This is a genomic window from Simiduia aestuariiviva (genome assembly GCF_014192475.1).
In the GTDB taxonomy this organism is placed as follows: Bacteria; Pseudomonadota; Gammaproteobacteria; order Pseudomonadales; family Cellvibrionaceae; genus Simiduia; species Simiduia aestuariiviva.
Genome location: NZ_JACHXZ010000002.1, coordinates 416524 through 474194, shown reverse-complemented (window position 1 = coordinate 474194; position 57671 = coordinate 416524). Strand labels below are relative to the sequence as shown.

The window sequence follows — 57671 nt, the reverse complement described above, 5'->3', positions numbered from 1 at the left end:
GCCATTGCCAAACCAAAGCGCGTTGTGACCGAGCCCCTGGCGCCGCAACCAAAACCTCAGATTCCCTTAAAGGGTAGAATTAAATTGGTGGTCATTGGCGCCTCAACGGGTGGACCGCTGGCCATGACAGACGTTTTAAAGCGTCTGCCTAAAGATTTCCCGGTACCCATCATATTAGTGCTGCATATGCCGGAGAATTTCACCCGAGCTTTTGCAGACCGATTGGACAAGCAATGTGAAATTCGCGTTAAAGAAGCTGCTAGTGGCGACAGTTTGCAGGCGGGTACTGCGTTGCTAGCACCCGGCGGTAAACAGCTATTACTCGAAAGTACCTATGGCCGCTCGGTGCAGATTATCGACGGTGATGATCGCGTCAATTACAAACCCTGCATTGATGTCACCTTTGCGAGCGCAGCAAAGGTGAGTGGGGATGCGGTTCTAGCGATTGTGATGACCGGTATGGGCAGTGACGGGAAAGAGGGTACCCGTTTATTGAAGCGCAGTGGCGCGCGGGTGTGGACACAGGATGAAGCCAGCTGCGTGATCTACGGAATGCCCCAGGCTGTGGTCCGGGAAGGCCTGTCTGATCGAATCGTAAAGCTTCAAGATATGAGCCAGTTCATGATTGAGGAATTGTAGTCATGGATATGCTGTCGATCTTGGGCGTTATCATCGGCTTTGCTGCGTTGTTAGGCGGTAATTTTTTAGAGGGCGGTACATGGAGCAGCCTGCTCAATGGCCCGGCTGCGTTGATAGTAATTGGTGGTACCTTAGGCGCCGCTATTTTGCAAACGCCAAAGGCCCGTTTAGCGCGCTCGTTAAAGTTACTGCCGTGGGTAGTATCTCCGCCGCCAACGCCCTTTGGTGATGGCGTTCAGCGAGTCATTAAGTGGGCGATGGCCGCCCGAAAAGAGGGGCTGTTAGGGCTTGAATCTTTATCTGAAACTGAGCGAGATCAGTTTTCCCGCAAGGGTTTGCAATTGCTAGTAGATGGCGCTGAGCCGGAAGATATTCGTCGCGTGTTAGAAAATGACCTTATTTTAATGGAAGGCAGAGATGTTGACGCAGTGCGTTTTTACGAGAGCATGGGCGGTTACGCACCAACCATCGGAATTTTGGGCGCTGTCATGGGGTTGATCTCTGTGATGCAAAATCTAGCGGACCCATCCCAGCTAGGGCCAGGCATTGCCGTAGCCTTTGTGGCCACAATTTACGGCGTGGCATTTGCGAATCTGCTGCTCATTCCGGTGGCGAACAAGCTTTCAATGTGTGTGCAGGAACAAAGCCGTTACCGCGAGTTGCTATTGGAAGGCATTGTGGCGATTGCTGAGGGGGAAAATCCCCGCGCTATTGAGATGAAACTCAATGGCTATGTGTTGTCTTAGAGGGCGATGCAATGGCCCGACGGCGCACAACCCACCTAGCTGTTAATCATGAACGCTGGTTAGTCTCCTACGCGGATTTTATCACTTTGCTGTTTGCGTTCTTTGTGGTTATGTATTCCGTGTCGCAGGTATCCGAAACAAAATATCGCGTGCTCTCCGACACCCTGGTCAGCACCTTTAAATTTCAGTCGCAAACCTTAAATCCCATTCAGGTGGGGCAGCCCAGTGTAAGCAGTGACCCCTCTGTTATTGAAAGTGAGCCTCAAAAAACCGGTGAGGAGCCCGGAGATGGTCCTTTTGAGCGGGAAACAGATTTGCCGCACATGGCTGAAAATTTACGTCAAACGTTGTCTGACTTGATCGATAAGCAGCTTGTGGATATTAAAAGTAACGAATATTGGCTGGAAATAACTTTGAGCAGCAATGTGTTGTTTCCCTCGGGCAGTGCAAACCCTAATCGCGATGCGCAGACAATATTCGCTGAGATTGCCAGGCATCTTTCAAGTACCGGTAATCCCATTCAAGTTGAAGGCTACACTGATGATGAACCCATTCGGACAGACCGCTTTCCGAGTAACTGGGAGCTGTCGGCCGCGCGCGCCAGTGCGGTCGTTAAATTGCTGCAAGCAGCACAAATAGCCCCAACTCGGCTATCGGCGGTGGGCTATGGAGAATTTCAGCCAATTGCCGATAACTCTACTGAGGCTGGCCGGGCACAAAATCGGCGCGTCGTATTAATGGTTGCAAAGACAAGTTTGGCCAGACCTACCAAGAGCATTGAGGGTGCAATCACAACCTTGACCGATTCGGGTAACTTCAGCCCGGTTTCGGAGCCGGACGGGCGCCCGGCGCAGAGTGGTGAATCCAGTGAACCTATAACAGTTGGGTCGCCGGAGGCGGCCACTGGGGCCATTACGCCGAGCGGCCTCAGAGCGATTAAACTAGAAAGTGGCGGGTTGCTGTTTACCGGTGACCCAGAAGGCCGCGGAACCGACACGGATTAATGGGGCAATTGCCCCGCAGACATCAGTCAAGAAATTGACAATTACCTGGATACTGAGTGGAAATTTGGAGTGTTGCCAATCAAAAGGGTGGAGTAGGCAAAACAACCACCGCTGTAACGCTGGCTGGCCTTTTGGCAGAGCAGGGCAAGCGGGTATTGCTGGTAGATTTAGACCCCCATGGATCGCTTTCGAGTTATTTTGGGCAGGATCCAGACCATCAGGCAAAAGGTGCATACACCTTGTTTCAGCAGAAAGATGAATTGTCTGCTGACGAGCTTCGCACGTTGTTGTGCAATACCCCCATTGAGAGTGCCTATCTATTGCCGGCGTCTACTGCGCTTGCCACATTGGAGCGACAAGCTATTGGTCGTGATGGCATGGGTTTAGTGGTCGGTAAGGCGCTAAAATTGATGTCATCGATAGTTGATATCGCAATAATTGACAGCCCTCCATTGCTTGGGATATTGCTTGTAAATGCCCTTGCTGCCTGCGACAGACTCGTGATTCCAGTACAAACGGAATTCTTGGCTCTCAAGGGATTAGAGAGAATGACTCATACCCTTACGATGATGGCAAGGTCGCGCAACCGAGCGCTGAACTTTGCCATTGTGCCAACTATGTTTGATCGACGCACTCAGGCCTCAGTGGCTAGCTTGCGTCACCTGCGTAACCACTACGGTGATAACGTTTTCCCGGGCCGCATTCCGGTGGATACTAAATTTAGAGATGCAAGCAAGGCGGGCCAGTATCCTCACGTGTTTTCACCGGACAGCCATGGCATTGATGCCTACCGCCAATGCTTGAAATGGCTCCAGGGTCAGGGGCAGGCGAGTTTGGAGCAGGTGTCGTGACTATCAATACACCCGAAGATTCCGTGTGTGATTATCTTGCTGCGCTCTTATATGAGGACGTGTCTGCCCCTGAAATGCCCCAAGCAGATGATTCTGGGGTGGACCTGAAGGATCAGGCAAGAGTTCTAGAAAATGGCGGCCGAGCTCACAACATCGAGCCCGCGAAGGTGCCCCAAGAGCCTGCAGATAGGGTACCAGTGAGTCAGGACTTGAAGGTAAATTCAGACTCTCCGACACGCGCGCCTGTGCCAACCTCTGTGCCCCGTACTACAAAGCCGTCAGGCAAAGCGCCGCAAAATGCGCCTGAGCAAGACGTCGCGCTGGTAGACCGAGAAAAGCTCAACCGTTTGTTAAGTAGTGCGCAACCGCAACTTTTGACGGCCCCTGTACCCACCCCGTTAAAAGAACCCACACCAGCGCTGATCCCAGAACCCATCGTCGAACCACAGGCTGCGGAGCAAGAACCAAATGTTGAGGTTGTTGAGCAGCACGAAGCCGCGATCGATCTGGACTGGCACGACAATGGCCGGCCGCACTGGGCCCAGGACCGATTCGATGTATTGCTATTTAAGGTCTATGGCCTAACGCTGGCAGTACCCTTGATTGCGCTCGGGCAGATTCAGCCGATCACTGAGGAATTGACCCCTCTGTTCGGCCAAGCCGATTGGTTTATGGGGTTACAACCGACCCCAATGGGACAGATTAAAACCGTTAATACCGCACTTTTCGTCATGCCTGAACGCTACGATGCCGAGTTCCTGAAAACCGCTAAATACGTCGTTTCAATAGATGGGTTGGAGTGGGGCTTGGCCGTGGATTCCGTACAGCAACCCAAATCCCTAGACCCGACGGATGTCAAATGGCGTACATCGAGGACGCAGCGTCCCTGGTTGGCGGGTACCATCAAGGCCCACATGTGTGCGTTGATCGACGTTCGAAATATGGGCGCGCTACTGATGGCGGCCGATAGAAATAAGAAAGGCTGAAATCACGCTCAGTCTGACTGGCATAGAAGCTGCTTTAATCTATATTAAATAGGCCGCCGCTAATATTTTGACGCTGCTTAGCCTGAGGAATTAAGAATGGCCACAAGCTCTACAAAAACAAAGTCAAGTGATGACCCGATTCTCCAGTGGGTGACGTTCAAGCTTGCGGGTGAAACCTATGGCATCAATGTAATGCAGGTTCAGGAAGTGCTGCGCTACTCAGAGATTGCGCCAGTGCCAGGTGCGCCATCCTACGTGTTGGGCATTATCAATCTCCGCGGCAACGTTGTTACTGTGATAGATACACGCCATAGATTTGGCTTAGAGTCTGGCGAAATAAACGACAATACGCGCATCGTCATCATTGAAGCCGATAACCATGTGGTTGGGATATTGGTCGACAGCGTCGCAGAAGTTGTCTATTTGAGACAGTCAGAAATTGAGACTGCTCCCAATGTCGGCAATGATGAAAGTGCAAAGTTCATCCAAGGCGTGTGCCACAAAAACAATGAACTATTAATCCTTATCGAGTTGAACAAGTTGTTGTCCGATGAGGAATGGCTGGATTTAGAAGATGTTTAATGCCGTAACGGCAGAGGTTTAGTTATGCAATCTATCATTTCGCAATTCACCTCACTGGAAGCCATCCTTGCTGGCGTCGTAATTATTAGCTGGGTGGCCGTGTCCGTTGCGCTGCTCAGTCTAATGCGGGTAAAGCGCCAAGAGGTGGCGGTGCGGGATGCGATGGAAGAGCTGAAGCAAACCGTGACCATTGGCAATAATGGTCTCATTGGGATGGGCCGAAAATTGCTAAGTATTGAAAAAAATATGCAGAGACAAAAACGAAATCAACTAAAAGAGCCGCAGAAGCCGGCTGCTGCGCCTGTTCCTCGAGCTTCAATAGTGAACATGGATTCACATTATCAGCAAGCCGGCGAAATGCTCGCTCAAGGATTGACGGCGGGGCAAGTGGCCAACGCCACCGGCATGTCGCAAGCAGAAGTACAGCTATTGGCGATGCTGCGTACTACAGCCACTGAGCCAGTGAGCTGAGTAGCATGCGTTGTGGTTTCTTAGTTGTATGGTTTCTTGCGCTGCAATCATGCAGTTTCGTGGAGATTGATAATACTTCTGAATTGCGCCATGGCAGTTCAAGTTTCGATGCGGAGGTGTTTGATTTAATTTCAGTAGGGCATACTGATCGCCAGTGGGTGTTGCGCTATATCGGGCATCCGGACCAAATTATTTCTCTCGATGACGGCGGCGAACAATTTATTTATCGGGTGGAGCGAAGGGCCAGCAAAGGTATTCGCGTGTTTCTCTTATTTGACCAGCGCGCTGTTGAATCGACACCAGAGTGGCACGTGGTTGCGTTTTCCCAGGGAGTGGTCGCTGATTATTGGCGGCGCACGCCCACGTTACCAGCTCAAAACAAACCCGATTCTACTGCCGTGGCATTACAATCCGTCCAGGGTGATACTTCACAGTCTGCTTCGACCAGCGCGACCTTAGACAATGCGAGTGCTACAGCAGGGCCGTTACCCGATGGTGCTACTAATGCCTTAGATGATGAAGGCGCTACGGTCGGCGACGACAGTAGCGAACAGCCTTAGTCAATTTTTCTACTGCTTGCATCAACTTGTGAGCCGTTTAGGTGTTTAGAATCTCTCCCCATTAAATACAAATACGCTGGCATTAATTCTCCCGGCGTTTTTACTGTGCTTGGGTTTTCTGCGGGGAAGGCTTTGGCGCGCATTTTAGTGCGGGTAGCGCCTGGGTTGATGCTGTTGGCCCTAACGGTGCTGGTACCATCCTCTTCATCAGCTAACGTCTGCATTAAATTTTCGCCGGCTGCTTTAGTCACAGCATAAGCGCCCCAATAGGCTCGGCCCTTATAGCCAACACTAGAGCCGGTGAATACGAGACTCGCGTCGTCGGATTTTCGAAGCAGCGGCAGCAGATGTTTACACATTAAAAAAGGTGCTGTGACATTGACCTGCATTAAGCGTTGCCATGTATCAATGGCGTAGTTTTGCAGCGGCGTGCGATCGCCCAGTTCGGCTGCATTAAACAGAATGCCATCCAGCTTGCCAAATGCGGCTTCGATGCGATTGCACATATCTATGTAGTCAGGTTCTGTGGCACCGAAAAAATCAATAGGGTATATGGCTGCCTCCGCAAGATTTTCATCTGCGATTTGGTCAAAAACATTTTCCAGTTTGGCCACTGTTTTCCCCATTAAAATCACAGTTGCACCGTGTCGAGCAAAGGTCAATGCCGCCTCTTTTCCGATGCCATCGCCAGCGCCAGTCACCGCGATGACCCGTTGCTCTAGAAGGTTTGCGGGTGCCTGATAATCCAGTGGGTTCATTCAAATCTCCATATGTCTATACGGTACTGTCGATAAAATCTTTAATGCTGGTAGCCAGCTGTTGAGGCGTGTGTACGATTTTGTCTGCGCCCCAATCCCCAAGATGTGTGTCGGGTGCGAGGTAACCGTAGCCTACGGCAATTGTGAACATCTGTGCATTTCGACCGGCCTCGATGTCGCGTTCATGATCGCCGCAATAGCCTAGTAGGGTGGACTCGCATGCTAGTGCTTTTGCTGCATGTAAAAGCGCTTCTGGTGCGGGTTTAGGTTGGCTGACATCGTCGCCACAAATCAAGCAGCCTGGCTTTAGATTAAGGCGCTCTATTAAAAGGGCAGCAAATCGTCGGTGTTTGTTTGTCACGATTCCCCACGGAGTGTCAGTGCTTTCACAGTGCGTTAAAAGTTGACCAAGGCCTTCATAAAGTTCACTGTGTCGCCCGATTTGCTGCTCGTAAACATCTAAAAATTGCGCTTGGAGTTGATGGAAGTCATCTTGCTCTCGATTGATGTTGAAGCTCACTTCCGTCAAGACTGCTGCGCCGCCATTTACCAGTGGCGCGATATCTGAAGCGGTCATGAGGGGGAGCTGTTTTGACGCGCGAAAATAATTGACTGTCGCTATAAAATCCTGAGCGGTGTCGACTAGTGTACCGTCTAGATCAAACAGAAAGCCTCGTTTAGTCATGGGGTTTGCGCGCGTGTACGAGGTAGTTAACGGAGACGTCGTGATCGTTTAGTCGATAGGTTTTGGTAATTGGGTTGTATACCATGCCCGTCATAGCAACGAGCTCCAGGCCCGCCGAGCGCATCCATTGGGCCAGTTCGGATGGCTTGATAAATTTACTGTATTCGTGCGTGCCTTTAGGCAGCAGCTTTAATAGGTATTCGGCTCCGAGGATGGCAAAAGCATAGCTTTTAGGATTTCGGTTTAGCGTCGAAAAATAAATGTCTCCGCCGGGCTTTGCCAAATTGGCACAGGCTTGAACCACGGAGCTAGGGTCTGGTACATGCTCTAACATTTCCAAGCAAGTAACTAAATCAAAGTGGTTTGGGTGATCTACTGCCATTGCCTCCGCTGTGATTTGTTGATATTGGATATCGAGCCCCGACTCAAGTGCATGGAGCTTGGCAACGGTCAGCGGGGCTTCGCCCATATCAATGCCGGTGACATTGGCGCCGCGTTGAGCGAGCGCTTCTGTCAAAAGGCCACCACCACAGCCAACATCGATATGCGCTTTGCCGGCCACAGGTGAGCGGCTATCAATAAAATTGGCACGCAGCGGATTGATGTCATGCAGGGGTTTAAATTCGGTATTGGGATCCCACCAGCGGGCTGCAAGTGCCTCAAATTTAGCAATTTCTGCGCTATCCACGTTGCCGGTTGTATGTCCTTCAGGTGCCATGAATGTCACTCATTTATCTGTGAAGCTTGATTTATGGTTGCCTGCCACTGTTTTGCGCGGGCGTGGATTGCGGCTGCATCAAGTGTAAGCAGTTGGCGCTCTCTGACGACCATTTTGCCGTCAACCCACACGTGGCTCACTTTGTGGGCACAGTCGGTATAGAGCAAGTGGGCGACGGGGTCATAAATGGGGCTAAATTGTAAATCATCTAGGGCGATCGCTGCGATATCTGCTCGTTTACCGATTGTTAGTGAGCCGGCAATGTCGTCGATTCCCAGTGCTTTGGCGCCGTTAAGTGTCGCCATTTTGAGCAGTGTATGGGCGCCCAAAACCGCAGGATCGCCGGCGCTGACCTTACCCAAGAGCGCTGCGGTCCGCATTTCCCCAAGCATGTTGAGGTCATTATTGCTCGCGCAACCATCGGTACCAATGCAGGTGTTAATGTCGGCGGCAAGTAGGGTTGCGGTGGGGCAGATGCCACTGGCAAGCTTCATGTTGCTCTCTGGGCAGTGAACTACATGGGCACCCGTGCGCTTCAGAATATTCATATCGGTTTCGTCAATTTGGGTCATATGCACGCACTGGGTCGTGTGTGTAAGAACTCCAAGAGATTCTAGACGCTCAGTGGGGCGCACCTTTAATGACGCTAGGCTGCTGGCCACTTCTTCGTCCGTTTCATGCAAATGGACTTGAATGGGCCGTTGATACTTGTCGGCTAAATCCACTAGGCGAGTGAATGTCTCATCGCCAACGGTGTAGGGTGCATGGGGGCCTAATGCCAAGCCTATGCGGTTGTGGTTGCTCAATTGTTGCAGCATGGATTCACCTTTGGCGAGGTACTCCTCAGGGGTGCTGGCCCAGGGGGTTGGAAAATCCATAATGGGTATGCATATCTGAGCTCGCATGCCGCTTTGTTCAACAGCTTCAATGGCGGCTTCGGGGAAAAAATACATGTCTGAGAAGCAGGTGGTGCCGCCGAGCAGCATTTCGGCAATAGCCAGTTCCGTACCGTCGCGCACGAAGGGCGCGGAGACGTGTTTACCTTCCGCGGGCCAGATATGCTCCTCTAGCCAGGGTTTTAGAGGCAGATCATCTGCGAATCCTCGCAATAAGCTCATCGCCGCATGACCGTGCGCGTTGATCAGTCCTGGAATGATCACATGTTCGGGCAAGTCCAGAGTCTCTTTGGCATTGAATTTGGCTGAGGCCTCATTGGTAGGGCAAATGTCTTCGATGCGGTCGCCCTTAATGGCAATGCTGTAGCCCTCTAGGATGGCGTCGCGGTCGATGTCTACTGGTGCAATCCAGCGTGCGCTGATTAAGGTGTCTACGTCGATTTTTGCCATAGTCTTTCTCGCCCCAAAAGGTGATGCGTTGCGCGGTGCTTAAAAAGCCGTCGAGCTGGTTAAAAAGTGTTCTTTTTGGTGGAGTTTTGTGTTCATTAACCCACCTGCGGACGGCAGTATAACCTTCAATGTAACTCCGTACAGCGGCAGTGCCTATGTCCTTGAAAATATGGTAGTATCCGGCGCTTATATGCGAGCTGGGTCGCCCTCAAAGGGGGGGCTAGCGTGCCTTGATCGGGTCTGATTGTGGGGGCAACCCCCCAGGTTAAAACTACAAAAAGGAAAGCTGTATTCCATGGGTGAATTAGCCAAAGAAATTTTGCCTGTCAACATCGAAGATGAGTTGAAGCAATCGTATCTAGATTACGCCATGAGCGTAATTGTGGGTCGTGCACTGCCCGATGTTAGGGACGGACTTAAGCCTGTACACCGCCGTGTGTTGTTCGCAATGAGCGAACTAAACAACGACTGGAACAAAGCCTATAAAAAATCTGCCCGTGTGGTTGGTGACGTGATCGGTAAATACCATCCCCATGGCGATTCGGCTGTCTACGACACTATCGTTAGGATGGCTCAGCCATTTAGTCTGCGCTACATGCTGGTAGACGGCCAGGGTAACTTTGGTTCCATTGACGGCGATTCAGCGGCAGCGATGCGATATACCGAAATTCGCATGGCTAAAATTGCCCATGATTTGTTGGCGGATCTCGATAAGGAGACCGTTGATTTCGTGCCCAATTACGATGGCACCGAATTAATTCCCGCGGTATTGCCCACGCGCATTCCGAACCTGCTCGTGAATGGCTCGTCAGGTATCGCCGTTGGTATGGCAACCAACATTCCACCGCACAACCTAACAGAGGTTGTTAAAGGGTGCTTGGCGTTAATCGATAATGAAGACATTACGATTGACGAGCTCATGGAATACATTCCGGGGCCAGACTTTCCCACTGCTGCGATTATCAATGGCCGTGCAGGTATCATCGAGGCTTATCGCACGGGCCGTGGTCGTATCTACATTCGCGCTCGCGCAGAAGTTCAGACCGATGAGAAGACAAATCGTGAACGCATTGTGATTCACGAAATTCCATATCAGGTTAACAAGGCGCGCTTAATCGAAAAGATTGCGGAGCTCGTTAAAGAAAAGAAGATTGAGGGTATCAGTGAGCTGCGCGACGAGTCTGACAAAGACGGCTTGCGCGTGGTCATCGAGCTGAAGCGTGGTGAAGTAGGCGAGGTAATCCTCAATAACTTGTATGCGCAAACGCAGCTGGAAAATGTATTTGGCATTAACATTGTTGCACTGGTAGATGGTCAGCCAAAAATCCTCAACCTGAAGGAGTTGCTGGTCCACTTTGTGCGCCATCGCCGTGAAGTGGTAACTCGCCGCACGGTATACCTTTTGCGCAAGGCGCGTGAGCGTGGCCACCTTTTGGAAGGTTTGGCCGTTGCTATTGCCAACATTGACCCCGTCATTGAGCTAATTAAGTCGTCGCCAACGCCTGCGGATGCTAAAGAGGCGTTGCTTGCGCGCGGATGGGAGTCGGCCAATATTGGTCAGTTTCTAGAGCGCGCAGGTAGTGATGCCTGCAGGCCAGATGGGTTGCCCGAGCAATTTGGTCTGCGCGACGACAAGTACTACCTGTCGCCCGAGCAAGCGCAAGCAATTTTGGAGTTGCGCCTGCATCGCTTGACCGGCATGGAGCACGATAAGCTATTGGCGGAGTACCAAGAAAAGCTCGAATTAATTGCAGGTTATTTGGAAATTCTGGGCTCGTCAGAACGCCTCATGGCGGTTATCCGTGAAGAGCTGGAGCAGGTAATTGCGGGCTTCGGTGATGAGCGACGTTCGGAAATTGTTACATCGCGCCGCGACTTAACTATTGAAGATTTGATTACTGAAGAAGACCGCGTGGTGACAATTTCCCATGGCGGTTATGCCAAAAGTCAGCCGCTTACAGACTATCAGGCGCAAAAGCGGGGTGGTCAAGGTAAGTCAGCTACCGCAGTTAAAGACGAGGACTTTGTTGAGCACTTATTGATCGCGAATACGCATACCACGCTGTTGATGTTTACCAATGCGGGTAAGGTGTATTGGATCAAGGTGTATCAAATACCGCTTGCGGGCCGACAGTCTCGCGGGCGCCCCGTCGTTAATTTGCTGCCGCTAGATGAGGGCGAGCGCATCACGTCTATCCTGCCAGTGCAAGAATATGATGATGACCACTTTATATTCATGGCAACCGCCAATGGTACCGTTAAGAAAACTGCGCTCACCCAGTTTTCCCGCCCACGCAGTGTCGGTTTGCGTGCGATCGAGCTAGACGAGGGCGATCAACTGGTGAAGACAGCCATTACAAATGGCGAATGCGATATTTTGCTTTTAGCCAGTAGTGGTAAAGCTGCTCGATTTAAAGAATCGGATGTCAGGGCAATGGGCCGTACCTCTCGTGGTGTGCGCGGAATTCGCCTGCACGAAGGGCAGTCCGTCGTTGGAATGATCGTTCCAGAGACCGAAGGTTTTGTGCTCACCGTGAGCGAGAAAGGCTACGGCAAGCGCACCGAAGTGGATGAGTTTCCCACGAAAGGCCGCGGCACACAGGGTGTCATCGCGATGTCCACCAGTGAACGCAATGGTCAATTAGTCGGTGCAGTTCAAGTGTTCGATGGCGAAGAAATTATGCTGATTTCTGATCAAGGGACATTGGTGAGAACGCGTGTCAACGAAGTGTCCGTACTCAGTCGAAATACACAGGGTGTTCGTCTAATCAAGGTGAAGGATGGCGAGCAGCTGGTCGGTGTTGAGCGCATTGAAGAATCCGATGAAGAGCAAGAAGTGTCTGAAGCGTCTGAAGAGTCATAGTGTCAGGCCTTTGGTGACTATTGAGTGGTAATTTATGGCTACCGAGAAGGAAGATATGCAGCGGCAATTGCTGGCGCTTCGCGATCGCATTGACGCAATTGACGAGCAAATCGGTAAGTTGATCAGCGAGCGAGCACGTTGTGCTCAATCCGTTGCTGAAGTTAAGAAGGCCAGTGGCGAGACGTTAGTTACATATTATCGGCCAGAGCGTGAAGCGCAGGTTTTGCGACGGGCGATGGAGCGCAATGAAGGGCCACTGGGTGACGAAGAAGTGGCTCGGTTATTTCGCGAAATAATGTCTGCCTGTTTGGCGCTTGAGGAGCCGATCAAGGTTGCATTTCTCGGTCCAGAAGGCACATTTACACAGCAGGCAGCCCTGAAACACTTTGGTAGTAGTGCAGTGACGCGACCAATGTCTGTTATTGATGAAGTGTTTCGTGAGGTGGAGGCAGGCGCTGTGAATTATGGCGTGGTGCCCGTAGAAAACTCCACTGAGGGTGTTGTTACCCACACCTTAGATAACTTCATTGGGTCAAATCTTAAAATTTGTGGTGAAGTGGAGTTGCGAATCCATCACCATTTAATGGTATCTGATGTCACCCATACCGACTCTATTACTCGAATCTATTCCCATTCCCAATCCTTGGCGCAATGTCGAAAGTGGTTAGACGCCCACTATCCGAAAGCTGAACGGATCGCCGTAAACTCCAACGCAGAAGCGGCAAAGCGAATTAAAGGCGAATGGAATGCAGCTGCAATTGCCGGTGAAATGGCTGCTGAATTGTATGGGTTGCAGGTATTATCTGAAAAAATAGAAGATGAGCCGGACAATTCCACGCGATTCTTGATCATCGGCACTGAGCAAGTCCCACCGAGTGGCGAAGATAAAACTTCTATTGTCGTGGCAGTTAAAAATTCGCCGGGTGCTTTACATGGCCTGCTCGAGCCCTTTCAGCGGCACAAAGTAGACTTAACGCGCGTTGAAACAAGACCCTCTCGAACAGGAGCGTGGACCTATGTGTTCTTTATTGATTTTAAAGGCCATGTTGATCAGCTGGCAGTGCAGAGTGCGCTGGCCGATGTTGCGGCGCAGGTGTCAGACCTTAAGGTGTTGGGTTCCTATCCAAAGGGCGTGTTGTAAGTGTCCGATAAATATACCAGCGGCCTTTGTCGGAAGGCTAGGTCGGGTAAGCTAAAACGTTTCAGGGGTATAGACGCTCCATACGAGGCTGCGAACTCGCCAGATTTGGTTTTAGATACTACGGCGCTCTGCATTCCTCAGAGTGTTGATGCCCTAGTAAAGGTTATGACCGAAAAGGGCCTTATCTCGGAACGCGTGGGGCTGTCGTGTGACTCCTGATGGGTTGGCTGTCAAAAAGCTGGTTGTTGTTGGGGTGGGGTTAATCGGGTCCAGTCTGGCGGCAGCTCTAAAGGCGGCAAATGCTTGCACAGAAGTCATTGGGGTGGATCGGCGCACAGCCACAATTAAAACCGCGCTGGGGCTTGGTGTTATTGATCGTGGCGTGCAAGCCCTTGCAGAGCTTGGGGACGAGTTGGGCTCTGGCGATGTTGTGTTTGTGGCGGTGCCAACGCTTAGCGTTGAAGTGGTGCTTCAGCAATGTTGTGAACATCTCAGTTCGGAAGTCACTATTACAGATGGTGCTTCTGTAAAAGGTAGTGTGGCAGAGGCGGCGCGACGTATTTATGGCGAGCTTCCGCCTCAGTTAGTGCTGGGGCATCCCATTGCAGGTTCAGAGAAAAGTGGGGTGGCGGCTGTAAACCCAGACCTCTACCGCGACCATAGAATAATACTAACCCCGGAATCACTTACCGACCCGTTACACATTGAGCGCGTTGAGCGTATGTGGAGCGCGGTAGGGGGGCTAGTGATGAAAATGCCCATAGCATTGCATGACGATATTTTAGCGTCGACCAGTCATTTGCCGCATGCGATTGCATTTTCGTTAGTGGATACCTTGGCGCATGATTCTGAAAATGAAGACATTTTCAAATATGCCGCGGGTGGATTTCGTGATTTCACACGGATTGCCTCAAGTGATCCGGTCATGTGGCACGATATAATGCGCGCGAATCGCGCCAGTGTTTTGGAGGCGATCGATTTATTTTCTGCAAACTTGAATCGTTTGCGTAGAGCTATCGCATCAGATGATAGCGAATATATGCTCGGTGTGTTCACGCGAGCAAAAGAAGCGAGAGATCATTTTACTCGATTAATAAATAAACAGGCGTTTGTTCCCAAAATGCAAAATAGAGAAGTCACATTCGAACTACAACCTGGTGGACAGGTTAAAGGCAAAATTCGCGTGCCAGGCGATAAATCCATGTCCCATCGCTCGATCATGCTGGGCTCCCTAGCCACGGGGGTGACCGAGGTAGACGGTTTCTTGGAGGGTGAAGACGCTTTGGCAACACTGCAAGCGTTTCGCGATATGGGGGTTGTAATTGAGGGCCCAAATAACGGCAAAGTAAAGATACATGGCGTGGGGCTTTATGGCCTACAAAAGCCAGCAGGACCGCTATATGTGGGTAACTCTGGCACCTCTATGCGTTTGTTAGCCGGTATTCTTGCGGGGCAATCCTTTGATTCTGTATTGATTGGTGATGAGTCACTGTCGCAGCGGCCCATGAACCGTGTTGTTAAGCCTTTGCAGTTGATGGGAGCGTCGATAACCGCAGGTGGCGATAAGGGCTTGCCCCCCGTTGTAATCCAGGGGGGCGCTAAGTTGACTGGGTTGCATTATGAACTGCCAATGGCTTCTGCGCAGGTAAAGTCCTGCCTTTTACTCGCCGGTTTGTATGCCAATGGTTCAACCACAATCGTAGAGCCTGCGCCAACTCGGGATCACACTGAGCGCATGTTGCGCGGCTTTGGCTATCAGGTGAAGAGTGAGGGCAATACGGCGTCCTTAGTTTCGGGTGGCCAGCTTTTGTCGGCCAAAATTGATGTCCCAGCCGATATATCTTCCGCTGCATTTTTTTTGGTGGCAGCGTCTATTACGCCGGGCAGTGATTTGACGTTAACTCATGTAGGTATGAACCCAACACGTATTGGAGTAATCAATATTCTGCGTGAAATGGGTGCTCACATTGAAATAACGGATGAAGCTGTTGTGGGGGGCGAGCCCGTTGCGAACCTACACGTTAAATATGCACCGTTGCACGGCATTGAAATACCTGAAGATCAAGTGCCTTTGGCAATTGACGAATTTCCGGTGCTTTTTATTGCGGCCAGTTGTGCAAAGGGTCGAACTGTATTGCGCGGCGCAGAGGAGTTACGTGTTAAGGAAAGCGATAGAATTCAGGTGATGGTGGACGGTTTAGTGGCATTAGGCATAAGCGCGACACCAACACCTGATGGTGCAATTATTGAGGGCGGGACACTGGGAGGGGGCGTTGTGGAAAGTCACGGCGACCATCGCATTGCAATGGCGTTTTCAGTTGCCTCGCTCAGAGCGACAGCGCCGATAAAGATATTGAATTGTGCAAATGTGGCAACATCGTTTCCAAATTTTGGGGAACTTGCAACGCAGGTCGGCATGCAGTTGGCGCACAGTTAAGTTAATTAATTTGGAGGCAATTTATTACATGGACTCGCTTACCTGTTTCAAAGCGTATGATATCCGCGGCAAACTCGGTGCGGAACTTAATGAGGATATTGCGTACCGAATTGGTCGCGCTTACGCGGAGTTTCTCAAGCCGGCGCAAGTCGTGGTGGGTGGCGATGTGCGATTGACCAGTGAGGCATTAAAAAATGCGTTTGCCAAAGGGTTGACCGACTCAGGTGTAAATGTGCTCGATATTGGTATGTGTGGCACAGAAGAAATCTACTTTGCGACCAGTCACCTTCGCGTGGATGGCGGCGTGGTTGTCACTGCGAGCCATAATCCAATTGATTACAACGGCATGAAGATGGTGAGGGCTAATTCAAGGCCGATTAGCAACGATACGGGTTTGCTTGAGATAAAAGGTTTGGCGGAGCGCAATCAATTTCCGCCCATTGCTGAACAAAAAGGCAGTGTTACTCAGGTAGATGTGTTGCAAGCTTATATCGAGCACTTGTTGACTTACGTAAACGTGGACAATCTCAAGCCCCTTAAGTTAGTGGTAAATGCCGGGAATGGCGCCGCAGGGCATGTTATTGATGCGATTGAAAAACACCTGCCCTTTGATATCGTCAAAATACAGCATGAGCCAAATGGAAATTTTCCCAACGGAATACCTAATCCACTGGAGGAGCACAATAGGCAGGCAACGATTGATGCTGTCCGCGAACATGGTGCCGACATGGGAATTGCCTGGGACGGGGATTTCGACCGCTGCTTCTTATTCGACGAGACGGGCGCATTTGTCGAGGGTTACTACATTGTAGGCCTGTTGGCTGAAGCGTTCTTGCTAAAGTATCCAGGTGAGAAAGTAATTCACGATCCTAGACTTACTTGGAATACGCTAGATATTGCCAAGTTAAATGGCGGGCAGGCTATTCAATCCAAAACAGGTCATGCCTTTATCAAAGAAAAGATGCGCGAAGAAGATGCGGTGTACGGCGGCGAGATGAGTGCGCATCATTATTTTAGGGATTTCTTTTATTGTGATAGCGGTATGATTCCATGGTTGTTAGTGGCTGAATTGCTCTCTGTTAAGGGTAAGTCTTTGTCGTCGTTGCTATCCGAACGGATAGCGCGCTTCCCGTCGCCGGGCGAAATTAACAGTAAGGTTAAGGATGCTACATTGGCCATTGAGCGCGTGCTTGAGCACTATGGCTCCTCTGCAACGGCGATCGATAAAACGGATGGTATAAGCGTTAGCTTTGATGATTGGCGATTTAATCTTCGCATGTCAAATACAGAACCCGTCGTACGACTCAATGTAGAAGCACGCGGTGATAGAGCACTAATGGAGCAAAAAACCAAGGATATTTTAGCGATAGTTAGGTCTTAACTAAGATATTGTACCTATTCTTTTTGGGAGGCACGGATGGCAGAGTCAAAAATGAAACCGATTACTAAGGCAATATTTCCAGTGGCGGGTATGGGCACCCGATTCCTGCCCGCGACTAAAGCGATTCCGAAGGAGATGCTTCCCATTGTGGATCGCCCCTTAATTCAATATGCGGTGGAAGAAGCCTACGCCGCCGGAATTAGGGAAATGATATTTGTCACGGGGCGTCACAAGCGTGCAATTGAGGATCACTTCGACACTGCGTTTGAATTGGAGCATGAGCTCGAGCAGGCCAATAAGCAGCAAATGCTAGAGCTCGTGCGCTCGGTAAAGCCCGCCGACATGCAGTGTGTGTACGTGCGTCAACCGCAGGCCCTGGGATTGGGGCATGCGATTTGTTGTGCAGAAGCGCTTGTTGGGAATGAGTTCTTTGCAGTTTTGTTGGCTGATGATTTGATGGTTGGCGAGCGGCCAATATTGCAGCAAATGGTTGACGTCCATCAGGAAACCGGCGGTTCAGTGTTGGCTACGCAAGATGTGCCAAAAGCACACACTTTTCGCTATGGCATATTGGATGTGCATGGTAATAAAGATCAAACTGCCAAAATTTTCGGCATGATCGAAAAGCCAGATCCCGAGGAAGCTCCTTCAACCTTGGCGGTGGCAGGTCGATATATCCTTTCACCCAATGTGTTTAAAAAAATTCGCACTCAGCCGCGTGGCGCCGGGGGCGAAATACAATTGACGGATGGCATAGCAGCGCTGTTGAATGAAGAAAATGTGTATTCTCATCGCTATAGCGGTCGTCGCTACGATTGCGGTAGTAAAGAAGGTTACCTACAAGCGACAATTGATATGGCGCTCAATAGGAGCGATCTGCGCGAGGCAGCGATTGCGCACCTCAACAAATTAAATTTTTAAGGTTTTCGAAAAATCACCCTAATGTACCCTTAGGTGCCAGTATTCCAAGTACGCTGGAACCAAGATCGGCAAAAATAATTGACACCTTAAGTCGCAGCGCTAATTGGTACGATTGAAGTAAGCAATATCCCACACAATTTGACGTTATTTGCGACAAGATTTAAACGCATTTCTGTCATAATCTGTACTTGCTGGATCGGTACAGGGCTGGCAATTCAAAGAAAAGTTATGGATGACAATTAATTAACATGGAGGTTTTCCCATGCGTAATCTACGCACTTCTACTGCTTTTTGTTTGGCAATACTTGTCGGCATGTCGTCAGTTGCAATGACTCCCATCGCATTAGCTGAGTCGGCAAAACAGGTTGCTAGCGCAAAATCGCAGGTTCAATCCAAGTCTGTAAATATCAATACAGCCTCTGCCGAGCAGCTTGCTGCTGGGCTTAAAGGGGTTGGGCTGAAAAAAGCTAAAGCGATCATTGAATACCGAAATAAAGTTGGCAAGTTCGTCAAGGTTGAGCAGCTGGCGGAAGTTAAAGGTATCGGCTCCGCAACGGTTGAGAAAAATCGTGCTTTGATTTCACTCAAGTAGTCCTTTTAACGACTCTACCGGTCAGGTGCTTTGTGTGCGTGCAGGGAGCCAGTGCCAGTACATGATGTGTCGGCAGCACCTAGGCACCTGTCCCGTAGAGTCGTTTCAGAGTTTACAGCACCCTTAACTAGCCCACCTTTCGCTGTAAACTCTTTTTCCTTTTCCCAATTAGCACATTCGGACTGATATAATTCTCGCTTTTTGAGGATGTATCGGTGACCGAAGCGCTTATTATCACTATTGATGGCCCGAGTGGCTCTGGCAAGGGCACCATAAGTCAGCGAGTGGCCCAAAAGCTTGGGCTACAACTGTTGGATAGTGGCGCCTTATATCGACTGGTGGCCTTGTGTAGTATTCGTCAGGCAGTGGATCCTGATGATGTCGTTAAACTGGCTGAGTTAGCGCGAACACTGCCCGTAAGTTTTAAGCTTGGGAGTGAAGGGGTCGCTGCATTTCTGAATGGTGAGGATGTTAGTCAGGCCATCAGATTGGAGGAGGTCGGTCTCGTAGCGTCAAAAGTAGCGGCGCTCCCAGAGGTGCGGGCCGCACTGTTAGAGCGTCAGCGGGATTTTGCCGCCCCCCCGGGTTTGGTGGCCGATGGTCGCGACATGGGTACTGTCGTGTTTCCCAATGCAACCATTAAGATATTCCTCACGGCGAGCGCAGAGGAGCGGGCAAACAGGCGTTTTAACCAGTTGAAAGCCAGAGGTGAATCTGTTAGTCTCGCGCGCTTGCTGGAGGACATCCAAGAGCGTGACTCTCGGGATATGAATCGACAGGTCTCACCCCTCAAGCCTGCAGAGGATGCTGTGATTATAGACAGCTCGCAAATGGGTATTGATGACGTGCAGGATGCGATATTAGCGATAGTCGACAATCGCTAGTTCCAAGTACGAAATTTGGTGTTTTTCAGTGGTTGTACTTAGCGGCTTTGCCAGAAAGAAAGCGCATAAGTACTTTTTATAAACCGGCCCGCAGAACTGGCTTTGCGGTACAGCGGTAGACCCCATCTTCGCCCCAAGGGCATCCTCGGTCTCCGTGTCGTATATATAGGTAGCCTCATGAGCGAAAGCTTTGCAGAACTCTTTGAAGAAAGTTTGAAATCCGTTGATATGGTCCCCGGAACAATCGTTACCGGCGTTGTTATCGATATCGACAAAGACTGGGTGACTGTTCACGCTGGTCTGAAATCTGAAGGCGTAATTCCCGCCGAGCAGTTCAAGAATGATAACGGTGAGCTGACTCTGTCCATTGGTGACGAAGTTCAGGTTGCCCTAGAAACCGTTGAAGATGGTTTCGGTGAAACCCGCCTATCCCGCGAGAAGGCCAAGCGTGCTGAAGCGTGGAAGGTTCTGGAAGCTGCACACGCTGCTGATGAAGTGGTTACCGGTGTTATCAATGGCAAGGTTAAGGGTGGTTTCACCGTTGACGTTGCCAGCATCCGCGCTTTCTTGCCAGGTTCGTTGGTTGATGTTCGCCCAGTGCGCGAAACCGCTCACCTAGAAGGTAAAGAGTTAGAATTTAAGGTTATTAAGCTGGATCAGAAGCGCAACAACGTTGTTGTTTCCCGTCGTGCAGTGCTGGAGCAAGCGAATTCCGCTGAGCGTGAAGAGCTGTTGGCGAGCCTGCAAGAAGGCATGGCGGTTAAGGGTATCGTTAAGAACCTGACCGACTACGGCGCATTCGTTGATTTGGGTGGCGTTGACGGCCTGTTGCACATCACCGATATGGCTTGGAAGCGCATTAAGCACCCAAGTGAAATCGTTGCGGTAGGCGATGAGATTGACGTTAAAGTATTGAAGTTCGATCGTGAGCGCAACCGTGTGTCTCTTGGCCTGAAGCAGTTGGGCGAAGATCCATGGGCCGCTATCACCAACCGCTACCCAGAAGGTGCTAAGGTTAAGGCCGTGGTTACCAATCTGACCGACTACGGCTGTTTTGCCGAGCTGGAAGAGGGTGTAGAAGGTCTGGTACACGTTTCAGAAATGGATTGGACCAACAAGAACATCCACCCATCTAAAGTTGTCAATGTGGGCGACGAAGTGGAAGTGATGGTTCTGGATATCGACGAAGAGCGTCGTCGTATCTCCCTGGGTATCAAGCAGTGTCAAGAAAACCCATGGGATGCGTTTGGTCGTCTGTTCGCCAAGAACGACAAGATCTCCGGTAAAATCAAGTCAATCACTGACTTCGGTATCTTCATCGGTCTCGACGGTGGCATTGACGGTTTGGTCCACTTGTCAGACATCTCTTGGAACGAAGCTGGCGAAGAAGCCGTGCGTAAGTACAAGAAGGGCGATGAGCTGGAAACCGTTATTCTTGCCATCGACCCAGAACGCGAGCGCATTTCCTTGGGTATCAAGCAGTTGGATCAAGACCCCTTCAGTGAATATGTTGCCACCAACGACAAGGGCACCATCGTTACCGGTACCGTGAAAGAAGTTGACGCAAAGGGCGCCACCATCCTTCTCGCCGATGATGTGGAAGCAACCTTGAAGGCGTCTGAAATCAGCCGCGACAAAGTTGAAGATGCTCGCAATGTACTGAAAGAAGGTGAATCTGTTGAAGCCAAGATCATCAACGTGGATCGTAAGAACCGCGTGATCAACCTTTCTGTCAAGTCTAAGGATGTTGACGATGAGAAAGCGGCTATCAAAGAGCACAGCAATAAGCAGTCAGATGCACCAGCTTCTGGTCCTGCCACTATCGGCGACCTGATCAAGGCGCAGATGCAGAGTCAAGACAAGTAAGCCTGTCTTTGCTCTAGAAAAAGGGTCGCATCGCGGCCCTTTTTTTGTGCCTAGAATTTGTGTGCCTATATCGGTAAAGAGGGGCGAAATAGGTCAAATTTTTCATGCTCAACCCTAATGCAGGGCCTGTTTTTTTAATAAAAACAGTAAGTTATCTGCCATTTTGGTTGCGAAGTCTGGAATCCTAGTGTAAAAATAACGCTATGTGCTTGAATTTCGGTGGTTTATTTCGCGCACATTGGTAAATAAGCACCAAAAACAGCCCTTCAGGAGCCAATTGATGACCAAATCGGAGCTAATTGAGCGTATCGCTCAACGGCAGGATCAGTTATCAGCCAAGGATGTAGAACTCACCGTCAAGTTGCTATTGGATTTTATGTCAGATGTGTTGGCGGCCGGTGATCGCATAGAGATCCGTGGATTTGGCAGCTTTTCACTGCACTACCGTGAACCCCGCGTTGGCAGAAACCCTAAAACCGGCGAGGCGGTAAAGTTGCCGGGCAAATACGTGCCTCATTTTAAGCCTGGAAAAGAAATGAGAGATCGCGTTAATCAAAGTCTGCATGAATACCCATAGTCATGAGTGCAATTAATCGACTTATCTCACTCTTTATCCTCCTCTTGGCGCTGATCTTGGGCGCTTGGTTTGGTTGGGATAACCAATCCCCGGTAGCCCTGCATTTTTATGGTTTCGATTTGCCACCCATTGCATCTGGGGTCGCAATTTTGGTATCGCTCGCGGTGGGCATAGTTGCTGGCTTGGCTGCGTCACAACTTGGGCTGTATCGCCTTCGTATTAAAAATCGCCAACTACAAAAACAACTAAAACGCGCAACATCCTATCCTGTCAGTGGTGACTAGCCTTGTCCAACGCAGGGATATTCTTATTGCTGCTGCTTGCCATATTGTGTGGCTATGTCATGGGAATCTATCAGCGCCGAACGGATAGTGATGATGCCGATGGTGCGCCAGATAGCAGTCAAGACCTCCTCAAAAATCTGGGTTACCTCCTTCGAGAGGAGACCGATGCAGGCTTAGATCAATTTATCCACCGTTTGGATGTGTCTCCGGCAACCCTTGATACGCACCTGGCAGTCGGCGGGTTGCTCCGGCGAAAAGGCGAGATCAGTCGCGCAATTCGGGTGCATCAGAACCTCATTTCCCGCCCAAGCTTGTCTAAGGCGCAACAGCGTCAGGCGCAAATAGAGCTGGCGCAAGATTTTGCGCAAGCTGGGCTGCTCGATCGGGCGGAGCGCCTGCTCCTTGAGTTGTTTGAAATTGATGATGCTGAACGGGAAAAAGTTGCTCAGCTGCTAGTGGATATCTATCAAGATGAACGAGAGTGGGAGCGAGCGCTGGACATCGTGAATCAGTTGGGCAAGGGGTGGTTCAATAAGCTCTCAGACCATTGGCAAACCTTGCGGGCTCACTTTCATTGCGAGCTTGCGGCGGTGGCCGTGCAGGGCGGAGATTTGCTTACGGTGCGCAGAATCCTTAAGCAAGCGCGGGCCTACCAAAAAAACCTCGCCCGAAGTTATTTGTTAGAGGCTGAAGTGGAATTACAGGCCGGCGATTCTGCGCGAGCTTTGGCGGCGCTTGAGGCTCTGTTGGCACTAGATCCCGACTCACTATATGCCGGCTTACCTGTTCTACAAGATCTGGCCAAGAAAGAGCAATATTTACCAGCTGTTAAACGATTACTGCAGCAGGGCTGGCGCCAAGCTGGCATCGCCTCCTTTGTGGTAATGGAGCTCGAGCTGGAGGTTGGCCGAGATCCAGAGGTGAGAAAAGAAATTCTAGAGGTAGCAATTCAGAAATCACCCAATCTGAGGTTGCTGGCCGCCTACTTAGCGCTTTTAATCGAGACTAATAAAGAGGTAGGCTCAGTGCTGGAGCCATTAGCGGCAATTGGTGAAAAATTAAACAAGCTGCCGCATTTTAAATGTAGTCAATGTGGCTTTGCCGGAAAGCAGGTGCATTGGTTGTGCCCGAGCTGTAAAACATGGAGCTCACTGCGACCAATAAAGGGGCTAGAAGGGGTTTAAACCCGCTGTAACCGAGTATAATGCGGCTTTTTAATTAAGGGACTATTCGCCGCATGCTGCCGCCCACCAACCACAACGACTCCCCTAGTAACGATTCCCCCATAATTGTCGCCCTCGATTACCCTACAGCGCTGCAGGCCTTAGCGATGGCGGATCAGTTAGATCCCGCTCTGTGTCGGGTAAAGGTGGGCAAGGAGTTGTTCACTGCAGAGGGGCCTGCGCTCGTTAAATCGCTAATTAAGCGCGGATTTGACGTCTTTTTAGATCTCAAGTTTCACGATATCCCGAATACCGTTGCTAAAGCCGTTGCCGTCGCCGCAGAGATGGGCGTATGGATGGTCAACGTCCACGCCAGCGGTGGCTCACGCATGATGCAAGCCGCGCGCGACGCACTGACACCCTTCGGAGACAAAGCTCCTCTGCTAATCGCGGTAACCGTTTTGACATCCAGTGCTGAGAGTGAGCTTGCAGAAATTGGGCTTGAGGGCGGTGTGGAGCAGCAGGTCCTGAAGCTAGCAAAACTCGCTAAAGGCGCTGGGCTAGACGGTGTGGTTTGTTCGGCTCGTGAGGCGTCAATATTGCGTCAAGAGATAGGCGAAGATTTTACATTGGTGACCCCCGGTATCCGCCCGGAAGGTAGCGCAAAAAACGATCAAGTGCGCACCCTGACCCCCGTGGAGGCGCTAACGAATGGCGTAAATTACATGGTTATTGGTCGCCCCGTTACCCAGTCTGCAGATCCCTCATTGGCGCTTCGGTCAATTATCGAGACACTTTGATTGGCTAGCAGTGTGCGAGGTAATCGGAATACTTATATTCCTATTTTGCAGGCGAGTATTAGAGACTAACCGTATGATTTTACGTATAATTCCGACACATTTTTGACATGCGCTGGTACATTCGTGCAAAATGCGCGCACCAGCAAGGACAGCGGTAAGAGCTCCAATATGACTTCTAAATACAAGCTTACACATTTACAGCAGCTTGAAGCTGAAAGTATCCATATCATTCGCGAAGTAGCAGCCGAATTCGATAACCCTGTAATGCTCTACTCTGTTGGGAAAGACTCAGCAGTTATGATGCATTTGACCATGAAGGCTTTTTATCCGGGCAAGCCTCCATTCCCGTTGATGCACGTGGATACTACCTGGAAATTCAAAGAGATGATTGAGTTCCGTGATGAGCGGGTTAAGGAGCTTGGTTGGGACTTGATCGTCCATATTAATGAGGATGGCGTAAAGCAGGGCGTAGGCCCATTTACGCACGGTAGCGCGAAGCATACTGACATCATGAAAACGCAGGCATTAAAGCAAGCGTTAACCAAGCACGGCTTTGATGCCGCTTTTGGTGGTGCTCGTCGCGATGAGGAAAAGTCGCGGGCGAAAGAGCGCGTTTACTCCTTTCGCGATAAATATCATCGCTGGGATCCGAAAAATCAACGCCCTGAACTGTGGAGTATCTATAACGGTCGAGTAGACAAGGGCGAAAGCATTCGGGTTTTTCCCTTATCCAACTGGACCGAGCTTGATATTTGGCAATACATCCATCTTGAAGGTATTCCAATAGTACCATTGTATTTTGCGGCAAAGCGCCCGGTTGTAGAAAAGGATGGCGTTTTGATTATGGTTGATGACCACCGAATGCCCATTGAATCGGGCGAGACCGTGGAGGAAAAGATGGTTCGTTTCCGCACGTTAGGTTGTTATCCATTGACCGGTGCAGTTGAATCAACAGCGTCAACCCTTCCAGAAATTATTCAAGAGATGTTGCTGACAAAAACAAGCGAACGTCAGGGTAGAGTCATTGATAATGACAGCTCCGGTAGTATGGAAAAGAAAAAACAAGAAGGATATTTTTGATTTGCCCTGAGTTTATTTGAGGGTGAGACATAGTTGAATAAACATTACTGAATAGTCACAAAGATAGGCCCCACGAAAAAACGTGGGGCCTTCAGATTTATGGAGTGCCAAATGAGTCACCAATCATCACTGATTGCATCAGATATCGATCAATATTTAGAGCAACACCAAAACAAAGAGATGTTGCGTTTTTTGACTTGCGGCAGCGTTGATGATGGGAAATCTACATTAATTGGCCGTTTGCTGCATGACTCTAAGATGATATTTGAAGATCAACTGGCGGCAATAGAAAAAGATTCGACTAAGCACGGCACCACCGGTGAGAAAATTGATTTAGCGTTATTGGTGGATGGCCTGCAGGCAGAGAGAGAGCAGGGCATTACAATTGATGTTGCTTATCGCTATTTCTCTACAGAAAAGCGAAAATTCATTATCGCTGATACTCCTGGTCATGAGCAGTATACGCGCAATATGGTAACGGGTGCCTCCACCTGTGATTTGGCCATTATTTTGATTGATGCGCGTTATGGTGTGCAAACACAAACGCGTAGGCACAGTTACATAGCTTCTCTTCTTGGCATAAAGCACATAGTCGTGGCAGTGAACAAAATGGATCTTCTCGACTTTTCACAAGAAAAGTTCGATGCCATTAAATCGGATTACGAGCAGCTTGCCGAAAAGCTTGGAATGAGTGACGTTTATTATGTGCCGATGTCCGCGCTTGACGGCGATAACGTCGTAGACCGTTCGGCCAAGGCCAACTGGTATCAGGGTAAAACCTTGATGGAAATTTTGGAAACAGTTGAAATTGCAAAAGACAGAAATTTGTCCGACTTCCGATTTCCAGTACAGTATGTTAATCGACCTAATTTAGATTTTCGTGGCTACTGCGGCACTGTCGCATCTGGAGTGATTGCCATAGGTGATGAAGTCAAGGTATTGCCCAGCGGGAAAACCAGCACAGTTAGTGCGATTGAAACGGCTGATGGGAGGTTGAATGAAGCTTTCGTTGATCAGTCTGTCACCCTAACATTAGCTGACGAAATTGATGTTAGCCGTGGCGATATGCTCGTTAAAGCCCACGACCCAATCAAGGGTGCTGCAGAATTAGATGCTCACCTAGTCTGGATGAGTGAAGAGCCTTTATCGCAGGACAAAGAATATTTATTTAAGTTTTCAAGTAAAGTTGTTAGCGGCCACGTGGATAAAGTCCAACATCGCATTGATGTTAATACGCAGCTTCCAGAATCCGTAGATAGTTTACAGCTTAACGATATTGCGCGGGTTACCGCACAGTTTAGCCAGCACGTGGTAGTAGATACCTACCAAACAAACCGTGCTACAGGTGCGTTTATTGTTATCGATCGTGTATCTAATATCACGGTTGGCGCTGGTATGGTTATTAGTGTGTCTCAGTCATTGATGGCCTCAAAAGAAGAGTCCTCTCACTCAGAGTTTGAGTTAGAGCTTAATGCATTGATAAGAAAGCACTTTCCTCATTGGAATGCGCTAGACCTTAGCAAATAGACGGTGCCAGCTTATGCGGAATAGAAAAGGAATTGTATTGGCTGGTGGTAGCGGTACCCGGCTCTACCCAATAACACGGGGTGTGTCTAAGCAGTTGATGCCCATTTATGATAAGCCAATGATTTACTATCCCATCACTACGCTTATGTTGGCGGGAATCCGAGATATTTTGTTAATCACCACGGCAGAGGATTTGCCTCAGTTTCAGCGTCTGCTTGGCGACGGCTCAGACTGGGGGATTAATCTAAGTTACGTGGTGCAGCCATCACCTGATGGCCTTGCGCAAGCGTTTATTCTGGGTGAGACGTTTCTAGATGGGGCTCCTTCCTGTTTGGTTTTAGGCGACAATATTTTCTACGGGCATGGTTTTTTTAAGCTGCTAAGTGCAGCAAATAGTCGAGAAGAGGGCGCTACTGTATTTGGATATCATGTTGATGATCCTACTGCATATGGTGTTGCAGAGTTTGACCAGCACGGCAAGGTGATTAGCATTGAAGAAAAGCCAAAGAATCCAAAGTCAAATTATGCTGTAACGGGACTATATTTTTACGACGATTCTGTTTGCGATTTAGCTAAATCATTAACGCCATCCCCGCGCGGTGAGCTTGAAATCACAGATTTGAATAATCTGTATTTGGAGCAAGGGCGGCTAAATGTAGAAGTCATGGGGCGAGGATTTACATGGTTGGATACCGGTACTCATGGAAATTTGCTTAGTGCAGCGCAGTATGTTGAGACGATTGAGCAGCGGCAGGGTCTGCGAATAAGTTGCCCAGAAGAGGTGGCGTATCGCATGGGCTTTATTTCTGATGAGCAGCTTGAGAGGCTGGCCAACAGTCTAATAAAGAGTGGGTATGGTCAATATTTGTTAAAAGTTTTAGCTGACAGTGTCAGGGTCTCTGGTGATCTCGCAAAAAGGCTTGCCGTATGATCGTGCTTGAGACTTCTATCTCATGCGTAAAAGTATTATCGCCAAAAGTATTTGGTGATGATCGTGGCTATTTTATGGAAACTTTCCGTGACGATTGGTTTAGGGAAAATGTTGCAGACGTTAATTTTGTTCAGGATAACCAGTCGAGTTCGGGAAAATATACCCTAAGGGGATTGCATTACCAGTTAGTGCAGACTCAAGGAAAGCTTGTGCGAGTTATTTCGGGTGAGGTGTTTGACGTTGCGGTAGATGTTCGTGAGGGTTCTCCTACTTTCGGTCATTGGGTGGGCGAATATCTGTCCGCTGAAAATCGCAAACAGCTTTGGGTGCCGCCAGGATTCGCTCACGGGTTTATGGTCACTTCTGATGAAGCAGAGTTTGTCTACAAGTGTACCGATTACTACCATCCGGATAGCGAAGTGTCTATCGCTTGGAATGACCCGTTATTGGCTATAGATTGGCCTATTCCCGACAGCACCAATCCAGTAGTTTCTGAAAAAGATGAGCTTGGTTGCAGTCTTGCGGCAGCGCCCTCATTTCCCTATGAAAAGGCATAGGTTGTGGATTCAATTCAGTCATGCCAAAAAGCAAAGCCGACCGTATTGGTGGTTGGTAGTAATGGGCAGTTAGCAAAAGCGCTATTTCGCAATTGTCCGCAACGCTTTGCCATAGAGTGTTGGGGGCGAGCAGACGTCGACGTATTCAATATTGCAATGCTAAAAAAGCGCATTGCCAAGCTTAATCCAAAAGTCTTGATTAACGCTGCGGCTTATACGGCAGTTGATTTAGCTGAAGCAGACGCACAGGCAGCATTTGATTTAAACGCAATTGCTGTCGAAAATCTCGCATCAATTGCACGCGATCAATCCATTGCATTTATACATGTTTCCACAGACTTCGTTTTTGATGGAAAAAGCTCTCTGCCTTACCGGCCGGAATCAGCAACTAACCCTCTCAGCGTCTATGGTGAAAGCAAATTAGAGGGCGAGCTGGCGGTATCTAAGCTTGAGCCGCAGCAAGCTGTCGTAGTGAGGACTGCTTGGGTCTATTCCATGGAAGGAAAAAACTTCCTGACTACAATGCTGCGTATTATGCAGGAGCGCGATTCATTGAGTGTGGTGTGTGATCAAATTGGCACGCCGACATCAGCTGATTCTTTGGCGAGAGTGCTCTTTCATATTGCGGCTCGCCTTATTAGTGAAAAAGAATCTCCCAGGGGAGTGGAGTTACATCACTGGACTGATGCTGGGGTGGCGAGCTGGTACGATTTCGCGAAAGCGATCGAAGCAATTGCGGTGCAGTTGGGCTTGTTAAAAAGCTCAATAGATATCAAGCCGATTGCAACGGAAGATTATCCGACACCCGCGAAGCGGCCTGCTTATAGTGTGCTTGATAAATCTAAAACTGTTGAGCGCTTTGGATTGGTTCAAAGTCATTGGCAAGAAGAACTAAAAAAATGTCTTATGGAAATGGTCAGATTGAAAATGGAAAACAGTCGATGAGTAATAGGTCGCTATTGGTAACTGGTGGAGCCGGTTTTATCGGTGCGAATTTCATACATTACTGGAGTAAGAAGTATCCGAATGATTTTATAGTGATACTTGATGCGCTCACTTATGCCGGTAATAAACGAAGTTTAGATGCTGTTTTAGATTCTGGCCGCATTCATTTTGTTCAGGGCGACATTTGTAATGAAGGGCTTGTTGCCGATCTGTTATCGCGACATAACATATGCACGATTGTGCATTTTGCTGCTGAGTCACATGTGGATCGCTCAATAACGGGTCCAGATGCTTTTATCGAGACCAATATTCTGGGAACGTATAGCCTACTAAAGGCAGCTAAGGCATTTTGGCTGGATCAGCCATTAAGTCAGGGGGCGCCCGAACGCCAGCACCGTTTCCATCATGTTAGTACGGATGAGGTGTATGGCACACTTGGCCCAACTGATCCCGCATTTACAGAACAAACCGCATATGCCCCGAACTCTCCGTACTCAGCCAGTAAAGCCGCTTCGGATCACTTGGTAAGAGCTTATCATCATACTTATGGGCTAAATGTAACAACCTCCAATTGTTCAAATAATTATGGTCCCTATCACTTTCCGGAAAAACTGATTCCGTTAATCATTACTAACGTTTTGCAAGAGAAACCTTTACCTGTCTATGGTGACGGAAAGCAGGTGCGAGATTGGCTTTATGTAGAAGATCACGCACGTGGTATTGATCTTGTATTAAGCAAAGGTAGGGTTGGAGAGAATTACAATATTGGTGGCCACAATGAGTGGCAGAATATAGACATTGTTCAGTTAGTATGCGGTTTGATGGATCAGAAATTTACTGATGATACAACTTTAATTGAGAGGTTCCCCCAAGCAGTATCTGCCGCTAATGGCACCAGCGCCTCATTAATAACTTATGTTGAGGATCGGGCAGGACACGACCGTCGTTACGCGATAGATGCTACTAAAACTAAATTGGAGTTGGGGTATTCGCCGCAGGAAAGTTTTGAAAGCGGGATTCGTAAGACCGTAGCCTGGTATTTAGAGAACGACAATTGGTGGCGACCGCTGCTTTGATTTTATTTTGTATCGCAATATAAAGGCGGAATGTAGAAAATGTTGTTTGTTGTCGGTATGCACCGTTCAGGCACTTCGTTTGCAGCTAATTGGCTGCGTGACATAGGTTTGAATTTCGGTGAAGATTCAATGCTTTTAGAGCCGCAAGCCGATAATGCTGATGGATTTGTTGAGCACAAAAATGTAGTTGATCTTAATGACAGATTGCTAGGTTTTCACAATCAAAGTTGGTTTCGTCCTAATGGTAACGTAGAGCTCAGTGCGGCTGAACAAGAAAAAATCATTGAATTAAGAGCCTCGTTAGAAAAAGCTGGCGTTGAAGCGATTAAAGATCCGCGCCTTTCACTTCTGATTCCTTATTGGGTCCGGAAGGGTGACCAGCTTGTTGTTTGCCTCAGAGATCCAGGTGAGGTGGCCGCTTCACTATTGAGGCGCGACCATTTTCCAATAGAAGTTTCCGTATCTCTTTGGTTGATATATAACCATTTTATAGCGAAACAGTTAAAAAACCGAGAGCATGAAATATTCTGGTTCTCGGAATTAGAGCGAAAAGCTGACTCTATAGCGGATGGTGTTTCTAATTTAGTACAGCGCAGTCTGACGTCGGTGATGACTGCACTAAATAATAGATTCAAGCCAGCAATGGCCACATCAAGAAGTGGCGGCAACCAAAAAATAAGTGATCCGATTTATATCTTAGCGCGAGAAGTGTATCGAAAGTGTGTTGAGGCCAATAGTATCACTCCTTTTTTAGATGTAAAGCTAGGTGGTGCTATAGAACTGGTTGATACCTTTTATAGCTTGATAGCAGAATCCCGAGCATTGAGAGAGTTAAAGCCTAAGCATCTTTCGCTGAAAAATCATGCAGACGGTTTACAAGCGGCTTTGGATGTTCGTAATAAAGAGTTCGAGTTGCTGGCAAGTGCACATAATGAGGAGCTCAAAAATAGTGAGCTGGCACAAGCGAAATTCAAAAGCATGGAGGCTGAATTTAGGGCCGAAAATCAACGTTTAAATGCAGGTGTTCAAGAATTACGGGCTGGAAACGATACGCTACGAGATGAAAATAAATTGTTGCGAGATGAGAATCACCTGCTGCAAGCTGAGTACAGCTCCTTAGTAGAATTATTAGCTAAGCCTATCGGTCGCCTACTATATAATTTCTTTAGGCTCTACAAATTATTCACCTTTAGGAAAGGCGTTGAAACCGTTTTTGACAGAATTTTTTATCATGCAGAACAGCAAAGAAAACACAATAGAAAACAGTTAGACGTTCCCGAAAAATTACATGCAGCGATGCGGGTGATCGAATTTTTACTTAAGAATCCTGGGATTGCTTCACGTAACCTTACTTGGAGAAACGTCAGAATATTTGCACGTCGATTTGGATCCAATCAAAGTGATTTCAAACAGTGGCTTGATGCTCGAATTCCAGAAACAATTGGAGTGAGAGAAGTCTATATTGAGAAATTTGACTGGTCGGAGAGGATTAAGTTCCCAGTTGCGCCAACACCAAAGGTAAGCATTATAGTACCAGTCTATAATCAGGTGGAAATCACATTATCGCTATTGAAATCTTTGGTGAAGTACACGAGCGGTCAGTATGAGGTGATTTTGGCCGATGATTGCTCTACGGATCGTACTCAAGAAATCCAAAATTACGTTGAAAACATAATTCATATAAGAAATTCAGAGAATCTCGGTTTTTTGTTGAATTGCAACAACGCCGCTCAGCATGCAAAAGGCAAGATTGTTGTTTTCTTAAACAACGATACCAATGTCACTGAGGGCTGGCTAAATTCTATAGTTGATTGCTTTGAGGATTCTACAGTAGGGGTCGTTGGTCCCAAAATTCTGTTTGCAAATGGGCAATTACAGGAGGCCGGCGGGATTATTTGGAAGGATGGATCTGGTTGGAATTATGGTCGGATGAAAGACCCAGAGGCGCCTGAGTACAACTACTTCAAAGATGTAGACTATGTTTCAGGTTGCTGTCTGGCGGTGCGGACTGATATCTGGAATGAGATTGGCGGCTTTGATCAGCGATATGTGCCTGCATACTATGAAGATACAGATATTTGTTTTGAAGCGAGAAGGTTGGGTTACCGAGTTGTGTATCAACCTAGATCTGTTGTTGTGCATCTGGAGGGGGCATCTCATGGCACAGATACTAATACTGGAATCAAAAAATATCAGCTCGTAAATCAGGAAAAATTTGTCCAGAAGTGGCGCTCTGTTCTTGATAGTCATTTCGAAAATGGCGTTGATGTATTCCATGCTAGAGATAGGTCCGCGACTAAGCTGACCATGCTTTTTATTGATCACTACGTACCTCACTACGATAAAGATGCGGGTAGTAGGGCTGTTTTTATGTATCTACAAATCATGATAGATATGGGTTTCAACATTAAGTTCATTGGGGACAATTTTTATAAGCATGAGCCTTACACAAGTAAGTTACAGTCGATGGGTGTAGAGGTTTTGTATGGGAATTTTTACGCAGCGAATATAGAAAGCTGGATTGATAGTAATGCAAGTTGTATTGATGCCGCATTTGTTAATAGGCCGCATATTGCAGAGCGTTACGTAAATCAAATAAAAAAATTAGGAATTATGTTGATCTATTTTGGCCATGATCTTCATTTTCTGCGACTGGGTCGTCAGGCTTTACATGAAAAATCCAAGTATTTAAAGAAAGAAGCAGACGATTGGGAACGGAGAGAGTTAGCGGTAATAGATCAGGCTGATATTGTTTACTATCCGTCTAGCGTAGAGGTAGACCTGCTAGTTGAAAAGTACGGTATAAATAGCGCGAAAGTCCTGCCGCTTTTTGCATATTCGCATGCGCAAGTTGATTACCAAGCAGGTTCACGAAAAGGGTCCATCTTTGTCGGCGGCTTTGGCCACCCTCCCAATGTTGATGCCGTCGAATGGTTGTATTCTGAAGTTTTTCCAAAGCTTGGCGAGGAGGCATTGCCAATCTATATTGTGGGTTCTAATGTGCCAGATCATATTAGGCAGATGAACGATTCAAACTTCCAGGTTCTAGGGTTTCTTTCAGATGAAGAACTGCACAATATTTATAAGCAGGTTCGATCGGCGTTAGTCCCACTACGTTTTGGCGCTGGGGTAAAAGGTAAGTTGTTAGAGGCAATGTACTTTGGGTTGCCTGTGGTGTCCACATCAATTGGTTTGGAAGGGTTGGGCGGCCTTGACAGGATGTATGCATATGACTCCGCCGATGAATTTGCTAACCGTGTTCGAGAGCTGGCCTCTGACACAGATGTTGCTTCTAAGGCTTCCAGTTTTTCCTTAAGTTACGTAAACAGCAATTTTAGTAAAGGTTCGCTTCGAGATATTTTTGAAAAAGATATAGTGCAAAGTTGGTTAAATTTGAATGGGTAATATTATTTTTCGTCCGGATATCGAAGGCCTGCGAGGATGGGCAGTTCTTTTAGTTGTTCTATATCATCTTGGCTTTGAAGCGCTTTCGGGAGGATATGTAGGCGTTGATGTTTTTTTTGTAATATCTGGCTACTTGATAACTGGTATAATTCTTAAAGATGTTGATGGGGGGCAGTTTTCTTTTAAGACATTCTATCTTCGTCGAATTCGAAGATTACTTCCAGCCTTGGTTTCAGTCATACTGTTAACCTTAATATCTGCACTATTTTTATTGGACCCTCCGGAAATAGTCGCCTTAACACATTCTGCTATAGCGGCAATATTTTCATTATCCAATATACTTTTTTATTCGGAATCCGGCTATTGGGATGCTGCTTCAGCCTCTAAACCTTTGCTACATACTTGGTCGCTCTCCGTAGAAGAGCAGTTTTATTTAATTTGGCCCGTTTTTCTATTTTTCTTCTTTAAAGCAGCCTCACAACTAACCAGAGCTCTGTTGTTAGGGGTAATTGTCTTGCTTGGTTGCATCTTGTCAGCTTATATGACAACGCTGGACTCTAGTGCAGCTTTTTTCCTAACTCCTTTTAGGGTCTTTCAGTTCGCATTTGGAGCTTTTGTATATCAATGCATCCAAACTTACCCGCATGCTCTTGAATTGGGTAGCTTCTCGCAGTCTTTAATTCGCGTTCTTTCTTGCCTAGTCTTGCTGTATTCAGCAATTACTTTGTCGGATGCTTCACATTATCCGGGATGGCTAGCAATCATACCTACGGTTGCGACTGGGGCGCTGCTTCTAATTCGCGGCAATGAAATTAGCTTTTTTGAAAGGCTGCTATTTACAAACCGGTTCATACGCTGGTTTGGTAAAATCTCTTACTCTTTATATCTTTTACATTGGCCTGTAATTGTATTTTTTACATATGCTGTGCTGCGAGATATGAATAATAATGATCGTTTAATCCTGTTTGTTGTGAGTGTTCTTTTGGCGGTGATATTAAATAGCGTCGTGGAGAACTATTTTTATCGTCGGAGTGGTCTTGGTGTATTTGAATCGCCCCGTCGTATATCGTTAACTGGATTTTTGACGGCTTCATTCGCGACCTTTTTTGTTCTTGTGGCCATTAATATTTTTTATGAAGGTAGAGTGTTATCTGATCAAGTATCTCTGACAAAAGCAATGGTAGATGAGGGCAAGCGTGATCGCTATAAGTTCTCAAGATTAGCCTGCCGCTTGTCAAAATACCCGTCTCATAAAGCCTGCCAAAATCTAGATGGTAGCCGTGTGCTGTTTATGGGCAATTCCCATGAAACTGATGGATATAATTTCTATAGAGGGTTTGTGGGTCGGGATATTAATTCAGAGGCTATTCTTTTCGGTCAGACAAATTCATGTCCAAAAATTATATCCGAAAATGGCGTTTGGCGGTCAGCTGATAAGCAGTGCCAAAAACGTTTGAATCTGTTGCAAAGTGAATCGTTTTTAAAAACTATAGACACTATTGTCTACTCGGCTAACAAGCCTTTCTTCATTAACAAGTTGAAATTTTATGAGTTTTTTAAGCAGGTAAAAGCAGTAAATTCGGACATCAAACTTATCGTTCTTGGTGGGTTTCTTAATACTAAGTATCCCTGCTCATTGCTGGTAAACAGATTTGGAAGTGCGGGAGCTTGTTTTCAAAAAGAGTTTATTAGCTATTTTCCATATAATGAAAATAGACATAAACTTTATGGGGGCTTCATTTCTTTGGCTGATATTTATGTGGATAAGGTCGAAATAATGTGTGAGGAAAGAGCTCCGGCTAATTGCATTAATACCACAAGTTCAGGCCAGCCCGTATTCTTCGATTCGCATCATCTGTCTCGTTCATATGCTGAGTTAATAGGTGCCACCTTTAGGTCTTTCTATACAGGCCATTAATATTGAAAGTTTCTATCGCGGAAAAGAATAAGTAGATATGAAAAGTAAATCGAATAAAATTTTAGTTACCTCGCCATTAATGCCTAATATAGACCGATACAAAGAAATGCTTGATGAAATTTGGGCGTCTCGGTGGTTATCAAATGGTGGTTGCATGACCAAAGAATTGGAAAGACGGTTATGTTCCTATCTGGCAGTAGAAAACATTTCACTTTTCAACAACGGAACAATTGCACTAATGACGGCCATACAAAGTCTTCGGTTGCAGGGTGAGGTCATAACGACACCATTTTCATTTCCCGCCACAACCCATGTCTTAAATTGGAATGGAATAACCCCTGTTTTTTGTGATGTTTGTCCACATACATTAACTATTGATCCAAATAAAATCGAAGCGCTCATTACATCCAAAACTTCGGCCATCTTAGGAGTGCATGTTTATGGTATTCCCTGTTACGTTGAAGAAATCCAGCGTATAGCCGATGTTCATGGCTTGCGCGTCATTTATGACGCCGCGCATGCATTTGGTTGTGAAATAGATGGTAAGCCGATCAGTGATTTTGGTGATATATCTATGTTTAGTTTTCATCCAACTAAACTGTTTCATACGGCAGAGGGTGGAGCATTGGTGTTTGGAGATGTGAACCTAAAAGAGCGAATAGAGCTGCTAAAGAATTTCGGTATTAAAAATCAAGAAGAGGTGATTTTGCCTGGAATCAATGGAAAAATGAATGAGCTTTCTGCTGCCATGGGATTGTCAGTGCTGCCGCTTGTAAATAATGAGCGGGAAAGAAGGTCAGAAATTAGAGCATTATATACTGCTAATCTAGGTGGCATCCCGGGCTTACAGGTTTTAACAGTAGCAGATAACGTGAAGTCGAGTCAGCAGTATTTTGCTATTCGGATAACAGCTGAGGCTATAGTTAACCGAGATGACCTTTATGACGATTTAAAAGAGAATAATGTATTTCCTCGGAAGTACTTTTCCCCTTTGATAAGTAATTACCCTTGCTACTCAATGTTACCTACCGCGAGAGCCGAAGCGTTGCCCGTAGCGACTTTGGTCGAAAAGCAAGTACTTTGCTTACCATTCTATGGAGAGCTAAGTAATAGCGAAGTGCTTAAAATTTGTAAGATAGTCCGCAAATCATTGGGAGTCGAATAGGGTGGTGTCTGATCTTTTAGCACCAAACTGCGACGTCGGTTCTATAGCTGCTGTTTATTGCGAGGGCGTGAAGTTAGTTGGGCGGCTTCTAGGTTTTACTTACTTAGCCCAGAGCGATGATTTTGAACGACGTTTGCATAAGTCATTATTGGGGTTGGGTAATAATCCTTCTGCTGGAAACGTATACGGCATTCTGTATTCCTTTGAGTTTCAGTCCCCTGAGGAATTTCAACGATATATTGGTAAGAATTTCGATTGTTTTCAACAGTCTGCCCCAGTAAAAGGTTTGAAGGATTCAGTTGATTTTGATGGACGATTAAGGAGCTCTGCTTTAGAAGTGCTTTCGTTAAGCGATAACGATATCCGTAAAAAGTATTTCGATTTGTTTGATTTTAAAAGCGTTGATCTTTTGGATTTGGCAGCGAATGATTCTGCGTGTGTATTTCATAAGTTGAATCATGGCTATTGGGAATACCTACTGCTCATTTTTCTGGGGACAAATACTTATTCGAGATATAAGCTCCGTGAAGCCAAGTATGAGACCTTTAACAAGCGGTTGCGTCTTCCGGGTTATATTAGTGCCCTCTATCAGTCTCAGCGATCATTAATTAATGATCCAAATGATCAGTATTATTATGCAATCAGTTGCTCGGCAGGGATTCAGCCTATCGACAATTATATTGAAAAGGAGCTAACCGATGTGGCGCGAGGCGCTATGGCGGGGGCAATAGCTTATAGATCACTTTTCTCTGACACTGGTTCTAGCGTCTATGATGGCTATGCCGTGAAATCTCTATGTTACCGTGACCTACTTTTTGACTTCATAGACGTGCTTGCTCAGAGGTCAGACGCTTTAGTTTTCATTGTTCCGCAAACAATTAAAAACATTAGATTGGACTCTGTGTTGGTAAATCAATATGTTTTAGCAGTACCCAGGCATCACGTGCACGAGTATTGGCCATCAGTATTGGCGTTGTGTATTGGTTATATTGATCGATTAAGATCGCGCCATAACAAATTGACCGTCATAATGGAGTGTGGGGCATTTAGTGCGCTTCTTTCAGTTGCAATGAAAAAACTCAATGATGAACAAGTTGGAACTCAAGGCGGTTGGATTAAGAGTTTTGATTTAGGGAGAGTGTTGGATAGCTCAAATGAAACCGCGGTGAAGAGCCAGCGGTGGCTGAAGGGGAGTGGAGTAACTTGGCGAGTCCCATTTAAAATATAGGAGTTAAAGATGAGGCCGGTAATTCATGTTGGATTGGCCAAAGCGGCAAGTACTTTTTTGCAGCGGTCGATTTTTGCAAAGCATAGCAACGTAAATTACCTAGGAAAAGGGCATGTAGACCCAGATCTTAGGGCTGCCGTAACAAGGATGAGCAGACAGAATTCATTTTTCTACAGTGGCGAGGAGGTGGGGTCCGTTTTTAGAAACAAACTAATAGCTGATAGTGCTCGTGTTCCTATATTGTCTGAAGAGGATTTTTGTGGAATGCAGTTTGTTGATACTGCAATGATGGCCTCTAGAATTAAAGAGATTTTTAGTGGCGGTCGTATTATTCTAGTTACTAGGAACCAGCAAGATTGGGCTCAATCAAAGTATTTTTTTTACCTTGAAAACTTTAAACGAGAAGCGCTGTTCGGTCTGGACGCTATGCTTTCAGAAGATAATCTGCGCTGGGTTGGGTCCTATTTCGGTCCGTTTTTCCTCAATAAAATTGCGACACTTTATGAAAATTTATTTGGGAAGGAAAATTTGTTGGTAGTTCCTTATGAAAAGTTAAAGAATAATAGTGGCGAGTTTATACGGGAGGTTAGTCAGTTCTGCGATATTGACGCATCCGAAAGTATCAAATTAAAAAATGTGGGTGAGGGTAGGGCAGAGAATAAATTCAGGATCAGCCCCGCCAGGGCCCAATTTATACAGCAGTTAAGGTTTGTTATAACTAAGGACGCTCGTGGATTAGCAAGAAATTTGCTACCGATGATTGATCAGCGTCTACCTGTTGATCAGTTTATCTTGGCGGAGAAATATATTGAAAAAGGCGAATTTAACTATGAAGAATGGGCGCAATGGGGAAAGCGCAATGTTAAATACATACCTGATGATCGTGACGTCAATGGCCGTCCTGTCGAGCCTTTGGGACCAAAGGCAACAGCTAAAATACGGAACGTCGCTAGAGTAGAGAATGCTAGTCTAGAGCGAAAATACAACCTGGATCTTAAGCAACTCGGCTATATTTTGGATTAAACACTATGCGTAACGTAATAGTCCACTATCATATTTTTAAAAATGCAGGTACTACCTTCGATGGTCTGCTAAAAAGAAACTTTGGCCGCGCTTTCGTAGACCATCGTGAGGATGACAAAATGGTGGCAGGTGGAGCTCAGTATCTTGAAGAATTTATCAAGGGTAATGTCAAATTAAAGGCTATTTCCAGCCATCATATGGTCAGCCCATTGCCAGATATTGAGAATATTAATCTTCACCCAGTTTTTTTTCTTCGACATCCTATTGAGCGTGCACTATCAGTATACCTTTTTGAGAAAAAACAAATTTCTCAGTCCAAGGGAGCTCAAATGGCTAAAAAGCTCGATTTTAAGGCCTATGTGAAATGGCGTATGTTGCAGAATACACCTGGAGTTATACGAAATTATCAATTAAGAACAATGCTCGGTTTAACGGGGAAGCTTAATCGACAGGTTTTTGATGATGATCTTGAGCTGGCGCTTGGAAAAATTGAGAGCGGTTTGTTTCATGTGGGAGTTGTAGAAAAATTTGAGAGCTCCGTGAATAGTATCTTCACTGTTTTAGATCCCTACTTCTCTGGTTTAAATAGAAAGTTTAAACCTTTAAACGTTAACTCCAAAAATATAAAGAAACCTTTGAGTGAAAAACTTGTTGAAATTGAAGGGCTTTTGGGTGAAGAGATCGAGTTGCTATACCAAGAAAACGATTTGGATTTACGTCTTTGGGAGTCAATAATTGCCAAGTGTGAGTCGCATAGTGGCTAAACCAGACAGCTTGATTTCAGGGGCTTTATTTGGTCTGGCGCAGTATTATCGGTCGGTTAGGCGTATCTCTAGATTAAAGCCGACAAGCACTTTTTTCCTGGTGGCGCTTTCGTTGGTGTCCCAGCTGTCAATGCTTTTGGCTTATTTGTTGCCCATAAAGATTGTTTTAATGTTGGGGTCCGATAGGATTCCAAGGTTTTTCCCTGACTTTTTAAGGGAGATGGATAAGCAGAGTGCGATACTGCTTTTAAGTAGTTCGGCGCTAACTATGTTGTTGTTGAGTTTTCTAACTACTTGGTGTTCAAATAAATTAAAGCCAAAGGTGGTCAACGCATTGCTGTTGCAGAACCGAAAAACAATGATTTTCGGGCAGCAAAAAATAATAGCCGGCAGAATCTACGAAAGTCTCATAGATAGTCTCAGTGGTTTTTTGTTTTTTTGCCTTTCAATGACCATTATTTCGTTTTTGTATCGAGGTCTGTTTTGGTGTGTAATTTGTTATATCGTTTTATGCGCAGTTGTAATTTTTATTATTGGCAGTCAATCGTTAAAAAGTTCTACCTATTTAACAGATCAATTGCCAAAATTATTGGATTATCTGTCAATACTAGGGTTTCTAGTTGCATTTGGCTACATAGTTTTAGATTTTACTCTGCCTATTGATCCGCCTAGGTACTTCTTTGCTTTGATTGGACTTTTGTTTGCAAGGCAGGCGATGGGCTTATTTAGGTCTATTTTTGGATCGGTGAGATCGATTCACCTAAAGAGAAATGAAGTTAGCGCGTTGTTTTTTCCTGATGCGCCACCGTCCAATAAGTTTGTAATTGAGCGGCACGGTGTTGATAAGTTCTTAGCTCCCGGTTCTCGTAATCAATGGGTTATCCAGATACTGCGTGATTTAAGTTTAAATGTGCAGCAGGTATATACTATTAAATTACTTTCTGGATTTGGTAGTGGCTGCTATGCGCTTGATTGTAGAACAGATTGCGGTGAATTTCTTGTTAAACTGTACGATATAAAAAAAACCAGTTGGTTTGAGCAAGAGCGTTGTTTAATGACAACGGTTGAATTGGGGAAGCTTGCTTTACCATTTCTTGGATCAGCAGATTTAAATGGCTATAAGGTGAATGTTTTTTCGTCTTCTGACGTTGTAATACAACACTGCAATGTCAAAGATAGCAATGAAATAAAGCTTTCTGTATCGAAAATTAGGTTAAGCGACGATTTTTATCAAGATTATTTAAGTAATCATGCAGTACTTTGGAGGAGGTCAAGCATAGCGAGATATCATCATCTTGAGACTCTAGCGGACGAATTCGGAGCTAAAGGGTGGTGTGCTTTCGTTGAAAATTTTTCTGATATTCTGTTTAGGGTTGAGAGGCTTCCCCACAAATTATGCTTGAAAAAACAGTCTGTGGTCGGTCTCCACCCTTCTGAGCCTTTAAAGCTGGTGCACCCTGTCGGGTGGACTGTAGAGCCATTGGGGTTTCGATTAGATCGAGAGGCTAGCATCGATCTTTGTGTATCCTATTTGAAGACTATCGATGTCCAGCGTAAGATGGTTGGTAATGACGATATATGCAAAAGTATACTCTGCGCCAACTATTTATCATGGATAGAGGTCGATTATGACGCGGGCGAGTTTCTCAAATGTTTTTCACATATAGAGCGACTTATTAATTTGGTTTATCAGGTAAAGCACATATATCGTGAAAAAAATTGATTTATGCTACCTTCATATCGGTACAGAGAAGACCGGTACGACGAGTATTCAAAAAGCACTGGCCGATGGCCGCACAACGCTATTAGAAAATCACATTCTATATCCGGTCAGCTTGGGTGAGAGAAATCATGTTAAGTTAGCCTTGTCCTGTTACAAAGGCAATCGCCGTATTGATTTTTTTGAAAGGGTGTTGGCACAAAGTGATATGTCATTAGAGGACTTTAGGGACTCTATGGTTAAGGAGTTTCATGATGAGCTGGAAATGTATGAACTACGACAGGTGGTTATCTCTAACGAACATCTCTCCGCTGTGCTTAACGATTCTGTCAGTATTGAGGAATTGTTTAAGTTTCTTAATGATTATTTTCTAAGAATTATCGTAGTTGTCTACTTGAGGCGCCAGGATAGATTGGCGACTAGTTTGCACACAACGCGAATATTGTCAGGAAGTTCGCAGTTTGGAGACGTCTTTAGTCTTCAGGGGGGTGGGAGTAGATACGAGTATGCTAAGCTAATTAAATCGTATCAAGATATATTTGGTAAAGAAAATATCATCATTAGGCGTTACCAGGAGGGTGGTTTAGTACAAGGGGATTCCCTTCATGATTTTCTGTCAGTAACTTCATTAGATAAATATGTAGCCCCGGTTGGGTTAGTTAATGAAAATGCCTCACTAAGTGAAAAGGCTCAGGAATTTTTGGCGTATTTTAATAAAGAGATACCTAAATTTATAGATGGAATGCCAAATCCACTCTACGGTGATATCCAACGATTGCTAAGAGACTCATTTTCAGGGCCTGGTTTTTATCCAGCTATTAGCGAAGCTAAAGCTTTTTATAGCATATATTCTGAAGGCAATGAGTATATCCGTTCTGTTTACTTCCCTGAAGACGCTAGTCTCTTCAACGAAGATTTTACAATGTATAGAGAAAAGGGGGCGAATCGACTCTGCGTTGAAGACGCGATGAAGATTACAGCGTCAATATGGAGTCAATTGCATTTCGAAATGGAGGAAAAATTGGCGGCTGAAAAAGCTGAAGCTAAAGAGGTGGTAGTAAACGAGTCGCAACTGTGTAAAGAAGACAAAAGGAATATGCTCAAAAGGGTTGTTGATTTTATATTTCGTCGGAACTCGGACATCTAGGGTGATAAGTGTTTTGCAAATAATTTATTTTAAAGGCTGAGAGTGTGTGGGGTTGACTTCATGCCTTATGAATCTACGTGCTTTTAACAAAAATAACGTGGTGTAAATTAAAATGAAACTTGCAGTTATGCAGCCCTACTTATTTCCTTATCTTGGCTACTATCAGCTAGCTAATAGTTGTGATCTCTTTGTGTTTTATGATGACGTTAATTATATAAAGGGTGGCTTCATAAATAGAAATTACCTGCTGACAAATAATGGAGTTACGAGATTCACCTTGCCTATCACTAAGCAATCATCTTTTAAAAAGATAAATGAGCTAGAGTTTTCAGGTGATACAAAAAAAATTTTGAAGATGATTGCTCAGTCGTATTCAAAGCATCCATATTTTGACGATGTGTACCCAATCGTCGTTAATATCATTGAGCAAAAAGAGCGATTGGTTTCAAAAGTTTGCGCGTCCTCTATTATTGCCGTATTTCAATATTTAGAGATGGACCTTAACTGGGTCTACTCGTCAGAGTGTGATTATGAGCGATGTTTAGATCCACAGGATAGGATAGTTAAAATATGTGGCTCTTTTAAGGCAGATGCTTACATTAATTCCATCGGAGGGCGAAATTTATACGATCATGAAGGTTTTAAGAGGAATGGAATAGATTTACTTTTTCTCAATAAGTTCCAGAGAACATATGTACAGCAAAATGCTAAAGACGGCTTCGTTGATAATTTGTCTATCATTGACTTGTTAATGTCCTGTTCAAAGCGGGAGATAAAGTCTTTTTTAAATGGATATGAAGTATGCTAACAGCTATCTGTATGGTTATCCAATTAGGTGGGATTTATGTCCTATGAAGACTAATGAATTTTTTTCGAAAAATGAGTTCAGTTGTACTCGAATTCTAAGTGCGCTGGATAAGCTGGGTATAGAATATAAAACTACTGGCAAACTTAACGATGTAAAATTTGAATTTATGAGTTTGATGAATGTTGAGCAAGGGGGTGTGTACTATCTTGCGGGCGCTAAAGTAATGCCCGATAGCATCGCAAATTCAATCGTTATACATGATGGTTTGGCAGTATGTGATAATGCGGAATCTATTTTTCAAATAGTTGTTTCTGAACCCCAGCTAGTTTTTTATCGACTAATGCAGGAATTGGCTTATCAAAAATCTGACATTTTTGGTGTCCACCCTACCGCAATTGTTAGTCCTGCCGCTACAATCCATGATAGTGCGTATATTGGACCCTACTGTATAGTGGAGGAAGCTTTCATAGGTAAGAATGTAAAACTACATTCACATGTGGTTGTAAGAGATAGGGTCTACATCGATGATGACACATGTATAGAATCTCACTCGACATTAGGAGCCACAGGTGTTGCATGGGTTTGGGATCAAGTAAATCGTGTTCGAGTCAAGCAGCCTCAAATTGGATACACGTATATAGGTAAAAATGTATTCTTGGGGACAGATGTAACAATCGTCCGAGGTTCTGTGAACGAAAGTACAACTGTAGGTGCTGGTAGTGTAATAGCCCACGGAAGCAAAATAGGTCACGGAGCAAGATTAGGGGCTGAATGTCATTTCGCAAATAACGTATCGATTGCTGGTAATGTAGTGCTCGGTGATAGAACATTTATGGGGGCGGGCAGTGTAGTCCGTCCTCAGGTGAAAATCGCCGATGACTGTGTGATTGGTGCAGGCTCAGTGGTTGTTCACAATAATGAATCTTCTGGGACTCTCATGATAGGTGTGCCTGCAAAAATAAAAAAAATCGACAGTAACAATAGATTGAAAGGCGTACCAACTTCATTAACTCAGGAGAACTAACTATGAATTCTTTTATTTCAGAAACTGCTACCATTGCGACGGATGTCAAGATTGGCAGATTTTGTATTGTTGAGGACGGGGCGATTCTCGAAAGTGGAGTGTCAATAGAGGATTATTCCATGATTGGCGCAAATACAAAAATCGGTAAAGGTACGAGAATAGGCACCTACACAAAAGTAGGTGAGAGTGTGGTTATTGGCCAAAGTTGCTCATTCACGTCTTTTTGTGAAATCCGAGACAATTGTCAGTTGGGTGACCGTGTTATTATGGGTAGTCGTGGTACATTATCCGCTGGTACAGTTGTTGAAGATGATGTAGTAATGAAATATGCTTTTGTTGTGACAGATACGCCAGACCTTTCAAAAAATAACGAAAAATCTGTAGGTCGATTGAAGAAGGGCTCAAAGTTCGGTGCTAGTGTGGTGATTATGCCTGCAGTAACAGTAGGGGAAAACTCTGAAATTGGAGCCTGTTCGCAGGTTAGAAAGGATGTGCCGGATAATGAAGTGTGGTTTGGAATGCCGGCAAAGTTTTATAGGCCAACTAGATAGTTAGTGCTGCTGGCGTTTGGAGTTAGATTTCAATGCATAGGCTAGCTATTTTTTCTGTGCCGCGATCGGGCTCTTCTTGGCTAGGTGAAATATTGAACTCTTCACCAAATGTCCAGTATTTTTTCCAGCCACTATTCTCTTATGCGTTTAAAGATCGGTTGTCTAGTGATTCTTTTCCTAGTGATATCGATCTATTCTTCGATGAATTGGCTTTGACGAAAGACCATTTTATTCTTCAGTATAACCAAAGGTTACTCGGGTATAAACCAGTCTTTTCTAAGTCAAAAATTACTCATTTGGTGTTTAAAGAAGTTCGCTATCTCAATACGGTTCAAGCTTTGCTGCGCTCAAAGGTAAAGGTTATCTTTTTGGTGAGAGATCCTGTTTCTGTAATTAATAGTTGGGTTTCTGCGCCACGGGAATTTCGGCACGATTTGGGGTGGTCCGTTCAGGACGAATTCTACAACGCTCAAAGCAAGAATGAAGGCCGGGTAGAGAATTTTTTCGGCCTGAAGAAGTGGATAGAGGCAACAAAAATGATGGAGGAGTTGAGTGTAAGTTGGCCTAAATCAGTATGCGTTGTGAATTATAATAAATTGGTCGGTAATGCTGCTGTGGAGGTGGGCAGGATTTTTAGTTTCGCAGGCTTGAGCATGGGTGAGCAAAGTACTAATTATTTGTCACAAAAGTCACATCAAAACAATGAATATTCTGTCAATAAAATAAAATATGGTGGGGTAGAGCGTGGTGCACTATCGGATGACCTAGTTAAGGAAATTATTTGCGCGGTTAAAGCGGCGGGGTTGGAAGGCTATTTGCTCGACGTTTGATTTTTTTCGACTGGTTTATAGTTATATGTAGTTTCTGTTAACTATAAAAATATTAGATATCCGAGGTTTTGATTCTGTCAGTTAGTGTATCTGCTAGATCTTGATTCTTAAGTCTGTAGTGATTTTCATGCTCACCAGATTCTATTTAAGAAAGTTTTCAACCTCAACTTGCGCTTAATGGAGTCTCGGTAGTTGAGGCTGTAGTGATTGAAATTGACTCGTTTTTCTCTTAATTGAAAAGCTAGGGCAGCAATGATTTTCCTGTATTGAGATTTATGATTACAACTATTTTTAGCGCTCTAATCTTATTAGAGCGTTGTCTATTGCTGTTTCTAGGTCCGGTCTAAGCAAATCAACACCAGCGCCACTCAAGTGGTCGTCGTCTCGGTAAAAAGAGTTTTTGTCATCGTGTGTTATACAGCGATTTGGTATTTTGCTGTTACAGAAAACTCTACCAGGATATACCCTAAAGATATTATCATGTTGAATGTTGTCTAGCAGGAGATGAGCATCTTGCGTGCGTTCTAGATAAACCTTATATGAGGTGGTGATTGGCGTATTACTAAGTTTTTCCTGGAATTTAGGTATCGATTCGCTAGTTCTATACAATTCCATTAATTTTTTTGCAACGTTCCAGCCTACCTCTGGTATTGGGTAAATTAAAATAATTTTATTGCCTTTTTCTGCTAGTTCTAGTACGGATTCTTTAAGTGATTTTTTGTACGCGGCAATCCTTTCAGACTTAGTTCGTAGAGATTTTTTATGAGGTTGCATGACAGAAGATTTTCGACCTTCGTTTCCTCCTTCTTTATTATTAAAGCCGGTTTCTGACAGCCTAACCGGAAGTCTGGAGCCAATAACTATAATGGAGCCGGAATAAGAAAGTAGCGTGTTTCGGCGCTGCTGTTGATATTTGTTGTTACAGTTAGATATTTTTTGTGTTTTTCTGTGGACTCTATTTAGGCCTAGAACGTACTCACAGCTTCTTTCGTTCATCGATATGAAGTCCAAGCTACGTTGTTGAGCTATATCAAGCAGTGCGCGCTCAAAAGGCATCATATGGGAGTCACCGATTGAAATCAGTTTCGTTGTTGCGGGCGCGTTTTCATTGCAAGCTTCATTATTTGTGCACGCTCTAGAGTTAATTACGTTGATCTCTAGGTTTTGAATGATTAATGGAAGCCTGGATTTGATGCCATTGGACAAAATGGCATAGGCGCAGAAGGCCAGTATTAAAGCTACAGTAATGCCTGTGATGGTATAAAGATTTGGATTGGTTATGCGAGTTTTGTCGCGGAAAGGTTGCTCTATGTATTTATAGCTAATAATTGACGCAAGTGTTGTAAGTAATACCCATAGAGCTTTATCGATATAATCTGGCTGTGCGTCATAAATTAATCCAAATGCGAAAATGGGAAAGTGCCAAAGGTATAGTGAGTAAGAGATTAATCCGATTAGGGTTAGTGGTTTAAGCTCTAATAGGGTTTTTGTCCAGTTCTCGTTCTTGTTTATGTGGATAAGTAAAGCAGTTGCTAAAACCGGAAGTGCCGTGATACCTCCAGGGTGGGATGCATTGTATTCAATGTTTAGTAGGCTATAAACAAGGATTGAAAGTGCCGCTATCCCAAAAATGTTTCGAAGCAATCTAACGTTCATGCCTAGGTTTTTGTCCGCAGGAATAAAAACCAGAATTGCACCAACTAATAGTTCCCAAGCTCTTGTATAAAGCATGTAAAAAGACTGCGATTGGTCGTCTGCTGTTACATAGATGGCAGTTAAAAAACTTGCGAGAATTCCTATAGCGATTACAAAAATAGGTTTTCTTTTTAGTTTATATATTCCCAACAGTAGAAGGGGGAACAGAATATAGAATTGTTCTTCAACTGCTAGTGACCACGTATGCAGCAGCGGTTTGAAGTAGCCGGATTCAGCGCCATATTCTTGGAGGGTGCTATCCCAATAGAAATTCGATACAAAGGATGTAGAGGCTAGCATGGATTTTGCAAAATCTACCATGCTTTCCGGAGTTAGTAGCACGTAAGCAACCGCGATTGAGCATAAAAATACAAAGAATAGAGCTGGCGCTAGCCTTCGAAGTCTCCGGTTATAGAAGTTCAGTATGGAAATGGAGCCTGAATTTTCAAGTTCTGTTTTTAGAATACCGGTAATTAGGAAACCTGATATAACAAAAAAAATGTCTACGCCGAGATAGCCGCCCGCCAGAAGTTGTCCATTCCCAATATAGAGCTGAGCGTGATAAAGGATTACAGAGCTAACTGCAATAGTTCGCAGGCCGTCAATGTCTTTGCGATAATTTGTGTTTGTCATGGTTCTGCTTAGGTTTTTTAGTAATGGTGTGCATCAATTTTTAGCGGTAGCTTGCTCGATTATTAATATGTCTGTGTGGTCGAAGAGTATTAACGAAGTATCGAATCATGCTTTTTACGTGCCAGAGAAAGTGACGAATGCTTTTTAGTCTGCTTTTGTAGCCACCTTTGTGTACAACTTTATGCTTGTCAAGTAGTGTGGCAGTGTATCCTATTCGTGAGGCGCGTAAGCAAATGTCAACATCTTCATAATACATGAAATATCGTTCATCAAAGCCACCAAGCGCGGAATAAACCTCATCAAGAAATATAATAAATGCACCCGATAGCCAAATGCTTTCGGCTATTGGTTCGTTCGGCTTTTTTTTGTTGAAAATTAAGCGTGGAATAAGCTGAGGGATGGTAGGGTAGGCTCTTGCGTTGTCCTGAAGTGTAAGGTCTGAATTTATAAGTTGCGGGGAGGCAATGGGTGCCTGTATTTCTATAACATTGTTAAATATATCTTCTAATTGTTGTTGGCTGATCAAAATGTCTGGGTTGATACAGGCAAAATAGGATAGTTTAAATTTCGACTTGATTATTGCGTATGCAGTGTTATTGTTTTCGCCAAAGCCTTTGTGTGTGTTGTTGGGATGGTAAATAATACCCCAGGCTTTGCAGTATGTCTCCAGCTCTATCGTGGGTGTATTGTCTACTATAACTAATTTGAAGCCCTCCCAAAGGTGCGGTTTAAGCTCGCTAATTATTTCGTTTGTGTTGTTGTGTGAGACAATAGAAATGCCAATCATTGTGATGTTGTTAGCTGAATGAGTTTAATATTTGATAATTTGAATTCGCTTGGCTTAGTTGCCGGCCTTATAAGTAGTGTGGCTGGCACCTCATCAATAACAAAGTCAAAGCTGGCGTAAGTTGTGGTGGTTTTATTTATAGTGAATGACTTGGAGTTTTCTTTCAGGTATTTTGTGCCTGCGCCGATTTTTTTGTAATAAACAGTTACCCTTGAGGGTGATTTTTGATTGACGTTCATAGAGAACCGGTATGTGCCGGGGTTTTTAATAAGCGGTTTGGTGAATGTTAGGTTTGCTCTGCGATTTTTGACGGTTCCGGAAATTTCGCTCTTTGATATCTGAAGGTTTTTAATTGCCCTGTTAGCTTTGATCTTTTTTAGGGGTAATTTTATTGTTTGGGTTGAGGGTGCAACAGAAACTTGGTTTTTGTTAGAGTTAATTTCTGATTTGCTGCAAGCACTGGCAATGATTGTGATAAGTATGAATAATAGCGTAAGTTTCATATGCTAATGCCCGTTTTTGATTTAGCGATAGGTGGTAGTGTAGCTATAAAGCGATATGGGTACATTTAAGTAGTTTGTAAAGTATTTCAGTGGTTTCCTTGGCAGGTTTGCTGGCGCAATCTAGCGTTATTTCTGGATTGTCAGGCTTCTCGTACGGCGAGCTGATTCCAGTGAAATCTTTTATCTCACCAGCGATAGCTTTTTTGTAGAGTCCTTTTGGATCTCGCTCTTTGCACACCTCCAGTGGTGTGTTGACGAATACCTCGACAAATCTGCCACTTTCAAATAACTCGCGAGCGATTTTTCGATCATCACGGAAGGGCGAAATGAACGCCGTGATTACAATAAGTCCGGCATCAGTCATTAATTTGGCGACCTCAGCGACACGACGAATATTTTCGGTCCTATCGTCATCGCTCATTTTTAGGTCTTTGCAGAGGCCGTGGCGGACATTGTCACCATCCAAAAGCATTGTGTGATAGCCGTCAGCATTGAGTTTGTGTTCAAGCAGGTTTGCGATTGTGGATTTACCTGATCCGCTTAAGCCCGTAATCCAGATGCATGCCGCTTTTTGGTTTTTGATCTCGGCGCGCCGAGCCGGCGATACCAGTTGTTTGTGCCAGACGACTTCAGCGGCTGCACTATTTTCACGTTTTTGATAGGGGGATTTGTTGTCGGTCATAGTGTTTTTGTATTTTTAATCGCTTGCGGCTATATGATTATTCAAAACGGCCATATGAGGGGGGATAATACTACAGTTCCGATGGCACATAAAACGGTAATGGGTAGCCCTAGTTTGAAGTAATCCTTGAATTGGTAGCCGCCTGGTCCCTGGACCATTAGGTTAGTTTGATAGCCAATAGGCGTTAAAAAGCTGGCTGAAGCAGCGATCATGACGACTATTAAGAAGGGTTCGAAATTTACACCTAAAGTATTGGCTATGCTCGAAGAGATGGGAACCATAAGTATTGCGGCTGCATTATTTGTGACCAGTTCAGTTAAGATGTTGGTTGTGACGTATACCGATAGGAGTGCGACTAGCGGGTACCCTGATGCTAGGTAGATTAACGCCTCTCCTAGGCTTGCCGCTGCGCCAGTTTTGATGATGGCGGTGCCTAGCGCAAATGAGCATCCAATGACGCTAAGAACTGTCAAGTCGACGCTCCGTCTTGCAATGCTCGCTGTTACGCAACTCGTTGCTATCATGAGCCCAGCACCTAGCATGGCTGAAATCGCAATAGGAAATATGCTAAACGCGGACAATAGTATGACTAGAGCTAAAATTGAAATTGCTGTGGGGGCTTTTTGGTGATCGGTGCGTGTAGAATTGTTTAATCGAGAAACTAATAGGAAGTCTTTACGGTATTGGTATTGTTTTACAAAGTCATCCCCCGATTCAAGCAGCAAAGTGTCGCCCATCTCAAGTGTGATGTCGCCGATTTTTCCCGTTGCTTTTTTACCTTTTTTAGCGACAGCCAATACGATCGCATTATAGTTTGTTCGAAATGCCGATTCGCGAACCGATCTGCCCAAATACGGAAAATCATTGCTTAGTACTACCTCGCTTAGGCAGCGCTGTTTATTAGGAACAAAAAGCTTTTCGGACGCCCCTTCTGCTGGCTCGAGACCTCTAATGTTTCGCAGGTCCGAAGCGCACTCTGGTCCGCCAATAAATAATAAGACATCACCATCTTCTAGTACCATTTCAGGTGCCACACCTGATATTAGCTTCTGATTTCTTTCAATGTCGCTCAGGAAGCCATGTTTTAAATGACGTAGGCCGGCTTCTGAAATGGATTTTCCATCTAAACCTTGCCCGGGGATGACTTTGAAGGCTACGCGATATTGCCTCTCGATGGATTCGGGTGAGGTGAGGTCAGCAGAAGTGGGGAGTAGTTTTTTTGAAAAGAAAACTAAATAGAATGCTGCAATTGGAAGTAAAGGAGCGATTACCAGGGCTGGGGCGAAGAAATCTATCTTTATACCGTATTCACTTTCACCTAGGCCAGACACGATTAGGTTTGTGCTGGTTCCTATTAGTGTCAGCATTCCGCCTAATATCGTAATAAAGCTTAAAGGCATTAGAAATCGTGAATTGCTAAAGCCTAATTTTTTGGCCCATTGCTGCACTGTGGGAATAAACATTGCCATCACAGCAGTATTATTTAACACACTACTTAGCAAGCCTGCAGGCATTAGAAGTCGAAGCAGGGCTTTACGTTCGGTATTTGGGTTGCCCAGTAATAGATGCGAAATCCAATGCAGTGCACCGCAATCCTTTAACCCAGCAGCTATGACGTACAGTGAGGCGAGCGTAAAAATTACTGGGTGTGAAAAACCTAAAAATGCTTCAGCGGGTTCTATAACCCCGGTTAGGAGCAATGTTGTGACCGCGCCAAAAAATAAAACGTCAGTTGGATAGCGTGTAAACGCCAGCGCCCCAAAAAGGGCCGCTAAGGTTACGAAGGTGACTAGCATAAATTAAGTCGTTTTAGTTATTGGATATATGTTTGAAGGGGCTTCTTTGTTGTCTTCAACCGCAAGTGGGTGCTGATAGCCAGTTATCCGTGACAGTATTAACTGCTCAAGGACGGGAATATTTTTTTCGGATATGGCTTGCTCTAGCCTTGCAGGCAGGTCTGCACCTAGTGGCGCTCGTTCGGAGTGCGCGGTATCAATCCAAATTCGTGGGTGCTCCGTTCCGCTACATTGTTTTGTGAGCAGTAATTCCTCATAAAGTTTTTCGCCAGGCCGGAGGCCGACAATCTCGATTTTAGGGTGTGGTTTATTGTTGAGCGTGCCCCCAGAAAAGGAAAGTGCGATCATCTCCTTGGCTAAGTCAAGAATCCGCACGGGTTCGCCCATATCCAATACAAAGATATCGCCACCTTTACACATGGCACTAGCCTGAATAACCAATTGGGCTGATTCTTGTAGTGTCATGAAATAGCGCGTCACTTCAGGGTGCGTAACGGTAACCGGGCCACCGGCCGCAATTTGTTCGCGAAATTTAGGAATGACAGATCCTGAACTGTCGAGCACATTGCCGAAACGGACGGCAGAAAAACACGTGTTAGTGTTCTCTGGCGAGTATTGCAGAGACTGCAGGATAAGTTCCGCAAATCGCTTTGTCGCGCCCATTACATTAGTTGGCCGCACCGCTTTATCAGTTGAAATGAGGACGAAGTTTTCAACGTTATTTTCCATTGCCGATCTGGCGGCGAGCAAAGTGCCGTAAGCATTGTTTCGAATGCCTTCCCATACGTTTGCTTCAACCATTGGGACATGTTTGTATGCCGCAGCGTGGAAAATCGTTTGGGGGGATTGTTCCGCAATTGTGTCCCCGATGCTTTTTTCATTGCGAATGTCGCCAAGGACAAGCTTTATGAGCCCGTGATCCTTGTGGCAGCTAAGTTGTTCGTTCAGCTTGTATAAATTGTATTCACTGTTATCAAAAAGGATTAATTTTTTAGGGTTAAGTGCAAGCACCTGCTCAGATATTTGTGAGCCAATCGAGCCGCCGGCGCCAGTTACCATGACTACTTTATGTTCAACGTTTTTTGTGAGCAAGCGAGGAATCGGTGCAACGGGCTCTCTTCCAAGCACGTCACTTATTTTGACTTCGCGTAATACAGGGCTGCTAGCCTTTCCGTTGATTAATTCGCCAACTTTGGGGATTGTGGCAATTCTTAGATTAAATGGTGCGCAACTTTTAACAATGTCGGCTAAGCGTGTTTTGTCTTGCTCACCAATGGCCAAAAGTAACGTGGTCGGTTGAAAACGATCCACTAACTGGCCTAATTGTGATGGCGGATATACGTGAACTCCGCGAATGCTAGATTGTTGGAGTGTTCTTGAGTCGTCAATAAATGCAACGGGGTGATATTCGTCCCCCATTTGGAGTGACCAAGCAATCTGGCTGCCAGTTTCCCCTGCACCGTAAATTAATACTGGCTCTTTGTTGGTTGGGTTTAGCCAAAAAATGATACTGCGAAACAGTATTCGCGGCGCGCCAATAGTTATAAAAGCAACACAGCCATAAATTACCGGAACTGAGCGCGGCATGTTGCCACCCAGCATAAAGCTCGCGGCGGCCATAACCAAGGCCGATAAACATATCCCTAGGGCAATAGTTATAAAGGCGTCTTGCGTGACATAGCGCAACACAGCGCGATATAGCCCGAGTCGAATAAATACGAAAATAGTGGCTGCCGTGGCAATTGCCACGGCTAATAGGTCATATCCGCTATATTCATACCCCATCTTGCCCACGCGCAGAGCCCAAGCGGAAAGAAAGGATACATAAATTGCTAAAAGGTCGTAGGCTATGGATATCGACCTTTTAAACCAGCGGGGAGACTTCAGAAAATACTGAATCAACAGTGTCATCCTTTTAACTGATGAGTAGGGCGAGTTGGCGCCATTGGCTGTTCCTGCAGGCCTGCCTTGTAATACCAGCAGGCTATAAAGTGAACAGTTATAGCTGCAGTAAGGTAAATGATCCAGTGCCGTCCGTCGGCGTGGATCGCCCCAAAAGCGAGCGGCCATTGTACTAGGGTGCCGAGCAATACGTAAGTAGCAAGCGGCGCTTTGTGAGAAGAGGATTTACGCGCCATTTTTTGATAGTAGTGGAGGCGGTGTGCTTCCCATACGCGCTGTCGCGTCAGCAACCTGACGGCCAGCGTCCAGCTGGCGTCGGTGATAAAACCTGCCAATAGGATTACCCCTGCTGCAAGCTGCTGAAGAGAGTTGCTGGCGGTTAGCAGTATCAGGCCAAAAAACAAGCCAAGCACCGTGCTGCCTACGTCGCCCATAAAGATGCGAGCAGGGGGCCAGTTGAACATTAAAAAGGCCAGTAGGGCCGCACTAGACACTGCGAGCAGCATCAAGGTCTGGTCTGTGATTGACGGATGTATGAGCAGCAAGCCTAGGGTGAAAATTAACCCTTGAATACCGGCAATGCCGTCTGTTCCATCCATAAAGTTGTACAGATTAATCAACCACATCAGTGCCAGCACAATGAGTGGCCACACATAGGCGGGGACAGGGCTGTTTACTAAGAAGGGGATAGTTGCGGCACAGGCCGCAAAAAGTTGAACCAAAAGCCTGAGCTGTGGGCTGAGCGGTGCGGCATCGTCTCGCCAGCTGGTGTAGGCCAAGAGCGCGATACCCAGTGCGCCTCCGTAGTAGTCGTAGTTGTGTGTTGCGCCAAGCCAAAGGAGTGCGCCACAAGCACAGACGGCAATCCCCAGCCCACCGCCAGTGGGTGTGGGCTGGGTGTGCGAGCTCCGATGGTTGGGTGCGTCTAGCCGAGCTTTGCTCTTCACCCACAATGTGAGTGCCAGACTAGTAAGAAACGCGATGCTGGTGCCTATAAAAAGCATATAGGTATTGGTGTTCAACTCAGTCATTGGGCGTCCCGTGGTTGCCGTGGTGCCGCGTTGGGTGCCAGCCGGTTGCGGCCCATGAGTCTTGGGCGTCTACCTCTAGAGACTCCGTCAGTTTAGCGACTGGCCCCCTAAGCATTGGCAGGCGCGCCAGGAGTCGCCAAAGTGGCTGCGGCAGGCTGAAAAAACGACTCGGTAGGTTCTCAGCTTTTAATAGGCGCTTGATGGCATCCGTCGTGCTGAGTGCGTGTGGGTCGCTCACGAGCAGTGGCGGAAGCTGTGCTAAAACACGCTGTGTTGTAGCTAGGTGAATTAAAAACTCGCATAGCAGTTCAACGGACACCCAATGCCGTTTGTTGTGGAGCTTGTTTAGTGGGAGCGGGATGCCCGTTTTGGCCCAGCGCAGCAGAGCGGCTAGATTGCCTTTGGGCGTTTCGCCCCAAATTAACGGGGGTCGGACGATGATTAGTTCCGCCTGCTTATCGCTAAACAGGCTATTTAGTTGTTGTTCTGCCAGGAGCTTGGAGCGCCCGTAGTCATCTTGTGGATCGGGGGCAGATGCGTTGTTAAAAGGGGTGCCTGGCTCAGTTGTTTCGCCGAGCGCTTTTACCGAGCTGACGTATATGAACCGTTTTACATTGGCCGCCAGTGCTGCCTGTGCGATTTGCAGGGTGAGGTGTACGTTGGTCTCTTGGAATGCCTGCCAGCTATTCTGGCCTTGGGCGTGCGCTTTACCGATGAGGTGAATGAGCGAGTCAGCGCCCTCAAGCGCCGCCACAACCTGGTGGGTATCTTGAAAGCTTACCTTGTGGCAGTTGGCTTGTTCTGTTGCCTTGCGACACAGGCCGATCGCATCTAATCCCGCGAGCTGGAGCTGTGCCATTAAGTGGCGGCCCACAAAACCGTTGGCGCCGGTGACCGCAATCCGCATGAAAATAACCAAAGAATCAATAAGTTGGCGTATTGTACTCAAATATGAACAAACGTATAACTAGCCACCAACAATTGTGCGCGGACGGCCAATTGTAAATTTTGTTAACGACACAGTGGAAGTGGATAGTTATGCGACTAATACATCACGGCGCCAAAGCGGGCGTTACCGGTTCTTGCCATGAGCTTTTTGTGGCCGCAGGCCACTCTATCTTGGTGGATTGTGGGTTGTTTCAGGGCGAAGAGGGGGGCAGGCAGGCATCGGGTGACCTCGGTTTTGACGCATCCTCTGCCCAATGCCTTATCGTCACTCACTGCCATATAGACCACGTTGGCCGTATACCCGAGCTAATCGCGGCGGGCTTTAAGGGGCCAATTTATTGTACGCAGGCCACGGCGATATTGCTGCCTGAGGTTTTGGAGGATGCATTAAAGCTCGGCGTTACCCGGGATAGGGCGCGCATTGAACAGTTTCTAACGCAGCTAGACGATCAGTTGGTGCCCTTGGGCTATAGCGAATCTCGGCGGCTGTTAGAGTTTGCGCCAGCTGAGGTGATCCTGCGCTTTGAATGTGCCGGCCACATATTGGGGTCAGCCTATGCGTTGCTTGAGGTGCCGGCAGCAGTTTTATCGCCGCACGCAGAGGGGCGGGAGAGGGCAAGAATTCTATTCAGTGGTGATTTGGGGGCGCCGTTTACTCCCTTGCTCCCAGATCCTTCGGTGCCGCCCAAGGTTGATGTGTTAGTTGTTGAAAGTACCTACGGTAACCGAGAGCACGAAAATCGCGCAGCGCGACGAGACAGGCTTGAAGCTGTGGTGCGCAAAACGCTTAACAATGGCGGCGCCACCTTGATTCCAGCATTCAGTATCGGGCGCACCCAAGAATTATTGTACGAACTGGAAACCCTCTTTCAGTGCCTAGGCACAAACAAGAGTGGTGCCCTAGCGCGACTGCCGGTCATACTTGACTCCCCCATGGCAGCAAAATTTACCAGCGGTTATGCGCACCTGAAGTCACTGTGGGATGACGAAGCAAAGGCTCGATTGTCTGAGGGGCGCAACCCGCTTAACTTTGATAACTTGGTTATTATCGATAGTCATGAGCAGCACATGTCGCTGGTCAATCGGTTGGCGCAAAAGCACGATTCGGCCATCGTCATCGCCGCGTCTGGTATGTGTACCGGTGGGCGCATGTTGAACTATCTGAAGGCGCTGATCTCAGAGCCCAGCACCGATGTGGTATTTGTGGGCTATCAAGCGGAGGGCACAGTAGGGCGAGCGATTCAACGCTTCGGACCTGCTGGCGGGTGGGTTGACCTCGACGGCGAGCGCCACACAGTTCGCGCGGGTGTCTATACGCTTGGCGGCTATTCTGCCCACGCTGACCGGAAGGATCTGATGGCCTTTTGTAAAGCGGCCAATCCGGCCTATGTCCGAGTGGTGCACGGAGAGCCAAAGGTGCAGCGAGTTTTCGTGCGCGAGCTGAAGATATCTTTGGGTTGCCTTGGCGATGCGGCTAGCGATTTGCCAAGTGATTGAATGCACTAGAAGATCGCACCTAAGCTATTGATTTAGAAAAATCCTGTGGTAGAGTACGCGCCTCTTCAGGACTATAGCTCAGTTGGTTAGAGCGCTACCTTGACATGGTAGAGGTCCCCGGTTCGAATCCGGGTAGTCCTACCAGGATTTAAAGCAAAAAGGCCAGCCGAATAGGCTGGCTTTTTTGTTTTAGCCGCGCAGCGGCCGAACCGAGGTTCGACTCGCAGAGCCGCGACCAAAGGG

The 57671-nt window shown here is 46.4% G+C and carries 52 protein-coding genes and 1 tRNA gene (1 of these 53 running past the window's edge); 41 read left to right on the top strand and 12 right to left on the bottom strand.

The features are described from left to right. The 8 genes from FHS30_RS07755 to FHS30_RS07720 all read left to right on the top strand — a co-directional run. Window positions 1-639: the 3' portion of a chemotaxis-specific protein-glutamate methyltransferase CheB gene (locus FHS30_RS07755; RefSeq protein WP_183909883.1), read on the top strand. Its footprint begins 381 nt before the window's first position; 639 of the gene's 1020 nt are visible here — the last part of the coding sequence; its start codon lies beyond the left edge, outside the window; its stop codon occupies window positions 637-639. A 2-nt stretch (window positions 640-641) separates the two neighbouring features. After that, entirely contained in the window at window positions 642-1385 is a 744-nt protein-coding gene (locus tag FHS30_RS07750; protein WP_183909882.1) for a flagellar motor protein, read from the top strand. A gap of 11 nt (window positions 1386-1396) precedes the next feature. Beyond that, complete coding sequence (motD, locus tag FHS30_RS07745; protein WP_183909881.1) at window positions 1397-2389, top strand: flagellar motor protein MotD; 993 nt, start codon at window positions 1397-1399, stop codon at window positions 2387-2389. A 56-nt stretch (window positions 2390-2445) separates the two neighbouring features. Then, window positions 2446-3240 (top strand): AAA family ATPase, encoded by a 795-nt coding sequence (locus FHS30_RS07740; protein WP_183909880.1) that lies wholly within the window; start codon window positions 2446-2448, stop codon window positions 3238-3240. Further along, complete coding sequence (locus tag FHS30_RS17140) at window positions 3237-4226, top strand: chemotaxis protein CheW (protein ID WP_343048942.1); 990 nt, start codon at window positions 3237-3239, stop codon at window positions 4224-4226. The genes FHS30_RS07740 and FHS30_RS17140 overlap by 4 nt, the downstream gene beginning before the upstream one ends. Window positions 4227-4322: 96 nt before the next feature. Then, on the top strand, window positions 4323-4808 hold the full coding sequence (locus FHS30_RS07730; RefSeq protein WP_183909879.1) for a chemotaxis protein CheW: 486 nt from the start codon (window positions 4323-4325) through the stop codon (window positions 4806-4808). Between the two features lie 24 nt (window positions 4809-4832). Further along, window positions 4833-5279 carry a DUF2802 domain-containing protein gene (locus FHS30_RS07725; protein ID WP_183909878.1) on the top strand — a complete coding sequence of 149 codons (447 nt, stop codon included), beginning with the start codon at window positions 4833-4835 and terminating at the stop codon, window positions 5277-5279. A 59-nt stretch (window positions 5280-5338) separates the two neighbouring features. Next, window positions 5339-5839 carry a hypothetical protein gene (locus tag FHS30_RS07720; protein WP_183909877.1) on the top strand — a complete coding sequence of 167 codons (501 nt, stop codon included), beginning with the start codon at window positions 5339-5341 and terminating at the stop codon, window positions 5837-5839. Here FHS30_RS07720 and FHS30_RS07715 read toward each other — a convergent pair. From FHS30_RS07715 to FHS30_RS07700, 4 genes are read right to left on the bottom strand one after another with little or no spacing between them, the layout of a single operon-like run. Then, window positions 5836-6597, bottom strand: coding sequence for a YciK family oxidoreductase (locus FHS30_RS07715; protein WP_183909876.1), 762 nt, complete (start codon window positions 6595-6597; stop codon window positions 5836-5838). The two genes, FHS30_RS07720 and FHS30_RS07715, sit on opposite strands and share 4 nt — an antisense overlap. A gap of 16 nt (window positions 6598-6613) precedes the next feature. After that, the gene (locus FHS30_RS07710) at window positions 6614-7282 is read right to left on the bottom strand and encodes an HAD family hydrolase (protein ID WP_183909875.1); all 669 of its coding nucleotides are present in this window, start codon (window positions 7280-7282) and stop codon (window positions 6614-6616) included. Then, the gene (ubiG, locus tag FHS30_RS07705) at window positions 7275-8000 is read right to left on the bottom strand and encodes a bifunctional 2-polyprenyl-6-hydroxyphenol methylase/3-demethylubiquinol 3-O-methyltransferase UbiG (protein ID WP_183909874.1); all 726 of its coding nucleotides are present in this window, start codon (window positions 7998-8000) and stop codon (window positions 7275-7277) included. The genes FHS30_RS07710 and ubiG overlap by 8 nt, the downstream gene beginning before the upstream one ends. Before the next feature lie 5 nt (window positions 8001-8005). Continuing rightward, window positions 8006-9346: a TRZ/ATZ family hydrolase gene (locus FHS30_RS07700; RefSeq protein WP_183909873.1), complete on the bottom strand. Its 1341-nt coding sequence runs from the start codon at window positions 9344-9346 to the stop codon at window positions 8006-8008. Between the two features lie 295 nt (window positions 9347-9641). On the opposite strand from FHS30_RS07700, the gene gyrA reads away from it, so the two are divergent. The 31 genes from gyrA (at window position 9642) to FHS30_RS07545 (ending at window position 45954) form a co-directional block, all read left to right on the top strand. After that, on the top strand, window positions 9642-12209 hold the full coding sequence (gene gyrA / locus FHS30_RS07695) for a DNA gyrase subunit A (RefSeq protein ID WP_183909872.1): 2568 nt from the start codon (window positions 9642-9644) through the stop codon (window positions 12207-12209). A 34-nt stretch (window positions 12210-12243) separates the two neighbouring features. Continuing rightward, window positions 12244-13350 (top strand): prephenate dehydratase, encoded by a 1107-nt coding sequence (gene pheA / locus FHS30_RS07690; RefSeq protein ID WP_183909871.1) that lies wholly within the window; start codon window positions 12244-12246, stop codon window positions 13348-13350. Then, window positions 13351-13569, top strand: coding sequence for an adenylyl-sulfate kinase (locus FHS30_RS17445; RefSeq protein WP_183909870.1), 219 nt, complete (start codon window positions 13351-13353; stop codon window positions 13567-13569). After that, window positions 13559-15787, top strand: coding sequence for a bifunctional prephenate dehydrogenase/3-phosphoshikimate 1-carboxyvinyltransferase (locus FHS30_RS07680; RefSeq protein WP_343048941.1), 2229 nt, complete (start codon window positions 13559-13561; stop codon window positions 15785-15787). The genes FHS30_RS17445 and FHS30_RS07680 overlap by 11 nt, the downstream gene beginning before the upstream one ends. A 28-nt stretch (window positions 15788-15815) precedes the next feature. Then, the gene (locus tag FHS30_RS07675; RefSeq protein WP_183909869.1) at window positions 15816-17168 is read left to right on the top strand and encodes a phosphohexomutase domain-containing protein; all 1353 of its coding nucleotides are present in this window, start codon (window positions 15816-15818) and stop codon (window positions 17166-17168) included. A 51-nt stretch (window positions 17169-17219) separates the two neighbouring features. Beyond that, window positions 17220-18089: a UTP--glucose-1-phosphate uridylyltransferase GalU gene (gene galU / locus FHS30_RS07670; RefSeq protein WP_183909868.1), complete on the top strand. Its 870-nt coding sequence runs from the start codon at window positions 17220-17222 to the stop codon at window positions 18087-18089. Between the two features lie 262 nt (window positions 18090-18351). Then, window positions 18352-18681: a ComEA family DNA-binding protein gene (locus tag FHS30_RS07665; RefSeq protein ID WP_183909867.1), complete on the top strand. Its 330-nt coding sequence runs from the start codon at window positions 18352-18354 to the stop codon at window positions 18679-18681. A gap of 215 nt (window positions 18682-18896) precedes the next feature. Beyond that, window positions 18897-19565 carry a (d)CMP kinase gene (gene cmk, locus FHS30_RS07660; protein ID WP_183909866.1) on the top strand — a complete coding sequence of 223 codons (669 nt, stop codon included), beginning with the start codon at window positions 18897-18899 and terminating at the stop codon, window positions 19563-19565. A 177-nt stretch (window positions 19566-19742) separates the two neighbouring features. Continuing rightward, on the top strand, window positions 19743-21431 hold the full coding sequence (rpsA, locus tag FHS30_RS07655) for a 30S ribosomal protein S1 (protein ID WP_183909865.1): 1689 nt from the start codon (window positions 19743-19745) through the stop codon (window positions 21429-21431). Between the two features lie 238 nt (window positions 21432-21669). Next, the gene (locus FHS30_RS07650) at window positions 21670-22008 is read left to right on the top strand and encodes an integration host factor subunit beta (protein ID WP_281368231.1); all 339 of its coding nucleotides are present in this window, start codon (window positions 21670-21672) and stop codon (window positions 22006-22008) included. Between the two features lie 2 nt (window positions 22009-22010). Continuing rightward, entirely contained in the window at window positions 22011-22292 is a 282-nt protein-coding gene (locus FHS30_RS07645; protein WP_183909863.1) for a LapA family protein, read from the top strand. Window positions 22293-22318: 26 nt separating this feature from the next. Beyond that, the gene (locus FHS30_RS07640) at window positions 22319-23476 is read left to right on the top strand and encodes a hypothetical protein (RefSeq protein WP_221197207.1); all 1158 of its coding nucleotides are present in this window, start codon (window positions 22319-22321) and stop codon (window positions 23474-23476) included. 53 nt (window positions 23477-23529) lie between these two features. Continuing rightward, the gene (gene pyrF, locus FHS30_RS07635) at window positions 23530-24255 is read left to right on the top strand and encodes an orotidine-5'-phosphate decarboxylase (protein WP_183909861.1); all 726 of its coding nucleotides are present in this window, start codon (window positions 23530-23532) and stop codon (window positions 24253-24255) included. 123 nt (window positions 24256-24378) lie between these two features. Further along, window positions 24379-25335, top strand: a complete 957-nt coding sequence (cysD, locus tag FHS30_RS07630) for a sulfate adenylyltransferase subunit CysD (RefSeq protein WP_343048940.1) — start codon at window positions 24379-24381, stop codon at window positions 25333-25335. 111 nt (window positions 25336-25446) lie between these two features. Continuing rightward, window positions 25447-26862: a sulfate adenylyltransferase subunit CysN gene (gene cysN / locus FHS30_RS07625; protein ID WP_183909859.1), complete on the top strand. Its 1416-nt coding sequence runs from the start codon at window positions 25447-25449 to the stop codon at window positions 26860-26862. A 13-nt stretch (window positions 26863-26875) separates the two neighbouring features. Beyond that, a complete protein-coding gene (rfbA, locus tag FHS30_RS07620; protein ID WP_183909858.1) occupies window positions 26876-27793 on the top strand; it encodes a glucose-1-phosphate thymidylyltransferase RfbA in 918 nt (305 codons plus the stop codon). Further along, window positions 27790-28350 (top strand): dTDP-4-dehydrorhamnose 3,5-epimerase, encoded by a 561-nt coding sequence (rfbC, locus tag FHS30_RS07615; RefSeq protein ID WP_183909857.1) that lies wholly within the window; start codon window positions 27790-27792, stop codon window positions 28348-28350. Before rfbA ends, rfbC begins: the two co-directional genes overlap by 4 nt. A gap of 3 nt (window positions 28351-28353) precedes the next feature. Further along, complete coding sequence (rfbD, locus tag FHS30_RS07610) at window positions 28354-29295, top strand: dTDP-4-dehydrorhamnose reductase (RefSeq protein ID WP_343048939.1); 942 nt, start codon at window positions 28354-28356, stop codon at window positions 29293-29295. Then, window positions 29250-30371 carry a dTDP-glucose 4,6-dehydratase gene (rfbB, locus tag FHS30_RS07605; protein WP_246341218.1) on the top strand — a complete coding sequence of 374 codons (1122 nt, stop codon included), beginning with the start codon at window positions 29250-29252 and terminating at the stop codon, window positions 30369-30371. Before rfbD ends, rfbB begins: the two co-directional genes overlap by 46 nt. Window positions 30372-30410: 39 nt before the next feature. Beyond that, on the top strand, window positions 30411-33776 hold the full coding sequence (locus FHS30_RS07600) for a glycosyltransferase (protein WP_183909856.1): 3366 nt from the start codon (window positions 30411-30413) through the stop codon (window positions 33774-33776). Further along, window positions 33769-35694, top strand: coding sequence for an acyltransferase family protein (locus FHS30_RS07595; RefSeq protein WP_183909855.1), 1926 nt, complete (start codon window positions 33769-33771; stop codon window positions 35692-35694). Before FHS30_RS07600 ends, FHS30_RS07595 begins: the two co-directional genes overlap by 8 nt. 37 nt (window positions 35695-35731) lie before the next feature. After that, window positions 35732-36859: a DegT/DnrJ/EryC1/StrS family aminotransferase gene (locus FHS30_RS07590; RefSeq protein WP_183909854.1), complete on the top strand. Its 1128-nt coding sequence runs from the start codon at window positions 35732-35734 to the stop codon at window positions 36857-36859. 4 nt (window positions 36860-36863) lie between these two features. Then, complete coding sequence (locus tag FHS30_RS07585) at window positions 36864-38087, top strand: hypothetical protein (protein WP_183909853.1); 1224 nt, start codon at window positions 36864-36866, stop codon at window positions 38085-38087. Between the two features lie 9 nt (window positions 38088-38096). Next, window positions 38097-39110 (top strand): sulfotransferase domain-containing protein, encoded by a 1014-nt coding sequence (locus FHS30_RS07580; RefSeq protein WP_183909852.1) that lies wholly within the window; start codon window positions 38097-38099, stop codon window positions 39108-39110. 5 nt (window positions 39111-39115) lie between these two features. After that, the gene (locus tag FHS30_RS07575; RefSeq protein ID WP_183909851.1) at window positions 39116-39874 is read left to right on the top strand and encodes a sulfotransferase family 2 domain-containing protein; all 759 of its coding nucleotides are present in this window, start codon (window positions 39116-39118) and stop codon (window positions 39872-39874) included. Beyond that, window positions 39867-41597, top strand: coding sequence for a hypothetical protein (locus FHS30_RS07570; protein WP_183909850.1), 1731 nt, complete (start codon window positions 39867-39869; stop codon window positions 41595-41597). The genes FHS30_RS07575 and FHS30_RS07570 overlap by 8 nt, the downstream gene beginning before the upstream one ends. Continuing rightward, window positions 41584-42741: a hypothetical protein gene (locus tag FHS30_RS07565; RefSeq protein ID WP_183909849.1), complete on the top strand. Its 1158-nt coding sequence runs from the start codon at window positions 41584-41586 to the stop codon at window positions 42739-42741. The genes FHS30_RS07570 and FHS30_RS07565 overlap by 14 nt, the downstream gene beginning before the upstream one ends. A gap of 112 nt (window positions 42742-42853) precedes the next feature. Continuing rightward, window positions 42854-43549 carry a WbqC family protein gene (locus FHS30_RS07560; RefSeq protein WP_183909848.1) on the top strand — a complete coding sequence of 232 codons (696 nt, stop codon included), beginning with the start codon at window positions 42854-42856 and terminating at the stop codon, window positions 43547-43549. Between the two features lie 43 nt (window positions 43550-43592). Continuing rightward, window positions 43593-44573 (top strand): DapH/DapD/GlmU-related protein, encoded by a 981-nt coding sequence (locus FHS30_RS07555; RefSeq protein WP_183909847.1) that lies wholly within the window; start codon window positions 43593-43595, stop codon window positions 44571-44573. A gap of 2 nt (window positions 44574-44575) precedes the next feature. Continuing rightward, on the top strand, window positions 44576-45124 hold the full coding sequence (locus tag FHS30_RS07550) for a transferase (protein WP_183909846.1): 549 nt from the start codon (window positions 44576-44578) through the stop codon (window positions 45122-45124). Window positions 45125-45156: 32 nt separating this feature from the next. Further along, window positions 45157-45954, top strand: a complete 798-nt coding sequence (locus FHS30_RS07545; RefSeq protein ID WP_183909845.1) for a sulfotransferase domain-containing protein — start codon at window positions 45157-45159, stop codon at window positions 45952-45954. A 291-nt stretch (window positions 45955-46245) separates the two neighbouring features. Here the strand turns inward: FHS30_RS07545 and FHS30_RS07540 are convergent, their stop codons facing one another. Genes FHS30_RS07540 through FHS30_RS07505 form a run of 8 tightly spaced genes read right to left on the bottom strand, consistent with a single transcriptional unit; the run spans window position 46246 to window position 55890 of the window. Beyond that, on the bottom strand, window positions 46246-48282 hold the full coding sequence (locus FHS30_RS07540) for an acyltransferase family protein (protein WP_183909844.1): 2037 nt from the start codon (window positions 48280-48282) through the stop codon (window positions 46246-46248). Between the two features lie 40 nt (window positions 48283-48322). Further along, complete coding sequence (locus FHS30_RS07535) at window positions 48323-49069, bottom strand: glycosyltransferase family 2 protein (protein WP_183909843.1); 747 nt, start codon at window positions 49067-49069, stop codon at window positions 48323-48325. Next, the gene (locus tag FHS30_RS07530; protein WP_183909842.1) at window positions 49066-49572 is read right to left on the bottom strand and encodes a hypothetical protein; all 507 of its coding nucleotides are present in this window, start codon (window positions 49570-49572) and stop codon (window positions 49066-49068) included. The genes FHS30_RS07535 and FHS30_RS07530 overlap by 4 nt, the downstream gene beginning before the upstream one ends. A 43-nt stretch (window positions 49573-49615) precedes the next feature. Next, a complete protein-coding gene (gene cysC, locus FHS30_RS07525) occupies window positions 49616-50254 on the bottom strand; it encodes an adenylyl-sulfate kinase (protein ID WP_183909841.1) in 639 nt (212 codons plus the stop codon). A 41-nt stretch (window positions 50255-50295) separates the two neighbouring features. Then, a complete protein-coding gene (locus FHS30_RS07520) occupies window positions 50296-52050 on the bottom strand; it encodes an SLC13 family permease (RefSeq protein WP_183909840.1) in 1755 nt (584 codons plus the stop codon). Between the two features lie 3 nt (window positions 52051-52053). Next, on the bottom strand, window positions 52054-53961 hold the full coding sequence (locus FHS30_RS07515) for a polysaccharide biosynthesis protein (protein WP_183909839.1): 1908 nt from the start codon (window positions 53959-53961) through the stop codon (window positions 52054-52056). Continuing rightward, on the bottom strand, window positions 53958-54983 hold the full coding sequence (locus tag FHS30_RS07510; RefSeq protein ID WP_183909838.1) for an MraY family glycosyltransferase: 1026 nt from the start codon (window positions 54981-54983) through the stop codon (window positions 53958-53960). Before FHS30_RS07510 ends, FHS30_RS07515 begins: the two co-directional genes overlap by 4 nt. Continuing rightward, the gene (locus tag FHS30_RS07505) at window positions 54976-55890 is read right to left on the bottom strand and encodes an NAD-dependent epimerase/dehydratase family protein (protein WP_183909837.1); all 915 of its coding nucleotides are present in this window, start codon (window positions 55888-55890) and stop codon (window positions 54976-54978) included. Before FHS30_RS07505 ends, FHS30_RS07510 begins: the two co-directional genes overlap by 8 nt. A gap of 191 nt (window positions 55891-56081) precedes the next feature. Between FHS30_RS07505 and FHS30_RS07500 the strand changes: the two genes are divergently transcribed. Both FHS30_RS07500 and FHS30_RS07495 read left to right on the top strand, forming a co-directional pair. Then, window positions 56082-57428: an MBL fold metallo-hydrolase RNA specificity domain-containing protein gene (locus tag FHS30_RS07500; protein WP_425502357.1), complete on the top strand. Its 1347-nt coding sequence runs from the start codon at window positions 56082-56084 to the stop codon at window positions 57426-57428. Window positions 57429-57495: 67 nt separating this feature from the next. Beyond that, window positions 57496-57572, top strand: a tRNA-Val gene (locus tag FHS30_RS07495). Window positions 57573-57671 lie beyond the last annotated feature (99 nt).

Bases quoted from the DNA above. Each gene is read 5' to 3' on its own strand.
- FHS30_RS07750 (WP_183909882.1), top strand. From the start codon at position 642: ATGGATATGCTGTCGATCTTGGGCGTTATCATCGGCTTTGCTGCGTTG.
- motD (WP_183909881.1), top strand. From the start codon at position 1,397: ATGGCCCGACGGCGCACAACCCACCTAGCTGTTAATCATGAACGCTGG.
- FHS30_RS07730 (WP_183909879.1), top strand. From the start codon at position 4,323: ATGGCCACAAGCTCTACAAAAACAAAGTCAAGTGATGACCCGATTCTC.
- FHS30_RS07725 (WP_183909878.1), top strand. From the start codon at position 4,833: ATGCAATCTATCATTTCGCAATTCACCTCACTGGAAGCCATCCTTGCT.
- FHS30_RS07715 (WP_183909876.1), bottom strand. From the start codon at position 6,597: ATGAACCCACTGGATTATCAGGCACCCGCAAACCTTCTAGAGCAACGG.
- FHS30_RS07710 (WP_183909875.1), bottom strand. From the start codon at position 7,282: ATGACTAAACGAGGCTTTCTGTTTGATCTAGACGGTACACTAGTCGAC.
- ubiG (WP_183909874.1), bottom strand. From the start codon at position 8,000: ATGGCACCTGAAGGACATACAACCGGCAACGTGGATAGCGCAGAAATT.
- FHS30_RS07700 (WP_183909873.1), bottom strand. From the start codon at position 9,346: ATGGCAAAAATCGACGTAGACACCTTAATCAGCGCACGCTGGATTGCA.
- gyrA (WP_183909872.1), top strand. From the start codon at position 9,642: ATGGGTGAATTAGCCAAAGAAATTTTGCCTGTCAACATCGAAGATGAG.
- pheA (WP_183909871.1), top strand. From the start codon at position 12,244: ATGGCTACCGAGAAGGAAGATATGCAGCGGCAATTGCTGGCGCTTCGC.
- FHS30_RS07675 (WP_183909869.1), top strand. From the start codon at position 15,816: ATGGACTCGCTTACCTGTTTCAAAGCGTATGATATCCGCGGCAAACTC.
- galU (WP_183909868.1), top strand. From the start codon at position 17,220: ATGAAACCGATTACTAAGGCAATATTTCCAGTGGCGGGTATGGGCACC.
- FHS30_RS07665 (WP_183909867.1), top strand. From the start codon at position 18,352: ATGCGTAATCTACGCACTTCTACTGCTTTTTGTTTGGCAATACTTGTC.
- rpsA (WP_183909865.1), top strand. From the start codon at position 19,743: ATGAGCGAAAGCTTTGCAGAACTCTTTGAAGAAAGTTTGAAATCCGTT.
- FHS30_RS07645 (WP_183909863.1), top strand. From the start codon at position 22,011: ATGAGTGCAATTAATCGACTTATCTCACTCTTTATCCTCCTCTTGGCG.
- pyrF (WP_183909861.1), top strand. From the start codon at position 23,530: ATGCTGCCGCCCACCAACCACAACGACTCCCCTAGTAACGATTCCCCC.
- cysN (WP_183909859.1), top strand. From the start codon at position 25,447: ATGAGTCACCAATCATCACTGATTGCATCAGATATCGATCAATATTTA.
- rfbA (WP_183909858.1), top strand. From the start codon at position 26,876: ATGCGGAATAGAAAAGGAATTGTATTGGCTGGTGGTAGCGGTACCCGG.
- rfbC (WP_183909857.1), top strand. From the start codon at position 27,790: ATGATCGTGCTTGAGACTTCTATCTCATGCGTAAAAGTATTATCGCCA.
- rfbB (WP_246341218.1), top strand. From the start codon at position 29,250: ATGTCTTATGGAAATGGTCAGATTGAAAATGGAAAACAGTCGATGAGT.
- FHS30_RS07600 (WP_183909856.1), top strand. From the start codon at position 30,411: ATGTTGTTTGTTGTCGGTATGCACCGTTCAGGCACTTCGTTTGCAGCT.
- FHS30_RS07595 (WP_183909855.1), top strand. From the start codon at position 33,769: ATGGGTAATATTATTTTTCGTCCGGATATCGAAGGCCTGCGAGGATGG.
- FHS30_RS07590 (WP_183909854.1), top strand. From the start codon at position 35,732: ATGAAAAGTAAATCGAATAAAATTTTAGTTACCTCGCCATTAATGCCT.
- FHS30_RS07580 (WP_183909852.1), top strand. From the start codon at position 38,097: ATGAGGCCGGTAATTCATGTTGGATTGGCCAAAGCGGCAAGTACTTTT.
- FHS30_RS07575 (WP_183909851.1), top strand. From the start codon at position 39,116: ATGCGTAACGTAATAGTCCACTATCATATTTTTAAAAATGCAGGTACT.
- FHS30_RS07560 (WP_183909848.1), top strand. From the start codon at position 42,854: ATGAAACTTGCAGTTATGCAGCCCTACTTATTTCCTTATCTTGGCTAC.
- FHS30_RS07555 (WP_183909847.1), top strand. From the start codon at position 43,593: ATGAAGACTAATGAATTTTTTTCGAAAAATGAGTTCAGTTGTACTCGA.
- FHS30_RS07550 (WP_183909846.1), top strand. From the start codon at position 44,576: ATGAATTCTTTTATTTCAGAAACTGCTACCATTGCGACGGATGTCAAG.
- FHS30_RS07545 (WP_183909845.1), top strand. From the start codon at position 45,157: ATGCATAGGCTAGCTATTTTTTCTGTGCCGCGATCGGGCTCTTCTTGG.
- FHS30_RS07540 (WP_183909844.1), bottom strand. From the start codon at position 48,282: ATGACAAACACAAATTATCGCAAAGACATTGACGGCCTGCGAACTATT.
- FHS30_RS07535 (WP_183909843.1), bottom strand. From the start codon at position 49,069: ATGATTGGCATTTCTATTGTCTCACACAACAACACAAACGAAATAATT.
- FHS30_RS07530 (WP_183909842.1), bottom strand. From the start codon at position 49,572: ATGAAACTTACGCTATTATTCATACTTATCACAATCATTGCCAGTGCT.
- cysC (WP_183909841.1), bottom strand. From the start codon at position 50,254: ATGACCGACAACAAATCCCCCTATCAAAAACGTGAAAATAGTGCAGCC.
- FHS30_RS07520 (WP_183909840.1), bottom strand. From the start codon at position 52,050: ATGCTAGTCACCTTCGTAACCTTAGCGGCCCTTTTTGGGGCGCTGGCG.
- FHS30_RS07515 (WP_183909839.1), bottom strand. From the start codon at position 53,961: ATGACACTGTTGATTCAGTATTTTCTGAAGTCTCCCCGCTGGTTTAAA.
- FHS30_RS07510 (WP_183909838.1), bottom strand. From the start codon at position 54,983: ATGACTGAGTTGAACACCAATACCTATATGCTTTTTATAGGCACCAGC.
- FHS30_RS07505 (WP_183909837.1), bottom strand. From the start codon at position 55,890: ATGCGGATTGCGGTCACCGGCGCCAACGGTTTTGTGGGCCGCCACTTA.